A 57671-nucleotide genomic window follows, 5' to 3' on the forward strand; every position below is an offset into this window, starting at 1 on the left:
TGTCCCTGAAGCGCGCTCGATAGGGCGTGAACGAGAAGATCACCGGCAGGCGCTCAGGCGCAACCGTGGCACCACTGGCGGGCCGGTAGATGTTCACCGCCAGCCTCGTGCCATCGCGCACCGGCACGTAGATCGATTGGCGCACGACATCTGGATAGCCGTCCGCGGCGGCAGCAACGGGCCCAGCGACGAACGTGGCCACGCTCGCCAGCGCCACGATGGCGCCCGTAAGATTGCGGATTCCCTTCACGATGCTCTCCCGGACGGATCGATCCGCCGCTCTTGCAACCTTGTGATCACCTATCCCGCAAGCGCTTACAACTGAAAAATGGACAACGATATTGTTGACAATTTCGTCCATAACCAGCGATAAGGTTGCGCATGGTCCAGGATGCAGCCATTGATCGCGCCCCTACGGGGCAGGAAATCGCCGATTGGGTCCGTCAACGCATCCGGACCGGCCGCTTCGTGCCGGGCCAGCGACTGGTCGAAGTCGATATCATCCGCCAGACCGGGGCGAGCCGGTCAAAGGTGCGCGAGGCGCTCAAGCGGCTCGAAGGCGAAGGCCTTGTCGAGATCGAGGAATTTCGCGGCGCGTCGGTCCGCAGCTCCACGCTTGACGAGGTCCGCCAGATCTATCGGGCGCGCATGGCGCTCGAAGGCATGGCAGCGCACGATTTCACCGTGAATGCCGATGCCGTCATGCTGGGCCGGCTCAAGGCCTTGCAGGACCAGCTTGACGCCTGCGTGCGCGAACGCGCGCCGGACCGGTTCGGCAGGCTCAACAATGAATGGCATCGCCTGATCGTCGAAGGATCGGGCAACAAGGTCATCGCCGATCACCTCCAGCGGCTGAACGTGCCGATCCATCGCCTTCTTTTCGAAAGCTTCTACGACGAGGAGCGCCTGAAGACCGCCAACGCCGATCATCAGGCCATGCTCGCGCTGATTCTCGCCGGGGACGCCGATGGTGCCGAACGCGCCATGCGCCAGCACATCGGCGACGGGTTCGAAACCCTCGCCCGCATCGAGGACGAATTCTATCGCTGACCGGGTCCCGTCACGGCTTGAACGTCCAGACTCCCGCCATCGGCCCGCCTTCACCGAACAGCGCGGTCATGGGATCGGCGCTTTTGGCGGCGCGGGAGAGTTTGTCGGCGAGGGGGTCGTCGACGGGTCCGTTGTGGCCTTGCAGGTGGTGGATCCAGGCGGTCAGGCCTTCGCGTATGGCGGGGCAGGTGCGGCCATGTTTCTCGTTGTGCGCCAGCGTCTCGAGCCAGCGCTGCGGGATCTTCTGCGAACCGTCCATGGCGATCTGGATCAGGCGGTGGTTGAGGCTGGGATTGGCGAAGCGGGCGATGAGGGCGTCGGCATAGGCGGCAAGGTCCTGCCCCGGTGCGGTCGCGATCGTCGGTGCGGCTTCGTTGCGCATCAACTGCTCGGCAAGGCTGCGCAAGGCAGGATCGGCAATGGCTTCGTGGACATATTCATGGCCCGCCCTGAGCCCGCAGTATGCCAGCAGCGAGTGCGCGCCGTTGAGCATGCGCAGCTTGGCCGTCTCGTAAGGGGCAACCTCGGAGACGATCTGCGCGCCGACAGCTTCCCAGCGCGGACGCGGGGACGCAAAGCGGTCCTCGATCACCCACTGGCTGAACGGTTCGGTGACGACACAAGCTTCATCCTGGCAGGCTTCATCCTGGCAGGCCTCGTCTTCAGGACCGCCCAGCGCTGCTGCCACCGCCGCGCGGTCCTCGTCGGTCGTGGCGGGCACGATGCGGTCGATCATCGTCGCGGGGCAGGTGCAGTTCCGATCGAACCAGTCCACCAGATCAGGCTCGTGCCGGGCAAGGTACTGGCGCATCAGGCGCTCGAGTATCGCGCCGTTCTCGGCCAGGTTGTCGCACGACAGCAGCGTCACGCCGGGCAGTCCCGCCTTGGCCCGCGCCAGCAGGCCTTGCGTGACGAAGTAGTAGAAGCTCAAGGAATGCGCGAGATCGAAGTCAAGGCTGCCATCGCCCTGCCGGCAGTAGCCCTTCTCGGTCACCGTCAGGCTGACGATGCGGGTGGCAGGCGCAGCCACGGCGGCAATCACCGCATCGGGTTCCTCGCTCGCCACCAGCACGTTACGGACCGATCCCACGATCCTCGCGCGCATCCCGTCGTCCGATTGCTCGACCACCGTATAGAGCCCGCCTTGCGGGTTCATCTGCCGCGCAACGCCCGCCGAGCGTAGCGAGACACCGGTGATCATCCAGTCACGGTCACCAGCATTCATCGCCGCATCGGTGTACCAGGCCTGATGCGCGCGGTGGAATGCGCCGATGCCGAAGTGGACGATGCCAACCTCTTGGCTTTCGCGATCGTAGAGCGGGCGAGCAACCTCTGCGGGCAGGGCTGCCAGCGTGTCCGGGGACAGGCGCTTCACAGGTTATAGGCCTTCTTCGCCAGATTGTACGACAGGTCCTGCGCAAGCTCTGCCGCTTCCCAGTCCTCGATGCGGTGCTCGGCCACCAGCTGCGCCAGGAAGCCGCAATCGATGCGCCGGGCAACGTCGTGCCGTGCCGGGATCGAAAGGAAGGCGCGGGTATCGTCGTTGAAGCCGACGGTGTTGTAGAAGCCCGCCGTCTCGGTCGTCATCTGGCGGAAGCGCTTCATGCCTTCCGGGCTGTCGTGGAACCACCAGGCCGGGCCGAGCTTGAGGCAGGGGTAGTGCCCGGCCAGCGGCGCGAGTTCGCGGGCATAGGCGCTCTCGTCCAGCGTGAAGAGGATGATCGAGAGGTCCTTCTCGTTGCCGAACCGGTCGAGGAGGGGCTTCAGGGCATGGACGAAGTCGGTGCGGGTCGGGATGTCGGCGCCCTTGTCGCGCCCGAAGCGTTCGAACAGCGCGGCATTGTGGTTGCGGAAGGACCCGGGGTGGATCTGCATGACAAGGCCATCGTCCAGGCTCATCGCCGCCATCTCGGTCAGCATCTGGGCGCGGAACAGCTCGGCGTCCGAGGAATGGAACTCGCCCGAAACCACCCGCTCGAACAGCGCAGCCGCTTCGGATGCGGAAAGGTTGGCAGTTGCTGCCGTGGGATGGCCATGGTCGGTGCTGGTCGCGCCCATGTCCTTGAAGAAGGCGCGGCGCTGGCGGTGGGCGGCAAGGTAGCCGGTCCACGTGCGGCAGTCCTCGCCGGTCAGCCCCGAGAACAGGTCGAGGTTCGCTGAAAAACCCTCGAACTCCGGGTCGATCACCGGATCGGGACGATAGGCGGTGATGACGCGGCCCTGCCATCCGCCGGCGCGCGCGTTCTCGGCGCGGATCGCGGCGTGGTGCTCCAGAGTGTCGAGCGGGCTCTCGGTCGTGGCGATGACCTCGATGTTGTAGCGATCGAACAGCGCGCGCGGGCGGAAGCTGTCGCTGGCCAGCATCTCGGTGATCGTGTCGAAATAGAGGTCGGCAGTCTCCGCGCCCAGCTGCACGCCCATGCCGAAGGCCTCGGCGAAGACCCAGTCGAGCCACATCCGCGAAGGCGTGCCGCGAAACAGCCAGTAGCGTTCGGCGAACAGCCGCCATGCCGCGCGCGGATCGACCGCCTTGTTGCGCACGCCAAGGTCTTCCAGCGCCACCCCTTGCGAATAGAGCATGCGGAAGACGTAGTGGTCGGGCACCAGCAACAGGTCGGTGGCATTGCCGAAGGTCTCGTTGCCCGCAAACCAGCGCGGATCGGTATGACCATGCGGGCTGACGATCGGCAAACCCGCAACGCTTGCATGAAGCTCGCGCGCAATCGCGCGCACCGATGGATCGGCCGGCAAAAGCCGGTCCGGATGAAGCTCAAGTATGCGGGGCATTTCTACTCTTTCAGACCGTATTTGAAGTGATCCAGCGAAATTCACGCCGTGGCTTTGGCGTAGCGATCGCGTTTGGCTTGTGTTGCTCTTCGTGCTTCGGCGAGGAGTCGTTCTTCGGTGGCGAAGAGGAGGCCGTCGAGCACGGCGGAGAGGTGGGTGCGCATGGCGGTGCGGGCGGCGTTGGGGTCACGCGCGCGCAGGGCCTCGAGGATCGCGGTATGCTCCTCGACCACCGGCTTGATGTTGGCGTGGCGGGCCTTCTCGTGCAGGAGCGCGGCCTCGGGCGATGTGCCGCGCAGGTCCCACAGCTGCGCCACGGTGTTGTAGACCGCCACGTTGCGCGTGGCCTTGGCAATGGCGAGGTGGAACGCGCGGTCGGCGGTCTCGGTGCCGTTGGGGCTCCGGTTCTCCTCGGCGATCTGCTGGACCAGCACCTCGATCTCGGCAAGGTCCTCGTCGGTCATCTGCGTGGCGGCCAGTGCCGCGGCCTCACCCTCGAACAGCAGCCGCGCCTCGGTCAGTTCGAACGCGGTCACGTTGAAGCCGGGACGGTCGTTCTCGCCGGGCAGCCGCTTCACATAGGCGCCCGAGCCGACCCGCACCTCGACCAGCCCCTGCACTTCGAGCGCGATGATCGCCTCGCGCACCGTCGGCCGGCTCACCTCGTAGCGCAGCGCAAGGTCGCGCTCGGCCGGCAGGCGGCTGCCCACCGGATAGCGCCCGCTGGCCAGTTCATCGAGCAGCGAGCGGGCGAGATCCTGATAGAGCCGGTCGTGTGATTTGCCAGTTGTCATGGAAACTTTCTGGTATTACCAATTCAAGAAACTTGACAGACCGAAACCGGTCCGTCAATCGGTATTACCACAATCCGCCTGTCCTTAGCGAGTGTCCCCCCATGAAAATCACCGCCGCCCGCGTCATCGTCACCTGCCCGGGCCGCAACTTCGTGACGCTGAAGATCGAGACCGACCAGGGCGTCTACGGCATCGGCGATGGCACCCTCAACGGCCGCGAGCTCTCGGTCGTCGCCTATCTCGAGGAGCACGTCATCCCCTGCCTCATCGGCATGGACCCGCGCCGCATCGAGGATATCTGGCAGTATCTCTATCGCGGGGCCTACTGGCGCCGGGGGCCTGTCACCATGCGCGCGATCGCCGCGGTCGACATGGCGCTGTGGGACATCAAGGGCAAGATGGCCGGCATGCCGGTCTACCAGTTGCTCGGCGGCCGCAGCCGCGACGGGATCATGGTCTATGGCCATGCCAACGGCGCGGACATTGCCGAGACGGTGGAAGCGGTCGGCCACTACATCGACATGGGCTACAAGGCGATCCGCGCCCAGACCGGCGTGCCCGGCATCAAGGATGCCTATGGCGTGGGCCGCGGCAAGCTCTACTACGAACCGGCCGATGCCGCCCTGCCCTCGGTCACGGGGTGGGACACGCGCAAGGCGCTGAACTATGTGCCGAAGATGTTCGAGGAGCTGCGCAAGACCTACGGCTTCGACCATCACCTGCTGCATGACGGCCACCACCGCTACACCCCGCAGGAAGCGGCCAACCTTGGCAAGATGCTCGAGCCCTACCAGCTGTTCTGGCTGGAGGACTGCACGCCGGCCGAGAACCAGGAAGCCTTCAGGCTGGTGCGCCAGCACACCGTCACCCCGCTGGCCGTGGGCGAGATCTTCAACACCATCTGGGATGCCAAGGATCTCATCCAGAACCAGCTGATCGACTACATCCGCGCAACCGTCGTCGGTGCCGGCGGCCTCACCCACCTGCGCCGCATCGCCGATCTTGCCAGCCTCTACCAGATCCGCACCGGCTGCCACGGCGCCACCGACCTCTCGCCCGTCACCATGGGCTGCGCCCTCCACTTCGATACCTGGGTCCCCAACTTCGGCATCCAGGAATACATGCGCCACACCCCCGAAACCGACGAAGTCTTCCCCCACGACTACCACTTCGAAAAGGGCGAACTCTTCATCGGCGATACACCCGGACACGGCGTCGACATCGACGAGAAACTCGCCGCCAAATACCCATACAAACCAGCATACCTCCCCGTCGCACGGCTCGAGGACGGAACAATGTGGAACTGGTAGGACCAGGCGCGGGGAGAGGATCGCAAGGCATGAACTGGAAATCGGCGCGGCTGCGCATCCTGGTGCTGGTGATGGTGGGCACCATCCTCAACTACATCGCGCGCAATTCACTGGGTGCGCTGGCGCCGCAGCTCAAGCTCGATCTGCAGATCACCACAGAGCAGTATTCCTACATCGTCGGCGCCTTCCAGTTGGCCTACACGATCATGCAGCCGATCGGCGGCATGCTGATCGACCGGATCGGCCTGACCGCAGGCTTTGCCCTTTTCGCGGTGGCGTGGAGCGTCGCCAACATGGCGCATGGCTTTGCGCGGGGCTGGCTCTCGCTCGCGGCATTTCGTGGCCTGCTCGGCATGGCGGAAGCCGCGGTGATCCCCGCGGGCATGAAGACCATCGGCGAGTGGTTCCCTGACCGCGAGCGATCTGTGGCAACGGGTTGGTTCAACGCCGGCACGGCGCTGGGCGCTGTGATCGCGCCGGTGATGGCCGCGCTGCTGGCCAAGCACTATGGCTGGCAAGCCGCCTTCGTCGTCACCGGAGGCATCGGGCTGATCTTCGCCGTGGCGTGGTATCGCTGGTATCGCTCGCCGCAGAATGCGACTTATGTCAGTGCCGAGGAACTGGCCGAGATTCAGGAGGGCCAGCGCCCTGTCCCGGTATCCGCAACCACGATCCGTTCCATCGTCGGCTCGTGGCGCTACTGGGCCATCGCCGTCCCGCGCTTCCTTGCCGAACCGGCGTGGCAGACGTTCAGCTTCTGGGTGCCGCTCTATTTCGCCAAGGAGCGCGGCTGGGATCTTACCCAGATTGCCCTTTTCGCGTGGGTTCCGTTCCTTGCGGCTGACGCTGGCGGCATCCTTGGCGGCTATCTCGCGCCTTGGCTGCAGCGCTGGAAGGGTTTGTCGCTCGAAGGATCGCGGATTGCCGGCATCTGGATCGGTGCCGTGCTGATGGTCGCACCGGGTTGCGTCGGACTTGTCGCCAGCCCCTATGCGGCAATCGGGCTGCTCGCCATCGGCGGTTTTGCCCATCAGGTGATCTCGGTGCTGATCAATACCCTGTCCGCCGACGTCTTCCCCAAGTCCGACATCGCCAAGGCCAACGGCCTCGTCGGCATGGCGGGATGGACCGGCGGGCTGCTGTTCTCGCTCGCCATCGGCCAGTTCGCGGACAAGATCGGCTTTGCGCCACTGTTCGCCTGCCTTGGCCTGTTCGACCTGATCGGCGCGATCTGGCTCCTCGCCCTGCGCCGCCGCCTTGCCTTCGCGAAAGCCTGAGTTGATGAACGACCTCTCCCCTCCCCGCCGCGCCCGCCTCTCCGCACCGCCACGTTTCTCCGTATCCGATACCAGCGGACCGCGCGTTACGCTCGGCTCCGATACCGCCGCGGTGGCCCACGTCTTCGTTCTTGAAGACGACGTGATGCGGGTGCTCTTGCTGGCAAATGGCGAAGTCACGTCCCCGCCCAGCTGGACCATAGCGCCGGGCGCCGAAGACATTGCCGAACCGGGCCGCGACCGCATGGACACGAGCGGCTTTTCCGCCCCGGCCTTTACGCTGGAGGACACAGGCGGCCAGATCGTCATCGCTACGTCACGCCTGAAGCTTACCATCAGAACCGAAGGTCTGCTCTGCACCTGGCATCAGGCCACGGCGGATGGCTGGCAGCTCATTTCCGAAGACCGCCCTACCCAGGCCTACAACTTCGGCTGGTGGGACGAGGCAACCTACCACTACGTGAAGCGCCGCCCGGGCGAGCGCTATTACGGGCTCGGCGAGCGCAGCGGCGACATGGATCGCGCCGGACGCCGCCTGCGCCTGACCAATGTCGATTGCATGGGTTACGACGCGCAGAGCGACGATCCGCTCTACAAGTCCATCCCGTGGGTGCTGGTGGTCGACGGCGGGGGCGCGGCACATGGCGTGTTCTACGATACCCTGGCCGATCCGGTGTTCGATTTCGGGCACGAACATTCCAACTACCACCCGCACTATCGCTATATGCGCGCGGAGAGCGGCGATCTTGACTACTACATGATCGCCGGGCCGGATGCGGCCGCCGTGGCCCAGCGCTTTACCTGGCTGACCGGCCGCCCCGCCTTTATGCCGCGCTGGTCAGTCGGCTATTCGGGCTCGACCATGCTCTATACCGATGCCCCCAACGCGCAGGAGCAGATGGGCGAGTTTCTGGCAGGCCTCGAAAAGCACGGCGTCCCCTGCACCTCGTTCCACCTGTCATCGGGCTACACCTCGATCGGCGACAAGCGCTACGTGTTCAACTGGAACAGCGACAAGTTCCCGGACATCGAGGGCTTCGTCAAAAGCTATGCCGATGCGGGCGTCGAGCTGGTTCCCAACATCAAGCCAGCGCTGCTGCTGTCCCATCCCCGCTATGCCGAACTGGCGTCGAAAGGATGGTTCGTCAGCGACGCGAACGGCCAGCCGGTGGAGTGCCTGTTCTGGGATGAACTGGGCAGCTATCTCGATTTCACCAATCCGCAAGCTGCGGCATGGTGGCGCGAGCAGGTGACCGAACAGCTGCTCAGCTTCGGCATGCGCGCCACGTGGAACGACAACAACGAATACGAGATCTGGGACAAGAGCGCGCGCTTTGCCGGATTCGGGTCTCCCCGGCCCGCCGCTGCGGAGCGCCCGACCCAGACGCTGCTGATGATGCGCGCTTCCCGCGCCGCGCAGATCGCCTATCGCCCCAACGAGCGTCCCTATCTCGTCACCCGCAGCGGCATGGCCGGGATGCAGCGTTATGCGCAGACCTGGTCCGGCGACAACTTCACCGCATGGAAGACCCTGCGCTACAACCAGAAGATGGGGCTGGGCCTCGCCCTGTCCGGGGTCTCCAACACGGGGCACGACATCGGCGGCTTTGCCGGCCCCTCGCCCGAGCCGGAACTGCTGCTGCGCTGGGTACAGGCGGGCATCCTCATGCCACGCTTCTCGATCCACAGCTGGAACAGCGACGGCACGGTGAACGAGCCGTGGATGTATCCGAAAACCACCCCGGCGATTGTCGGCATGATGAACCTGCGCCGGGCGCTGGTGCCACTCCTGCACGATCTGCTGTGGCGGCATCACGCTCAGTACGATGTCGTGACGCGGCCGCTGTGGCTGGACTTTGCGGAAGACCCGCAGGCGTGGACCGACGCCGACGCCTATATGCTCGGGCCGAACCTGCTGGTCGCCCCGGCGCTCGACAAGGGCGTCGGCTCGGTTCAGGCCTACCTCCCCGGCCCCACCCGCTGGATCGACCTGCGCGACGACCGTCTTCTTGAAGGCGGCAAGGTGCATGATCTGCCCGCTCCGGTAGAAGGACTTCCACCTGTCCTCGCGCGTGAAGGCTCGGCCCACCTCGTTGACATCGCTCCGGGCGGCTTTGTTCCGCCAGTGCCGCAACCTGCCGTGCTGCTGATGCTAGCACCGGGCGACAGCCGCCTCGAGTGGACCGGCTATGACGAAGCTGGCGATGCGTGGCCGGATCCGGCGCAGCCGCCGATGTGGCAGACGACCATCCGCACCTCTGCGACCACCATCGACATTCAGGCAGCATGGCGCGGCCCCGGTTCCGAGCCCTCGCCGGTCCTGTCCTTTGCCGTGCCCGAGCGCGAGCAGCGCACTATCTCCGTGAACGGCAACGCGTTGCCGGTGCGTTCAGCGCAAGTCCTGGGGCTCACTCGCAAGGTCGTCGACTGGCAAGTCTGACCCCGACAAAAAACCGGCCCGAATGCGCTGTGCACTCGGGCCGGTAGTTGGAACTGCCATTGGCAGTGGTGGATCGGATAAGTCGGCGTCAGCGGCTGACGATACCGTTGGCCTTCAGCCAAAGGGCATACTGGTCGAACCAGGCATCGCTTGTCGTGCCGTTGGGCTGCGAGGCAAAGCCGTGGCCGCCCGCGCTGTAGAGGTGGAACTCCACCTTCGCGCCGGACTGGCGCCAGGCATGGAACAGCCCGAAATCCTGTTTGATGAAGAAGCGGTCGTCAGCGGCAATGGCGGCGAACAGCGGCGGGGCGTTGGCGGGAACCTCCGACTTCTCGGTCGGCCCATAGATCATGCCGACAAAGTCCGGCCGCGCGTCTGCGGCATTGGCCTGCGTCGTTGCCAGGGTCGTCATCGCCCCTGCCGAAAAGCCGAGGATACCCACCTTGGCGGCATTGACGTGCCAGCGCGCCGCATTCTTCCGCACCAGCCTGATCGCCGCCTGCGTATCGGCCACGGCATAGTCGCGGTTTGTCAGGTCAACCGGCGCGCCCTTCTGGAACAGGTTGCCAAGCGCTTCCTTGAACCCGTCGATGCTGTCAGGCACCGGCTGCGTGCGGTACTTCACGATGAACACGCGGACGCCCAAGCTGTCGAGCCGGCGCGCCACATCAAAGCCTTCGTTGTCCATGGCCAGGAACTGGAAGCCCCCGCCCGGCACCAGAAGCACCGCCGGAGCTTCGGCATCGGCCGGCAGGCTGCTCGGCCAGACGATCAGTTGCGGCTTGCTCACATTGTATACCAGCCACTGGTCGGGTGTCTGCTGGGCCCAGGCCTCATGCGCCGGGTTGGCGCGCAGGAGGGTCACCGGCAGATCGACGCTGGCCATTGCAGGAGGCGTTGCCACGGGCAGCACCCCTTTGACCCAGTCCCCCGGTGCGGCGAGCGCCGGGACGGCAACGAGGCTGAGTATCAGGGCAGAAAGACGCTTCACTTGCTGGGCTCTCCGGCTTTGCGGGCGAAGTATTCCGCAAGCACGCTGAACGCCTGCTTGCGCTGACCCGTCTCGGAAATCAGGCCCTTGCGGTTCCAGCCCATCTGGAAATCCGGGTTCTGCCTGCGCGGCGAGCGAAAGTCCTTCAGGATCCATGGTGAAATTCCGCGCAAGGTCGGCACGCGGTCGGCCATTTCCAGTGTCTTGCGATAGAACTCGGCCTGAAATTCTTCCGAGAACTTCTGCATGCCGTCCGGGCTGTGGAACCCGGCCTTGGCGTCGGCACCGAACTCCGAAAAGATCAGCGGCTTGTCGGCCGGCAGTTTCCACACGCTCCTGGGCAGATCGGCCAGACGGTCGGGCGTGTACCAGCCGTTGTAGGTGTTGATCGACACGATATCGAGATCGTCCGCCAGCGGATCGGCCATCGTCATGGTCGGCACCGTCGCGGCCTTGTCGCGCTCGACCAGCAGGGCCGCACTGACAAGGCGGCTGGGATCGAGGCGCCGCACGTCACCGATCAGCGTGCGAAGGAAGGCGTTGCGCGCATCGCTTACCGGCGTTTCATTGGCAACGCTCCAGATCACCACAGAGGAACGGTTGCGATCGCGCAGGATGTTCTCGGCCAGCATGTTGCGCGCCGTCGCCAGCGTGGACGGGTTGGACCATGCCACCATCCAGTAAACCGGCACCTCGCTCCACACCAGCAGCCCCATCTCGTCGGCGGTGCGGGTCATCACTTCGGAATGGGGATAGTGCGAAAGGCGCACGAAATTGCCGTGGAGGCCGTTCTTGATCTCGCCCAGCAGCGCCCGCGCATTGTCGGGCGTGATCACGCGGGCGGGGTTCGCCGCGATCTCTTCCTCGTGCATCGAGATGCCGCGCAGGAACACCGGCTTGCCATTGAGCAGGATGTCCGCACCCTTGCGCTCGATCGTCCGGAAACCGACCCGGTCGCGCCATGTGTCATCGCCCGCTGCCAGCGTAACGTCGTAAAGCTTCGGGTTCTCGGGCGTCCAGCGCATCAAGGCGCGCGGCGCAGCCGCCGTGGCGCGCCAGTTGCCCTGCGCGTCGGTTCGACCTTTCAGGTCAAACGGCAGCCCGGCGACCTTCAGCTGCACCGGCTGGTTCGCCGCCGCCGGTCCATCGAGATGCGCATCGACGGCGATCTTGCCCTCGCGCGTCAGCCGCACCCAGGCGCTGTCGACGTAAGTGTCGCTGGTGTGGACGAGCTTCACGTCGCGCGTGACGCCGCCATAGTTTTCCCAGTCGGTGACCGGCGGCGGCACGGTAGCGGCAGTGGCCGCCGAATCGACCCCGATGGTGATCTGGTTGTCGCCATCACGCAGCAGCCGGGTCACATCGAAGGCAAAGGGGGTGAAGCCGCCCTCGTGCCGACCGACCGGCTGACCGTTGACGAAGACGACCGTGGCATAGTTCGAAGCGCCAAAACGCAGGAAATAACGGCCCTTGCGCCCCGCCGGACTGTCGAAATGACGGCGATACCATACGAGGCCCTGATAATGCCGCATTTCCGGCGAGGCAGCGAGCCACGACCCCGGCAGCTTGACCTTGCGGTCATGGTCAAGATCGAACTCGAACAGCTCACGGTTGTCCTGCGCCAGCGTCTTGCGGACATCGATGTCGAGCCAACGCTGCTCGGTCCGGTTGGGCGCTTCACCGTGGAAGCCGGCAATTCCCGATCGGTAAGGATCGATCGACCAGTTCCATTCGCCCGAAAGATCCACGCCATCGCGCATGTCGGCCGATACTAGCAATGGCGCGGTATCGACAGTGGCAAGCGGCAGCGTCGTGAAGACGGACTCCGCGGCAAGGGCCTGCGTCGCGAATGCAAATGCGCCCGCCAGAAGCGGGCCGAGAAATGCTCGATCGAACCGTGCCACGCGCATGCTCTCTCCTGCCGTACTTATCCGGGCGCTTATCCGCCACCGGGCCTGCTCTTGCAGTGCTTGGCCGGTCGCAGTCCTTAAAGAAAATTGGCCGGGCGCTTATCGCGCCCGGCCATCCGTGATCAGAAGTTCAGGCTGGCCCGAACCCCGCCATAGCGGCGGAAATCACGAGGGAGAATTGCTGCGGTAGCGATATTGCTGCCGCCGCCCCACACGCCCGAGTTATTGATCAGCGAGGGGTAGTACTGCACGTCGAACAGGTTGTTGACGAATGCCGCCACTTCCCACTTGCGGCTTTCATCGCGCGCGCCGACCGAAAGGTTCACGATCGTGAACTCCTTCTGGAAGGTCTGCGGATCGCGCGCCACGTAGAACACGCTACCGGTGTACTGGACGTTTGCCTGGATCAACCCGCGGATGTTTTCCGTTAGCGAAGGCGTCACTTCGCCGGTCACGTTGAACTTCAGCCTCGGCGCCTGGACGGCGCGCTCGCCGGTCAGGTTCTGGAAGGCCGGAGACTTCGTGCGATCGCAACCCTGTGCCGCCGACTGGTTCGGGAAGCATGGCGACGACGGGAAGCTGATGTACTTGGCATCGAGCACCGCAATCGAGGTGTTCAGGTTGAACAGGTCGCTCGGACGGAAGCCCGCATCGATTTCCACGCCCTTCGTGCCCAGCTTGCCGACGTTGGTCAGGCGGAAGTTGGTGGTCAGGTCAGGCAGCACTTCCACAGCCTGCGCCTGCAGGTTCTTGTAGGTCGTGTCGAAGTAGGTGACGTTGAAGGTAAGCTTGCGATCGAAGAGCTGGGTGCGCAGACCGAATTCGATGTCGCGCGAGGTTTCAGGCTTGATCGGACCGGCATTGGCCCGGTTTGCATTGAAGCCGGTGGTCAGGTCGTAGGTCTGGCCCTTGTAGCCGGTCGAGTAGGTCGCAAATGCGCTGATCGTCGGCGTGAACTCATAGCGCAGGCTGGCACGATAGGTTGCAGCCGTGTCAGAGGCGTTGCCGGCGAACTGTGCGTTGCCGTTCTGGATATCCTTGAAGGTATAGCCAATGCGCTCGTTCTGGATGCGCGCGCCGCCGGTGAAGGTTGCATTGGGCATGAACTGCCAGTCAGCCTGCACGAAGGCAGCGATCTGGCTGGACTTCGAGGTGGCGAACCAGTTGGCCAGCGAGAAAGCCGGGCCGCGATAGAACGGGCGCTCGAAGTCCACGTTCGCATAGTAGGCGCCCACGGTGTAGCGGAACGGCTTCGAACCGTCCGAGAGCAGGCGCACTTCCTGGGTAAACAGGTTCGAGCGGAAGGTGCCGGTCTGGATGTTGTTTTCCGAGGCGAGGCTCGACGAGGTTTCATCCGAGTCGAAGTAATCGTTCAGCTCGAAGCTGTCGTACGAGGTGATCGAAACCAGCGTGTGATCGCCCAGCGTGAATTCGCCACGCAGGTTGCCGCCGCCACCTTCGTAGTTGGTACGGGCGTTGTAGTTGTTGCTGATGTTGGTGTTTTCCGGCCCCGGCTTGACGCCTGGCATGACGACTGTCGCCAGCTGGCCGGTGCCACGGAAGCGCAGGCCTTCGGTCATGCGGATATAGGGGCGGCCCACCGTGGTATTGCCGCTCATGTAGTTGAGCGACAGCGTCACGCTGGCATCGGAAGAAGGCTCCCAGCGCAGCTTGGTGCGAACGCTGCCGGATTCGCGGCCGTTGACCTTCTTACCGTTGAACAGGTTGCGGACGTTGCCATCCCACTTGGAATAGGCACCTGAAACCACGAAGCCGAGCGTGTCGCTGATCGGACCCGAAACGCTGAAGTTGGCGCCATATTCGCTGTCGGTGGTGGCCGTGGCGTTGGCGCGGATCTTCAGCTCGTCAGTGGGGTTGCGCGTGATCAGGTTGATCAGGCCGGCCGAAGCCGCCTTGCCGTAAAGTGTCGACTGCGGGCCACGCAGCACTTCGATGCGCTCGATATCGGGCAGGTCGCTGAACGCGCGAGCCTGGAAGGCCAGCGGCACTTCGTCGACCAGCACGGCAACGCTCGGCTCCACGCCGATGCCGAAAGCGAACGTGCCGACGCCGCGCAGCGAGACGTTGGCGTTGACCGGATGCTCGGCAGGGCGAATGGTCAGCGAGGGCGAGATCTTGCCGAGGTCGCCAAAGTCACGCACGCCGGCAGCAGCCAGCTGCGTCGGACCGACAACGGACACGGCCAGCGGCACATTCTGCACGTTTTCAGCGCGCTTCTGCGCAGTCACGATGATTTCGCCGGTGTCGGCAGGAGCGGCGTCTTCCGCTGCAGTCTGCGCCGATGCGGCCTGCGCGCCAAAGGCGATCGCCATGGCCATGGCGCTGACACCAAGTGAATTACGGATGCACTTCATGAAACCCCTCCTCATGCGCGGACTGTTATCCGCCTCGAACGCAGGTCTATTACCAAATGGCCTAGCCAGATGCAAGACTGGTTTTACAGGTAAGCCGGTATATTGGTCAGATGTTTCATTCAAAGTGGTATTCAATCGCGGTTTGTTGCCGGATTCCGCCCAAAAGCCGGCGCTGCAAACGCGAAACAGAGCAGCAATGGCAGGTTTGGTCAGGCCAGATTCCGGGATCCGCCACATCTCAAGTCAGCGTGGCACGGCGGATAGCAGCCCGCCATTCGCTCCTCAGACGCTCTCGCTGATTGCTTTCCATCGCCGGTTCGAATCTCGATAGACCCTCGACAGCCGCGGCCCCATCCAGCACGTCCGGCCAGCCACCACACCGATGCCCGGCCAGCATCGCTGCTCCCAGAGCCGTCGTCTCGAGATTGGCAGGACGCTCGACAACAATGTCGAGGATGTCCGCCAGGAACTGGCAGAACCAGTCGTTTGCCGCCATCCCGCCATCGACGCGCAGCGATGCCAGCGTCCCGGCCCCATCCTGTTCCATCGCGGCAACCAGATCGGCTGTCTGGAAGGCCACCGACTCGAGGGCCGCGCGGGCGATGTGCGCGGCGCTCGAATCAAAGGTCAGGCCGGCGAGCATGCCCCGGGCTTCAGTGCACCAGTGCGGCGCGCCCAGGCCGACGAAAGCTGGCACCATGTAAACGCCACCGTTGTCTGGCAGTCGCGCCGCCATCTCCTGCGTCTGCTTCGCCTCGACGATGATGCCCAGCCCGTCGCGAAGCCACTTGATCGCTGCGCCCGCCACGAAAAGCGAGCCTTCCACCGCATAGTGCGTTTCGCCATCGATCCGATACGCGATCGTGCTGAGCAGGCGGCTGCGCGAACGCGCCACGGTCGTGCCGGTATTCAGCAGCATGAAGCCGCCGGTGCCATATGTGATCTTGGCCTGACCCTGCGCAAAGCAGGACTGACCGACCAGGGCTGCCTGCTGATCTCCGGCAATGCCGCAGATGGGGATGCTGCCCCCAAGCAGGCTCGTCATGCCGAAGTCGGCGGCACTGGCGCAGACTTCGGGCAGCAGCGCAGCAGGCACCCGGAACAGTTCAAGCAGTTCGGGACACCAGCGCTGCTCCACGATATCGAACAGCAGCGTCCGGCTGGCATTGGTCACATCGGTCTTGTGGCTGCGCCCTTCGGTCAGCCGCCACAGCAGGAATGTGTCGATGGTGCCGACGGCCAGCTCTCCCTTCTCGGCACGCTCGCGCGCTCCGGGGATAGTATCGAGCAGCCAGGCAATCTTCGTCGCCGAGAAATACGGGTCGAGCAGCAGGCCAGTCTTTTCGTGAACGAACGCCTGATGGCCCTGCGCCTGCAATGCGGCACAAGTATCCGCGGTGCGCCGATCCTGCCAGACGATCACGTTGTGCAGCGCTTCGCCCGTCGCCCGGTCCCAGAGGACAACGCTTTCGCGCTGGTTGGTAATGCCGATCGCGGCAATATCGTCGGCGCTTGCACCGGCCTTGGCCAGGGCCTCGCGCGAGGTCTGCAGGGTATCGCGCCAGATCTCCTCCGGATCATGCTCGACCCAGCCATCGGCCGGATAGTGCTGTGCAAATTCGCGCTGCGCACTCGCCGCCACGCGCCGCGAGGCATCGAACACCAGGGCGCGTGTCGAGGTCGTGCCCTGGTCTATCGCCAGTACGAGATCACCCATTCCCATTTCCCCCAAGACCCTTGTCAGGCGTTCGCCTTGAACCAATACGCCAGCTTCTCGGCCACGTCTGCCGCAGCGGTGAGGCCGAGCTTGCTGCGCCGCCACAGCACGTCCTCCGCGCTGCGCGCCCACTCGTGGGTCTGCAGATAGCGCACCTCGGCTTCGGTCAGGCCTCCGCCGAAATCGGTGCCAAGGTCCTGCCAACCTTGCGCATCCCCGAGGATCATGGCGAGCCTCGTGCCATAGGCGTGCGCCATGCGCTTCATGGTTGCGGCTGGAACGAAGGGCCACCGCTCGCGGGCCTGTTTCAGAAACCCATCGAAACCGGCCGCGCCAAGCTCACCGCCCGGGAGCGGCGAAAGGTCCGTCCAGGCATCTCCCGATCCGGCCAGCCACGGCTTCAGATCATCGAGCGCATGTTCGGCAAGACGCCGATAGGTCGTCAGCTTGCCGCCGAAGACGCTCAACACCTGCGGTCCCTCCGAGCGTCCCAGCTTCAGCACGTAATCGCGGGTGACGGCCTTGGCATCCTCCTGCCCGTCGTCGAACAGCGGACGCACGCCCGAATAGGTCCAGACTACATCGGCAGGCGCAATCTGCCGCTCGAAGTACCTGTTCGAGGCCGCACACAGATATTCGACCTCTTCCGCACTGATTTTCGGCCGCGCCCGCTCGTCCTCGCCTACGGCAACGTCGGTCGTCCCGACGAGCGTGAACTGACCTTCATAGGGAATGGTGAAGACAATCCGGCCGTCGTCCTGCTGCAGGATGAAGGCATGGTCGCCCGGATAGATCTGCGGCACCACGATATGGCTGCCCTTGACCAGCTTGATCGCCCCATCGCGTTTCGCACCCGCGACCGAGCCCAGCATGCTCGCCACCCAGGGGCCGGCAGCATTGACGATCGTGCGGGCGCGCACCGTGCAGGGCGCCGCGATGGCTGGTTGCGGCGCATCGGCGTTGGGTTCAAGGGCCACCGTCCAGGCATCGCCCTGCTGCTCCGCCCCCGTGACTGCGGTCCCGGTCAGGATCGTCGCTCCGCGCTGCGCCGCGTCTATGGCATTGAGCACGACGAGGCGCGCATCATCGACCCATGCGTCGGAATAGACGAAGCCCCTGGACAGCCCCGGCTTCAGCCCCTTGCCCCATTGCGGTTCGCGCAGGTTCACCCCATGCGACTTGGGCAGGCTGTGCCGCCCGGCGATGTGGTCATAAAGGAACAGCCCGATCCGGATCATCCACCCCGGCCGCCCACCCTTGGGTTGCGGCAGCACGAAGCGCAGCGGCCAGCTGATGTGCGGAGCAATCCTGATCAGCCGCTCCCGCTCCTGCAGCGATTCCCGTACGAGCCGGAACTCGTAGTACTCAAGGTAGCGCAAGCCGCCGTGAATCAGCTTGGTGCTCGCCGATGATGTGTGCGCGGCAAGATCGTCGCGCTCGACCAGCAGAACGCGAAGACCGCGTCCCGAGGCATCGCGGGCAATGCCCACTCCATTGATGCCGCCGCCGATGACCAGCAGGTCATAGACCAGATCCGGATCAAGCTCCGGGTACGGTGCCGTCATTCCAAGGTCTCGCATTTCATCCGTTCAAAGCTGCGCAGTCTGCGCGCGCCTTCCACCGTCACGCCGTGGCTTTGGCGTAGCGATCGCGTTTGGCTTGTGTTGCTCTTCGTGCTTCGGCGAGGAGTCGTTCTTCGGTGGCGAAGAGGAGGCCGTCGAGCACGGCGGAGAGGTGGGTGCGCATGGCGGTGCGGGCGGCGTTGGGGTCACGCGCGCGCAGGGCCTCGAGGATCGCGGTATGCTCCTCGACCACCGGCTTGATGTTGGCGTGGCGGGCCTTCTCGTGCAGGAGCGCGGCCTCGGGCGATGTGCCGCGCAGGTCCCACAGCTGCGCCACGGTGTTGTAGACCGCCACGTTGCGCGTGGCCTTGGCAATGGCGAGGTGGAACGCGCGGTCGGCGGTCTCGGTGCCGTTGGGGCTCCGGTTCTCCTCGGCGATCTGCTGGACCAGCACCTCGATCTCGGCAAGGTCCTCGTCGGTCATCTGCGTGGCGGCCAGTGCCGCGGCCTCACCCTCGAACAGCAGCCGCGCCTCGGTCAGTTCGAACGCGGTCACGTTGAAGCCGGGACGGTCGTTCTCGCCGGGCAGCCGCTTCACATAGGCGCCCGAGCCGACCCGCACCTCGACCAGCCCCTGCACTTCGAGCGCGATGATCGCCTCGCGCACCGTCGGCCGGCTCACCTCGTAGCGCAGCGCAAGGTCGCGCTCGGCCGGCAGGCGGCTGCCCACCGGATAGCGCCCGCTGGCCAGTTCATCGAGCAGCGAGCGGGCGAGATCCTGATAGAGCCGGTCGTGTGATTTGCCAGTTGTCATGGAAACTTTCTGGTATTACCAATTCAAGAAACTTGACAGACCGAAACCGGTCCGTCAATCGGTATTACCACAATCCGCCTGTCCTTAGCGAGTGTCCCCCCATGAAAATCACCGCCGCCCGCGTCATCGTCACCTGCCCGGGCCGCAACTTCGTGACGCTGAAGATCGAGACCGACCAGGGCGTCTACGGCATCGGCGATGGCACCCTCAACGGCCGCGAGCTCTCGGTCGTCGCCTATCTCGAGGAGCACGTCATCCCCTGCCTCATCGGCATGGACCCGCGCCGCATCGAGGATATCTGGCAGTATCTCTATCGCGGGGCCTACTGGCGCCGGGGGCCTGTCACCATGCGCGCGATCGCCGCGGTCGACATGGCGCTGTGGGACATCAAGGGCAAGATGGCCGGCATGCCGGTCTACCAGTTGCTCGGCGGCCGCAGCCGCGACGGGATCATGGTCTATGGCCATGCCAACGGCGCGGACATTGCCGAGACGGTGGAAGCGGTCGGCCACTACATCGACATGGGCTACAAGGCGATCCGCGCCCAGACCGGCGTGCCCGGCATCAAGGATGCCTATGGCGTGGGCCGCGGCAAGCTCTACTACGAACCGGCCGATGCCGCCCTGCCCTCGGTCACGGGGTGGGACACGCGCAAGGCGCTGAACTATGTGCCGAAGATGTTCGAGGAGCTGCGCAAGACCTACGGCTTCGACCATCACCTGCTGCATGACGGCCACCACCGCTACACCCCGCAGGAAGCGGCCAACCTTGGCAAGATGCTCGAGCCCTACCAGCTGTTCTGGCTGGAGGACTGCACGCCGGCCGAGAACCAGGAAGCCTTCAGGCTGGTGCGCCAGCACACCGTCACCCCGCTGGCCGTGGGCGAGATCTTCAACACCATCTGGGATGCCAAGGATCTCATCCAGAACCAGCTGATCGACTACATCCGCGCAACCGTCGTCGGTGCCGGCGGCCTCACCCACCTGCGCCGCATCGCCGATCTTGCCAGCCTCTACCAGATCCGCACCGGCTGCCACGGCGCCACCGACCTCTCGCCCGTCACCATGGGCTGCGCCCTCCACTTCGATACCTGGGTCCCCAACTTCGGCATCCAGGAATACATGCGCCACACCCCCGAAACCGACGAAGTCTTCCCCCACGACTACCACTTCGAAAAGGGCGAACTCTTCATCGGCGATACACCCGGACACGGCGTCGACATCGACGAAAATCTCGCCGCCAAATACCCCTACAAACCAGCATACCTCCCCGTCGCACGGCTCGAGGACGGAACAATGTGGAACTGGTAGGACAACAACGACAACAGTGAGGATATCATGAAGAAGGCATTTCTTGCGGCGACCGCCATGGTTGCCTTGACCGGCGCAACGTCCGTTCCCGCCCCCTCGCTCCAGCTTGCCAGGCTTGCGAAGGTCGGTACCGTCAGCGATCGCTATCAGTCCTACAACATCGAGATGGTCGAAGTGACCGGCGGACGCTTCTGGGCGCCCTATGGCGGCCCGGCGGACGAACGCTATCGCCAGCGCCCGCCGATCGACCTGACCGATCCCAAGCTCGTCGCGCTGGCCAAGGCACTCGGCCCCAGCCTCGTGCGGGTCAGCGGCACCTGGGCCAATAACACCTACCTTGAAGCCGAAGGCGAACATCTCTCCGCCCCGCCCGCAGGCTTTGTGCAGGTGCTGACCCGCGATCAGTGGAAGAACGTGGTCGCCTTCTCCAAGGCCGTCGATGCCCCCATCGTCACCAGCTTCGCCGTCAGCAACGGCACGCGCGATGCCAATGGCGTGTGGACGCCAGCGCAAGCGCAGCGCCTGGTTGATCTTACCCGCGAGGCGGGCGGCTCGCTCTACGCCGCCGAGTTCTTCAACGAAGCCAACATGCCCAGCGCCGCGCCGCAGATGCCCAAGGGCTACACCGCTGCCAACTACGGCGCCGAATTCCGCCTGTTCCGCGATTGGGCGCGCAAGGCCGTGCCCGAGATGAAGATTCTGGGCGCCGGCGGTGTTGGTGAGGCTGGTCTGCTCAAGGACGTGCCCGTGCCCGCGGAAATGGGCACCCACGTCAGCAGCGAAGACATGATGCAGGCCAACCCGAACAGCGTGGACGGGGTCTCCTACCACTTCTACGGCAGCGTCTCGCAGCGCTGTGCGGGCCTTGGCATCGGCACTGCACAGAAGGCGGACGCGCTCACCGCCAAGTGGCTCGACATGACCGTGCGCGATTACCGCTATTACGCCGCGCTGCGCGACCGGTTCGAGCCCGGCAAGCCGATGTGGAACACCGAAACCGCTCAGGCCGCCTGTGGTGGCAGCCCGTGGGCCTCGACCTTCCTCGATACCTTCCGCTACCTCAACCAGAACGCCGCGCTGGCGCAGCAAGGGTTGCAGGTCGTCATGCACAATACTCTCGCCGCCAGCGACTATGCCCTGATCGACCGCGATACCCTGACCCCGCGTCCCAACTACTGGGCCGCCGTGCTGTGGAAGCGCACGATGGGCAGCACCGTGCTCGCCTCGCCGGCATCGCCCTCGCCCGCATTGCGGCTCTATGCCCACTGCATGCCCGGCCAGCCCGGTGGCGTGACTGTCATGGCGCTCAATACTGGCGAGGCCGCGCAGCGCGTCAACCTCGGCGGCAAGGGCATGGGCTGGACGATGACCGGGCAGCCGCTCGACACACGCGCAGTGCTGGTCAACGGCAAGGCCCCTGCCCTGTCTGCGGACTACAAGCTGACCGGCCTTGAAGGCACGGCGGTCAACGGCAAGGTCACCCTGCCCGGCCAGTCCATCGCCTTCTACGCCATGCCCGGCGCCGCCAACCCGGCCTGCCGCTGATGCGCGCAGTCCTTGTCGGCGAGGCGATGCTGGAGCTGTCGCAGGACGGCAGCCTCTGGCGCCTCGCCTATGGCGGCGATACGCTCAACACCGCGATCCACCTCGCCCGCAGCGGGGTGGAGACGGCCTATCTGACCGCGCTCGGCACCGATCCGTTCAGCGCGGATATCAAGGCGCAGTGGGCGGACGAAGGGCTGGACACCAGCCTTGTCCTCGCTCACCCTGCGCGCAATCCCGGCCTCTACGCGATCACCTGCGACGATGCGGGCGAGCGCAGCTTCACCTATTGGCGCGGCGAAAGCGCGGCGCGCGCGCTGTTCGATTGCAACGGCATCGAGGCCGCACTGGCCCATGCCGAAGCGGCGGACCTGCTTGCCTTCTCGCTGATATCGCTGGCCATCCTGCCCGAAAACGGCAGGGAGGCCCTGCTTGCCCTCGCCCGCAAGGTCCGCGCCAAGGGCGGCCTCGTCGCCTTCGACGGCAACTACCGCCCGCGCCTCTGGCCCGACCGGCAAACCGCCCAAGCCGCGCGCGATGCCGCCATCGCCGTCGCCAGCATCGGCCTGCCCACGCTCGAGGACGAAACCATGCTCTCGGGCGAAGCCGATGCCGCTGCCGTCGCCGCCCACTGGCAGGGCTTCGGCTGCAGCGAAACCATCGTCAAGCTCGGCGCCCAAGGCTGCCGCCTTCCCGATGGCCAGATCCTCGCTCCGACGCAAGTCCTGAAGCCCGTCGACACCAGCGGCGCCGGCGATGCCTTCAACGCGGGCTACCTTGGCGCGCGCCTTCGTGGCGAACCGGTTGCACAGGCTGCGAAAGTGGGGCACGCGCTGGCAGGCTGGACCATCATGCGAAGAGGCGCGATCCCGCCGCGGGACTGCTAGGGCGCGTGGACGAATGTCATCATAGCTGGAAACGTCAGCTATCCGCCGGTCTTCGCTAAAAGCGGACTGTCGGGACACGACGCCATTGCGGACGTCTGGATTCAGGCTAACATTGCTTGATGAGCGACAGATCCGACCGACTTTTCAGCCGCGCTGAAGCAATTTTGGCCGGCAAGTCAAATGGCTTTGGAATGCCGATTTTGCAAATGCTTGCTCACAAGCGATACGGTCCTGCAATGCTTAGCCTTGCGGCTCGCAAGACGGATACGGGAAAGAGAGCAGACCTTGGGCGCTTCAGCGACGCGACCAGTCCAGCCGGTTTGATGTATCGCGCTTTCCAACAGGGCGAAGTCAACGCTGCCCAAAATCTCGCTCTCACACTCTTCTATGCAGGTGACCTTCCTGGATACCGTAAATGGCTGCGACGTGCTGCAAGGGGCGGCGACAAGGATGCTGCTAAAGAATTGAGCAGGTTCGAGGTGCGGCAACCTTACCCACTTGCGCGGCGTATGAAGCGGATTCGCCCATTCCGGCGCGATGGCAGCTGACCACCCCTAAGCGGTCGTTGGGGCGACAAGGCGGGCGAGCCAATAGCTGCCGTTGGTTCAAGTCGGCGGCGAAGGGCAGCTTTCAGGCCTTTGCGACCAAATGTTGCCTGTCAGGACACGACCCCATTGCAGACAAAGGTTTAGCGTGAGAAGTGGTCGAATGCGTTGGCCATACCCTCGAATTCCTGAGCTTGGCCGCGATCTTCCGGGGGGCAGCGAGGGTGAGATAACCTTCACGGAACGCCTGCGAACACGGTTCCCTATCGGATCTGACGAAATTGCATGATTAAGGAGTTGAAGAGACAAGGCTTCATCGTCGATGAACGCCTATTCTATGACGGATGGCTAAGCGCTTCAGTCCGATGGGGCATAGTTATCCAAACACTTTGGTCTGTTCGTTGGCGATCAACCGAAGGGCAGATTGACGAAGTTTTTGGAGTATACGGAGCTGTTGCGCCTTGAAGTGCATGACCTCTTCCCACCCTTCCCGCCATTCAATGCTCCTGTTGACGACCTACAACAGCGGTCATCCCGCCTGTGCGGCATCCATGTGGGCCCCCTAAGGCCTCGCCCGCAACAGGCTCCACAGCACCACCGCCGCCAGCAGATCAAGCCCTGCCAGCGCCACGAACAGCGGGTTGTAACCGAACACGTCGGCGCTCTGGCCGATCAGCAGCGTGAACAGCATGCCGCCGACCCATGCCGAGGTCCCGGCCATGCCGCTGGCCGTACCCACGGTGCGGCTGTCGAACACGTCGGCGCACAGCGTGATCAGCGCGCCGTTGAGCAGCTGGTGCGCAAAGCCGCCGATGCAGAACAGGGCAATGGCCATCTCGGGCGAGGTGGCAAGGCCTATGCAGGCCGGCCCCACCATGCAAAGTGCGCCCAGCGTCATCGTGATCTTGCGCGATGACAGCATGGAAGAGCCGCGCTTCATCAGCCACGGCGGCAGCAGCCCCGCAGCCAGACTGCCGAAGTCGGCGGCCAGGAACGGCAACCACGCCCACAGCGCGATGGATTTGAGATCCAGCTTCCACACCGCCACGAGGTAGAGCGGGATGAAGAAGTTGAACGTCTGCCACGCCGGTTCGGCAAGAAAGCGCGGCACGGCAATCGCCCAGAACGAACGGCTGCGCAGCACCTGCCCCTTGGTTGCCGGCTTGGCCGCATCGGGCTGGTTCATCGCGGCAATCGCGTCGCGTTCCGCCTGCGAAAGGCGCGGGTGGACCGCAGGATCGCGGTAGCCGAACCACCACATCCCGGCCCAGACAAGGCTCAGCGCACCGGTTACCAGGAACGCCGCCTGCCAGTTCCAGGCAAGGATGCAGAACGCGACCAGCGGCGGGGCGATCATGTTGCCAACGCTGGTGCCCATCTGGAACAGGCTGGTGGCCAGCGGCCGCTCCTTCGCCGGAAACCATTGCGCCACGGTCTTGGTGCCCGCCGGGATTGCCGCTGCCTCGCTTGCGCCCAGCAGCGAGCGAAAGAAGGCAAGGCTCATCCACCCGGTCGAAAGCGCGTGGGCCATGTTGCTCAGCGCCCAGCCCACGGCGAAGAGGAAGAACCCCAGCCGCGTGCCGAGCGCATCCAGCACCGCGCCCGCAACCGTCTGCATCACCGTGTAGCTCGCCTGGAACGCCAGCACGACCCAGCTGTACTGCTCGGTCGTCATCGCAAACTCGGTCTTGAGCGTCGGCGCCGCCACCGACAGCGTCGAGCGCGCCAGGTAGTTCAATATCGTGCCGAGCGTGATCAGCGCGATGATCCACCAGCGCAGCGGAAGTTTCCTGAGCATAGCTTCTGTCCGTTGCCTTGAGGTCAGCGCAGCCGCTCGATCTCGATCATCGAGACCCGCGCATCGGTGGTGCCGCTGATGAAGTCGAGCGCGAGGCCGCCCTTTGCCTTGACCGTGAAGGTCCGCGCTTCAGCCACCGCCCCGCTCGCCGGAATGGCTGGCTGGAACTTGCGCAACAGCGTCTTCTTGCCGCTCTTCACCTCGAACGTGCCCGGCTTCTGCGTTGGCGCAGTGGCGAACCACAACGTCACCTTGTAGCGCCCGTCAGCCACCGGCACGCGGTAGGAGAAAGTGCCGCTGCGATAAGTCGCCAGCGCGGCCCGGTCGGTCGTTCCGGCAATCGCGGTGGGCACCGCGGGCTTGCCAAAGTCGGCCGGCTTGTCGAGCGAACCCGCCTGCCCGCCCTCGAACCAGTTGTCCGAACCCAGCACGCGCCCTTCGCTCTTCGCCGCCAGCAACGTTCCGGCATCGATCACGAAGCGCCGCGCAGTCTCCGGCGCCAGCATCCAGCGTGCGCTGTCCTCGACCGTGCCGCCGGCGTGGACGCCCCGCGCCACCAGCGCATTGCTGCCCTCGTCCAGGCGAACGCCGCCCCACACGCAGGCCTTCTGCGGGCAATCGCTCTTCACCCCCAGCGAGCGGCCATTGAGCAGCAGCTCGGTGCTCGCGGTGTTGCTGTAGACCTTCACGTCCGTCACCGGATAGGCGCGGTCGACATAGCGCTTCGAGGTGATGTGGACCATCGGCTCGGGGTTCCAGTTCGCCTTGTAGAACCAGAAGGCATCCTTGCGGGTCTTGTGGTCGTAGGCGATCAGGCCCTTGGTATTGATGTCCTGCGCATCGCCCTCGGTCCGCACCGTCGTGGCAAAGTCGAACGAGTTCCACAGCCATGTGGCATAGAGCCAGGGCCGCGCATCGAGCTGCGCCAGCGCGGTTTCGTGAATATGGCTCTCGTATTCCTCCGGCTGCGCCGCGCCGCGTGAATCGGCCGGCCCGCCCAGCACATTGTCGGTGTGCATGGTCAGCGCGCCGCCGGCGCCGTATTCGGTCACGGCCAGCGGCTGCTGCGGCCGCTTGGCGCGCAGTCCATCGAGATGCGGCCCGAGGTCGCCGGGCTTGCCGAAGTACCACCCGAAATAGCGGTTGGCCCCGCCAAGGTCCGCTGCCGCGGCCGTCGTGGGGATCTCGATATCATTGCCGAATGCCCGCGCCTCGCAGCACGTCGCCAGCGCCGTCGGCCGCGAAGAATCGAGCGCCTTGGCCGTCTTCTGCAACTCGTTCAGCAGCGGCATGGGATCGACCTCGCGCCCATCAGCCCCGCCAAACATGAAAGACGGGATCGAATTGCCGAAGTCCACCTCGTTGGCGATGCTCCAGATGGCCGAAGCGGCATGGTTCTGGTTCTGGCGCACCAATTCGGTCAGCTGCGATTTGGCATTGGCGACCAGCGCCGGATCGGGCACCTTGCTGCCGCCCAGCGTCCACACCGAAACCAGCGGGATCTCGTCCCACACCACCATTCCGGCGCGGTCGGCCAGATCGTGCACGTCCTGCCCGTGCTGGTAGTGGGTCAGGCGGATCGTGTTCGCGCCCATCTCGCGCAGGGTCGCAATATCCTCGGCCACATCCTCGCGCGAAATCGCCCAGCCCTTGCCGTCGCGGTCCTGATGATAGCCTGCGCCGCGCAGGCGATAGGGCTGGCCATTCAGGATGAAGCCGCGATCTGGATCGAACGCCATCGTGCGCAGACCATAGGGCTGGCGCACTTCGTCCGACACTGTGCCATCGGCGGCAACCACCTGCGTGACCAGATCGTAGAGATAGGGATCGGCAGTGCCGTGCCACAGGTGCGGACCCGCCACTGTCAGCCTAGCGGCAACCTCGCCGACCTTGCCCGGCGCAAGCGTCGCCGGAACGGTCGCGCTGGCCGCTTCGGCACCGTCTCGGTCGATCAGCCGCACCCTGACGCTGGCCTTGGAAGCCTTGGCCGTATCGTTCTGGACCCGCACCACCAGGTCGACCTGCGCCTGATCCTTGTCGGCCTTTACCGTGGTCGCGCGCACGCCTGGGCCGCCGGCATCGGCGAGATCGATATGCAACGGAGCGGTCGTCAGCAGCCGCACCGGCCGGTAGAGCCCGCCGTGCACGAAGAAGTCGCCCGAAAGCGGCAGGACGTCGGCGGTGGAGCCACCGGCCTTGGGCTGTGCATTGTCCACCCGGACAACCAGCACGTTCTGTCCAGAAGCCTTCATCGCCGCCGTGGCATCGAACCTGAAGCGCGAGAACCCGCCGCGATGTTCGCCAAGATAGGTGCCGTTAAGCCAGACCTTGGCCACGCGGCTCGCCGCATCGAACTCCAGCCAATGGCGCTTGCCCCTGGCGCCCGCCGGCGTCGCAAAATGCAGGCGATACCAACCGATGCCCTGCCGCTTGTCCACTGTCGCGGCCGTGTTCGTGCCGCCAAGGTCATGCTTGTAATAACCAACCCGGTTCCAGGTATGCGGAACCGAAATCTGCGTCCACGTCGCATCGGCAAAATCCGGGGCGCTCGCCTCCGCCACGTCTTCTGCCGAGAACCGCCAGCCCGCATCCAGAACCATCACGTCCCGCCGAGATTGCGCGAAGGCAGGCAACATGCCGGCGATGATCAGGCAAGCGACGGGAGCGGCAATGATTGCGCTCGCACGACCTGCTCGAAATGACCCCATTCAACCTCTCCAGGTAAGCTTCTGCTTATTGCGTTGCTGACCGGCAGCCCTTCGGAACTTGATCGAACCTGAGGCAAAGCGCCTGTCGATCCAATCCGGCGAAGGTTCACCGTCCAATCTTCATGACTTACGCAAAATTTGGCCTGACCACAAAGCACTTTTTGCCCTGTTCGACACTTGGGCCGGTCATTTGGGTCGGACATTTGGACATTCTGCATAACAATCAGAGGCTTCTGCAGAGCCAGTGGCACGATGGCGCCGCCAGCATAAAGCCGAGACTACGGGAATTGGCCAGTCCAAATTTGCTCACAGCGTCGTCACCCTGCCCTGAAACAAGGCGGCACTTGCAAAGCATCCACAACGCAAAAGGCCGGCCCCAGCGGGACCGGCCTTCGCAATCAGAGCTCTTGGGCGATCACATGGTCACGCGGGCACCTGCATAGAGGTAGCGGCCGACGAAGCTGATCGGATAGTTGCTGGAGAAGCGGTCCGGCTTCTGGTTCCAGATGTTGTTGCCGCCAATGTAGAAGCGGAACTTGTCGTCCACGTCGAACGCCACCTGCACGTCATGCTGCCAGCGTTCCTTGATCCACAAGTACTCGGGCGCGACGATGTCCGGGTTGGCGGCCAGTGTTTCCAGCTCGTAGCGACGCGTCTTGCTGAACCAGCTGATGCCGTAGTTCACCGTCACGCCATCCATCTTCCAGGTAATGTCGCCAGTGGCGTTCCACTTGGGGCTGTAGGTTTCCTCACGATCGATATCCACGTTCGCGCCCGGGGTCGGGATGAACTCGAGCCGGTCGAGATAGCCGCCGATCAGGCTGAGGCTGAACGAGCCGAGCTTGTCCGTCCGGAAGCTGTAGTTCAGGCGGAAGTCCGCACCTGCCGTGCGGAAGTTCGCCACGTTCACCGGCTGCACGAAGTAAGTGTTGATATAGCCGGTGCCGGTTGCGCGCCCCACGTTCTGGCAGAACACGTTGTCGAGGCTCGGCTGGTCGACGCAAAGTTCGGCAACGTCCTGGGCCGTCGGCGTGTTCACCGCGTTCTTCAGCTTGATGTCCCACCAGTCGAACGAGGCGACGAGGCCGGGGATGAAGCTGGGACGCAACACCACGCCAGCGGTCCACGTCCGCGCCGTCTCTTCGCGAAGGTTGCGGTTGCCACCGGAGAAGCCGGGGAGGCTGACCGTAGCGGTCGGATCGTTCTCGGGGTTGAAGGCTGCGATCTGCGCGGGCGTCAGGCCGGCTGCAGTCAGCACAGCGCGGCAGTTGGCCTCGCGGAACTGCGTGCCTTCGGTAATGAACACCGGATCGCACGGATCGCTGATGAACGAGAAGCCACCGTTGCGCGGCGCAAACAGTTCGGTGATGTTCGGAGCGCGCACTGCCTCAGACAGCGTGCCACGGAACGTCACGTCGGGGATCGGCGCATAAGTACCGTCAATCTTCCAGGTGGTCGTCTTGCCCACCGTGGAATAATCCGAAAGGCGGATCGCCGCGCCCAGCGTCAGGTTGTGCGCAAAAGGCATTTCTCGCAGGACCGGTACCGAAAGCTCGGCAAACGCTTCCTTGACGTCGAACGAGCCTTGCTCGGGCAGCTGCAGCGAAAAGTCGGCCAGCGCACCCTGCTGAAGCAGATCGTCGGGCACGAAACGGCTCGACTCCTTGCGGTATTCGCCGCCCAGCGCAAAGCCGACCGGGCCGCCCGGCAGTTCGAAGAACTGGCCGAAATCGCCCGAGATCGATCCCGAGATCACGTTCTGGCGAATGCGCGCCCGGTTCACGATGTCGGCGTTGACCCAATCCAGTGCGGCCTGGCTGCGCACGCCGTTGCCCAGCAGGTTCAGCGGAAGGCATCCGCTGTTCGCGCCTGGCGTGAAGGTCGTGGCCGGTGCATCGTAGTTGTTGGGATCGATGTTGCCAGTGGGGTCGATGGTCGAACGGCAGACGATATTGCCCGCTCCATCACGCACCGCATCCACGGCCGCGAAATAGCGATCGGCGATGCGGTAGTTGGTCAGGAGGATGTTCGACTTGGTCTGCCCGAAGACGTAGGACACGTCATAGCGTGCATGGTCCGAAATGCGGCCTTCGAAGCCGAGGACGGCGCGGATCGTCTCGCGATCGTTGCGTTCGCCGCGCACGCCAAGGTCGAAGTTGTCGCGCGACAGCAGCGCACCGCCGCTGGTGTCGGCGATGCCGGCGTAGCGATCCTGCAGGAACGGGTTGTCCGGCGTCAGGTACGTGAAGAAATCGAACGAGGGCTGATTCTGCGTGAAGGTCCGGTTCTTGACGTACTTGCCTTCGACATAGACCGACAGCGCATCGCTGAAATCATAGTGCGCCAGCAGATTGACGTTGTGGGTCCGGTTGTAGGCCTGCAAGTCGCCCTGGTAGCCGGCCAGCGGCGTGCTGTCGCCGCCTTGCGTCAGGCCGCCGGCGGAACTCAGCAAACGACCACGGTCATAGACCTTGCCGGAACCGGTGAAGTCGGGGATCCCGTCGAAGTCGAGGTCGATCGCACCATCGACCGAGCTGTCGGCGTAGCGCAGGTCGTTGGTCGGCACCCGGTCGGGCAAGTTCGGATTGTCCGGCAGGTCCGCCTGATTGCGGACCAGGCCAAAGCTGCGTCGCGGATCACCGGTAAAGTCGCGGCGGAAGCTGCTGACACGGTCGATCTCGCGGAATTCATAGGCCACCGCAATGTTGCCGCGGCCGTCCGCGAAGTTGCGCCCTGCAGTGACCGAGCCATAGCGTTGCCCGGCGTCGCCCTGATCCGAGATGCCGATCTGGCCGGAAGCGACCACTCCGTCGAAATTGCGCTTGAGCCGGAAGTTGACCACGCCCGAGACGCCGTCCGCACCATAGATCGCCGAAGCACCGCCGGTCAGGACGTCGACGCTTTCGATCAGGTCGGTCGGGATCGAGTTGATGTCCACAGCGGCGGTGCCGGCAAGGCTGGCGACGTGGCGCCGGCCATTTACCAGCGTCAGCGTACGGTTCTCGCCAAGATTGCGCAGGTCGAGCAACTGCACGCCGACCGCACCGAAGTCGGCGTTGGAGCCCGAGGTGCGCGCGCCGCTCAGCGAGTTCAGCAGCGCCGGGTTCTGGGCCAGCGTCTCGACGATCTGGACGTTGCCGGCCTGCTGCAAGGTTTCCGACGTTACCGACACGATCGGGTTGGGCGCATTGTAGTCGGCGCGCTGCTGGATGCGGCTGCCGGTCACGACAATGGTGCCGCTGTCTTCGGTCGCTTCTGCGCCCTGCTCGGCCACTTGCGGTTCGGCCGTCTGCGCATCCTGCGCAAGGGCAGGGAATGCCAGGGTGGCGATGCTGCTGGCAGAAACGAGCATGGCTGCCCGCAGGAGTGTCATTTTCGTCATGGAAATCCCCATTGATCGGTCGCGTCTGAGCGCTTGGCCGGGAATTCCACTCAAAGATTAACAGGGTCAACTGCCCGGAGGGTCATTTCCGGGCAGCCCCATAACTTTAGTTCAGGATGATGCATTTTCATCACAGAGTATGACGAATCTTTTCCCTAAACCCCTGAACTGTCTTTCTATTTTGTGACAAAAGATTGAACGAACGTTCATCAGACCTGGCTGAACCCACCATCCATCACGAACTCTGCGCACGTGACAAAGCTCGCCGCGTCAGAGCACAGATAGACCACACCGCCGCCCATTTCCTCAGGCCGACCCATGCGGCCGATCGGGTGGTTGGCCACGATGCCCTGCATCGCCACCTCGCGCGAGGGCACCGCGCCCAGCTCGACATAGCGGTCCATGATCGAGTTCAGCATGCCGGTGTCCACGCCGCCCGGATGCACCGAGTTGACGCGGATGTTGTAGCCCAGCGCCGCAAATTCCGCACCGAGACACTTGCTCAGCATCTTCACCGCCGCCTTGCTGGTGCAATAGGCCGCGTTGAACGCCGCCCCGCGCAGGCCGCCAACGCTGGAGAAGTTGACCACCGAAGCACCGCCAGTGCGCGCCTTGCCGCCTTCCTTCAGCAGCGGCAGCAGAACTTGCGTACCGATGATGATCGAATCCACGTTGATCGCGTTGACGCGGTGGAAATCGGCCAGCGGAGTCTCTTCGAACTTGGTCACGATCGAATAGCCGGCATTATTCACCAGCGCATCGAGGCGCCCGTACTTGTCCTGCACCAGCGCCGCGACGACCTGCCAGTCGGCCTCGCTCGTGACATCATGCTTGAGGTAGTGGTCCGCCCCTTCGATCTGCGCCTCGGGCGCAAGGTCTGTGGCGATCACCGTGGCGTTCGCGGCCTTCAGCGCCTTGACCAGCTCACGCCCGATCCCGCCCGCTGCCCCTGTGACGACGGCGACCACATTGTTGAGAGCGATTGTCATTGCGCCGTCCATCCCCCGTCGATCACCAGCTCCGCGCCGGTCATGTAGCTTGAATCCTCGCTGGCCAGGAAGAACGCGGCCGAAGCCAGTTCCGAAGGCTGCGCCAGCCGCCCGATCGGCGTTGCGCCGACCACGCCTGCCACCAGATCGTCGGGCTTTTCGGCAAAGCCCTGATCGACCCAGCGCTGGAAGCCGGCCTTGAGCAGCGGCGTCTCTACAAAGCCGGGGTGCAGCGAATTGGCACGGATCGGCGTCTTCTTCTGCGCAAATTCGATGGCGATGCCCTTGGTGAACAGCCGCACGGCGCCCTTGCTGGCATTATAGGCCGAAACCTCGTTCATGCCGACGAGGCCCATGATCGAGCTGACGTTGATGATCGAGGCACCGCCGCGGAAATCCTTGCCGCTTTCTGCCATCAGCGGGACGAAATGCTTGGTGCCAAGGAACACGCCATCGACGTTGATCGACATGATCCGCCGCCAGCCTTCCATCGAAAGGCTCTCGACCGGCCCGGTCAGGTCGATCCCGGCGTTGTTGACCAGCACGTGGCACTTGCCGTGGCGCTCTTTCACGAGGGCAACCGCGCGCTCCCAGTCTTCTTCCTTGGCGACATTGGCGCTGATGTAGCTGGCCGCCTGCCCCAGCTTGCTCATCACTTCGCGCGCAGTATCGCTATCCTCGGCATCGAGGTCCGAGAGCACGACTTCGGCCCCCTCGGCCAGGAATCGCTCGGCGCAAGCCAGACCGATCCCGCGCAGGCCACCCGATACGAAGGCAACGCGCCCCTTCAGGCGCTGTGCAGACAATTCCATGTTCCTCAGACCCCCATCATGCCGGCGGTCGTCGCGCCGTCGATCGCGTATTCGGCGCCGGAGATGAACCCGGCCTCGTCGCTGGCAAGGTAGGCCACCAGCCCGGCCACCTCGTTCAACTGCGCCATGCGCTTCATCGGCGCCATGCCCTCATACATCGCGCGCGCAGCGGCAGGATCGGGCTGGCTGTTCATGATCTGCTGGATCAGCGGCGTTTCCACCACACCGGGCAGGATCGCGTTCACGCGGATGGCATAGCCCTTTTGCCCGCAGTGCACTGCGGCAGACTTGGCAAGCGCGCAGACAGCGGCCTTGGTCACGGAATAGGTTACGTAATTGCCCAATGGTCGCGTGGCGTTCATCGAGGAATTGATGATGATCGACCCGCGCGGACCTTCGGGATTGCGCTTCATGCCCTTTATGGCGTTCTGAACGGTCAGCATCACGCCGGTCTGGTTGACGGCGACGACATTGTCCCAGCCCTCGATCGAAACATCCTCGATGCTGGCATCGCCGCTTTCGGTGCCGGCATTAGCGAATACGATGTCGAGCCGGCCTTCGGCGGCGATGATCTCGTCGACCAGGCCCGGCCAGCCAGCGGCATCCTGCACGCGCAGCTTGCGGAACACCGCGCCCGTTTCGGCGCAAAGGGTGGCGGCCGCCTCTTCCTTCGATCCGGTGAACCAGACCTTGGCGCCTTCCTCGGTCAGTCGTGCCACGGTGGCCGCGCCGATGCCGGTGGTGCCACCGGTAATCAGGGCGACCTTGCCTTCAAGCCTCTTGGACAATTGCTCTCTCCCGCAAGAATCTGCGTCAGTTTATGATGTCAGTGGTTACGCGCAGGCGGCAGTCGTGCAACCTATGCTTTCAGCAAGGTGACGCGCGCGCGCATGGGCGGCAAAACCGGCACCAATACCGGAATCTGGGTGAGGAATCATAATGGCTGACAGTGACCCTAACATGGGCGGCGGAAAAGCCCGTTGCGAAGCGATCAGCTGGCAGGAACTGCTGGCCCAGGATTCGCGCCCCGCTCCGGCGATGCTCACCGAGGAAAGCTACCAGTACCGCGGCTCCGAACCGCTGGCGGCAGAGCGCTACACGTCTGAAGACTTCGCCCGTCTCGAGCGCGAGAAGATGTGGCCCCACGTCTGGCAATTCGCCGCGCGCGAAGAGGACATCCCCGAAGCGGGTGACTACACCGTGTTCGAAAACGCCGGGCGCTCCTGGCTGATCTCCCGCCAGGAAGACGGCAGCGTCAAGGCGATGCACAACGTCTGCCTCCATCGCGGACGCAAGCTGCGCACCGAAGACGGCACCGCCGACACCTTTACCTGCCCCTTCCACGGCTTTGCCTGGAACAAGGACGGCAGCTTTGCGGGCATGCCCTGTTCGTGGGACTTCAAGCATCTTTCGGCAGAAAAGATGCAGTTGCCCGAGGCGGAAGTGGGCCGCTGGGGCGGCTACATCTTCCTGCGCGAGGAGCCGGGCGGCCCCACTCTCGAGGAATACCTTGCCCCGCTGCCCGAATTCTTCAAGCGCTGGCGCCACGAGGAATGCACCACGGTGATCTGGGTGGCCAAGGAAGTCCCGGCCAACTGGAAGGTCACCGCCGAAGCCTTCATGGAAGCCTGGCACACGGTCGTCACCCACCCGCAGCTCCTGCCCTTCACCGGCGATGCAAACAGCGCCTACTGGACCTATGGCGACAACGTGAACGTCAATCACGTTCCGTTCGGCATCATGTCCCCGCACGTCGATCCGAACGGCAAGACCCAGCAGTGGATCGTCGACGAGTTCTGCAAGTACAACGGCCGCAGCGCCGACAACTACGATGCCTCGGGCGATCCCTTCGCGGTCAGCGTGCCCGAAGGCATGACCGCGCGCGCCGCATTGGGCGCCGCCATGCGCGCAGGCTACACCGCGCAGACCGGCTACGACCACGACCACGCCACCGACGCCGAGTTGCTCGATGGCCTCGTCTACAACGTCTTCCCCAATTTCGCACCGTGGGGCGGCTTCATGCCGAACATCGTCTATCGCTGGCGTCCCGGAAAGACGCCCGACACCTGCCTGATGGAAGTGCGCATCCTCGCCCGCGTCAAGAAGGGCGATCCCATGCCGCACGGTGTGCCGATGAAGCTGCTGTCGAACGACCAGAAGTGGACCGATGCGCCCGAACTCGGCGTGCTCGGCCACGTCTTCGAACAGGACATGGACAACCTGCCTTACGTGCAGGAGGGCCTCCATGCGTCGAAGACCGGCGAGGTCAATCTGGGCGACTATCAGGAAATCCGCATCCGCCAGTTCCACCAGACGCTCGACAAGTACTTGAACGCATGAGCGAAGTTGCCCACCCCCCACGCATCGATTGCGTGCTCATCTGCGGCGGCGTCTGGCATGACATGGACTTCGCCCGGCTGGAAATCCTCAAGCTGCTGGCCGAGGACCCTGCGATCCGCACCCGCGTGTTCGAGGATTACGAGAACATCGAGGCGATCAAGGCGGCAGACATCCTGATCACCTACACTTGCGACGTCACGCCCTCGTTGAAGGCGCAGGAAGCCTTGCGCGACTGGCTGCAGGCGGGCGGGCGCTGGTATGCGCTGCACGGCACCAACTCCGTCCTGCGCTTCCTCACCGAAGGCCCCAACAAGGACCTGTGGGACGCGCCGCGCTGGGCGCCGCTGATGATGGACCTGCTTGGCAGCCAGTTCCTCAGCCACCCGCCGATTGCGCCTTATACGGTCACGGTGGCGGACCCCGATCACCCGCTGGTGCAGGGTATCGAGCCGTTCGAGACCACGGACGAACTCTATCACATGGAGTACCACGGCAAGCTTCATGTACTGCTGGAAACCGATTGCACCGTGGAGGGCACCGGCTTTGTCGAGGCGGCAGACGCCATCGGCAAGCATGCGGTCATGTATCTGAAAGATCACGGAAAGGGCGGCGTGCTCTACAACACGCTCGGCCATTGCCGCGGGCACTATGACCTGCAACCCATGCTTGATTGGTGGCCGACGGTCGACCGCTGCGCCTGGGACCTGCCGGTGTTCTACGAGTTGCTGCGGCGCGGGATCGGCTGGCTCAAGGATCGCGCGCCCAAGTCTTGATCCTAAAGTCCAATTTTGGCGGCAAGGGGGTCATGTCACACCCTTCCGGGTAAACGAATCCGGGAGAGACGACATGACCATCCTCCGCACAGCGCTGATCGCCGGCGCCCTGCTGACCGCCAACGCCGCGCAAGCCGGCCCCGCCGCTCCGCCCTCAACCTGGGCGCGCTGCGCCGTCTGCCACAGCAACACCAAGGGCGCGCCCGACAAGATCGGTCCGAACCTCTACGGCGTCTATGGCCACAAGATGGGCGTCAAGGGCACCTACAAGTTCTCTGACGCGGTCAAGAAATCCGGCCTCAAGCTCGATGACGCCACGCTCGACAAGTGGCTGGAAAACCCGGCAAAACTCGTCCCCGGCAACCGCATGAGCTTCCCCGGCATCAAGGACAAGGCCAAGCGCGCCGAACTCATCGCGTACCTCAAGACGCTGAAGTAACGCCGGAAAATCCTCCCCGATAGTGCTGGGCTAAAACGGGGAGGGTCTCAGTGTGGCGCTATCGTCACCGGCTCCGCCTTGACCAGCGCCCGCCTGGCGTCATTCCAGCCCTCGATACCCTCGGCGAACCAGTAGACTTGCGCAAATCCCTCGCTGGCCAGGCGACGCGCGGCGTTCCAGCTCATCCAGCAATCGCTGCGGCAGAACACCACCACCGGAAGCGAAGGGTGCCTCGCCCGCTCGGCAGAAATCGCGGTGCGCAGCCCCTGCCAAAGCGCCGGATCGGGATGGCTGCGCCCTGTTTCGGGATGCCATGCTGCACCCGGGATCGTCTCATGCTGCGCAGCAAGCGTCCACCTTCCCGACAGCGGATCGCGCACGCCACCCTCTGCCGGAAGCACATCGATGAACAGGGCATCGACCCCCGGCCTCAGGTGGAGCGCCTCTTCCGCCGAGATGGCAACGGCCGGTGTCGGCGGGCGATCGACCGGAGCGCGATAGCGTGCCTTGCGATAGCCCGCAGCGTCGAACAGCTCGGGGGGAGTTGTGGCAGAGTTGGCGGTTTGCCCCCGAGAGTTGCCGGGGAGTTGGAAAGCGGCGAAGATCGCCAGGAAAAGCGCTACATGCCTTGTTTTCATGGCCTTTTCCGCCCCCTACTCCTTATTCCAAGGTCCAATATGATCGCTCTGGCAATGCGCGCATAGTGTGCTTTGGGAGAATGCGCATGATGGCCAGGATGACGATTGCTGCCCTCTTGATGCCGGGCTCGGCGCCCGCGCTGGCAGCGCCTGCCGATCCCCTGCACTCGCCAATGTGGGAGCATCACGCCGCGCGCCTGTTCGGCAAGGACTCTATCGTGTTCGATGACCGCGTTGCCGTCCACATTCCCGAAATTGCTGAAAATCAACGTGTTTTCCCTGTGACGGTGGACGCGCGCGCTTTGCCCAACGTGCGCCGCATCGTCCTCTTTGCCGATCTCAACCCCATCCCCGTCGCCGTCGACTACGCCCCCACGCAGGCCCAACCGTTCCTCGCCACGCGCATCAAGCTCGATCAGCGCACCCCGGTGCGCGCGGCGGTGCAGACGCAGGACGGAATCTGGCACGTCGGCGGATCCTGGATCGATGCCGCAGGCGGCGGCTGCTCCGCGCCGCCGGTCAGCCGCGTGAAGGGCGACTGGGCGGATCATCTGGGGGAGGTTCGGGGCGCGCAGTGGCTTGAAAAGGCTGGAGAAACCCGCCTGCGTCTGACCTTCCGGCACCCGATGGACACCGGGCTGGTGGAGAACATTCCCGCCTACAACATCGAGCGACTGACAGTCCGCGACGCCAGTGGCAAGTCCTTGGGCGAAATGCAGATTTTCGGCTCCGTCGCCGAAGACCCCGCGTTTACGGTGGTCGTCAAGGCAACGGGACCAATTGCCTTCGAGGCACGCGACAGCGCCGGCCTGGAGTTTCCCGGCAAGGTGGGTGCGTGAGGCTGGACCGCAGGGCGCTGTTGCTGGTCGGACTGTTCAGCCCCGCCGCCGCCTTCGCCGAGAAATTTGCGAGCAAATACAATCCTGTGGCCGAGCCGATCGCGGACGGCTTGTGGATAGTGCGCGGCGCCGACGAGGCCATTGCCTTTGCCAATGGCGGCGCCATTGCCAACAGCGCGATCATCGCGACAGAGGCGGGCGCAGTGCTGTTCGACCCCGGCGTCTCACGTGAACACGGCCTTGCGCTGGGAGCGCTGGCGCAAAGGCTGACCGGCAAGCCGGTGGGCCGCGTCTATATCAGCCACCTGCACCCCGACCATGCGATGGGCGCAGCGGCGGTCGACCCGGCAATCGTTCACGCCCTGCCCGCCACCCGCGCCGAACTGGAGCGCGATGGCGAGGGATTTTCGGACGCGATGTACCGCCTGCTGGCCGACTGGATGAAGGGCACGACAATCGTCCTCCCGCAGGGCGATGTGTCTGAAGGCGCAGTGGAATTTGGCAGACGCCAGTTCCGCCTGATGGCGCTCAAGGGCCACTCCGGCGGCGATCTGGCTCTGCTCGACGAGGCGACGGGCACGCTGATCGCCGGAGACCTCGTGTTCCACGACCGCGCACCTTCGACGCCGCATGCCAACCTGCCAGACTGGCGCGCTTCGCTGGATGTGCTTGCCGCCCTGCCGCACAAGCTGCTGGTGCCGGGGCACGGGCCGATTGACCGCAATCGAGCCGCGATTGCGCAGACCCGCGATTGGCTCGACTGGATCGAGGCGACGCTGCGCGATGCGGTGGCCCGGGGCCTCGACATGAGCGAGGCTGGGGACCTTCCGATTCCTCCCCGCTTTTCAACGCTCAAGGCCGCGCGGTATGAATTGCAGCGCAGCGTCTCGCACTTCTACGCAGCGCTCGAGGGTGAACTGCTGCCGCGGTTGTGATCAGAACTCCGCCCTGAGCGATACCGTCAGCCGGCGTGGGGCGCCGGGGGCGTAGGCGCGGGGGTCTTCGGCACCGGGCGCTTCGGCAAGATCGATTTCATCGACTTCGGAAAAGGTGCCGAAAGTGGCATAGCGCTTGTTCAGCACATTGCGGACCTGCGCGACAAGGCGGATGCCCGGCGCAAGGCGGACCGCGCCATCGAGATCGAACACGGCATAGGCAGGCGTGCGCGCATTGTCGTTGCCCTCGTCACCGGCGAGATACTGGCCGGAGCGGGCGCGCAACGTGACACCGGCAGACCAGTTCCGCTCCTCGCGCGCAAGGCGCAGGTTGAGGGCGTGGCGCGGCACGGCAGGCAACTGGTCACCGCGCGCGACCATGATCGTGCCCTCGTCATCGGCCGCCGGGTTCGACGGGCTTGAAAGGGTGAAGGCATCGCGAAAGCGCGCATCGGTGAAGGCAAAGCTGGCCGAGGAATACCAGCCATCGTGCCGCCACTCCGCCGAGGCTTCGATGCCCTGCCTGCGGGTGTGGCCGAGATTGGCGAAATAGGCCCGCCCGCGCACGCTGGAGGCAATCATGCGGATATCGTTGCTGGTCTCCGAGCGCCACAGGTTGACGCGCCAGGCCAGCCTTCGGCCGGTTGCACTCAGCCCACCATGCCAGTTGGTTGCCGTTACCTGCCTGAGCGGCGGATCGGCGATGAAGAAGTTCGCGAGGGTGCAAGGCGCTTCCGGATCGGCGCAGCTCAATTCCGCAGGGGTGGGATTGCGGCTGGTGAGCGAAAAACCGGCGGTGGCGTGAAGGCCCGGGGCCAGTGCATAGTCGAATTCGATCGAAGGATTGAAGCGATCGAAGGTGTGGCGTCCGTTCAGCGCGGTGCCCAACTGGTCCTCCATCACCACGCGGTTGTGCGAATAACGCGCCCCGGCCTCGACCGAGAGGGCCGTGGTAAGCGGCAGTTCGAGACTGGCAAAGAGGGCGAAATCGTCCAGTTTCGATACCAGCGACACCGGCTGGATCGCCCCTTCCGCCGAGACCAGCGGCAGGCTGAGATCCTCGACCGAGCGGTCTTCTTCCAGCTCGCCAAGGTCGGTCTGCGCGCCAAAGCGGGTGCGGGCGTGCTCCCATGTGCCGCCCAGTGCGATGCGGCGCGTGCCGAGGTCGGTTTCGACCGTGTCCTGCCATTGCAGGGTGGCGCCATAGGCCTGCGTGCGCTCCTTCCCGCGATTGAACACCGCGGGATCGTCGCCAGCTGCGTCGGCGGCAACGGGAACGCCATTGGCAAAGAGAGGATCGCTGTAGCCGTCGTCATTATCCTCGACGCAAAGTTGCGCCGGGTTGGCATCGCAGGCACCGAAATCGGCAAGATCGCCGTTGGCATTGCGACGATCGAGGTATTGCCAGTGGGCGCGCAGTTCGATGCGGGAGGTCTCGCCCATGGACAGCCACGGCGCGGCGACAACGCGGGCAAAGCGGGTGCGCGTGCTGTCGGGCCGGGTGAACACCGCATCGTACTTCGCATCGAGCAGCTCGACGGGCGAGACGCCGTTGCCGGTCAGGTCGGTCGCAGCGCCGAGGGCGGAGAGCTCGATGCCCCAGCCCTCGCCCTGATGGATGCCCTTGGCAAAGCCGCGATAGAGCGTCGACGGACTGGCCACGCGCCAGCCTTTGTCATGCCGCGCTTCGAAGGCGACAAGCAGGTTGCCTTGTGCGGTGCCGGTGCCATAGCTGACCGCGCCGCCCGCCATGCCTTCGCTGTCGACATCGCCCTGGCCGCGCAGGCCGGACAGGGTCACGCCGTCGCCGGTCTGGACAAGAACCGATCCGGCCAGCGCATTGCGCCCCAACACCGGATTGGCATCGTTGACCTGGGCCGCGACAAGCACCGTATCGGGCATGAGATCGAGCAGGACGACATCGCCGAACGGCTGGTTGAAGCGCACGCCATCGAGATAGACGGCGATGCCCTGCTCCATGCCCTGCAGCGCGCCGGCGGAAAACCCGCGCCAGTTCAGCGTTGCCTGCCACGGATTGCCGGCGGCTTCGCCCAGAGTCAGGCCGGGAATGGCGCGTTCGAGTGCGCGGCCAAGATCGGCGCGGCCCGAGGAATCAATGGCCGCAAGATCAAGTGCGCGAGCCTCGTCGAGGTCGATCATGCCACCGGGGGCATTGACGACGATCTGCGGATCGGTCTGGGCGAGAGCGGGTGCGGAAACGGCGGCAAACAGCAGCGGGATCAGCTTGCGCATCATCAGATCTTGACCCTCACCCCTGCCCAGAGCGTGCGCGGATTGCCAAGGTCAATCGAGCCGCCCGCATTGCGCGTGACGATTTCGGTATCGAACAGGTTTTCCGCGCGCAGGACCAGGCTGATCCCGCGGGGCAGCGGCACTTGCGCAAACATGTCGAGCGTGGTTGCGGCCTTGAGGCTGTCGATCTGCAGGTCGTCCTCGTACTGCTGGCCGACATGGCGCAGGGTAGCGGCAATGTCCCAGCCTACGGCAGGGCTAAGCCCAAGCGTGGCGGACGCGGCGAGGCGCGGGGTCTGTGCCGGGCGCTTGCCGGTGAGGTTCGACAAGGGGCCGTTGAGCACTTCGGCGTCAGTCCATGCCAGCGAGCCGTCGAAGCGGACGATGCCCACTTCGGCGTGAGCGGAGGCTTCGATGCCGCGGGCGCGAATCTCGTCGACGTTGCGGCGCTGGCGCAGGTTGGTGCCAATAGTGACGTTGGCGATGGCGTTCTCGATCCGGTTGTCGAAACCGGTAACAGACAGGCGGATGCCCTCGGCGGGGGTCAGGTCGATCCCGGCCTCGAAGCCTTTCTGCTTTTCATTGCGCAGGGCGGCGTTGGCCTGCGTGGTTACCGGGAAGACGGTAAAGGGCCGGTAGAGTTCGTTGAGCGTGGGCTGGCGCAGGCCGGTATAGGCCGCGGCGCGCAGAGCAATCATGTCACTGACGCGCAGCACCGCGCCGCCGCGCCAGATGACGGTCCAATCGGTCTGCGTGGCGTAATCGGTGCGGCTGGTGACAGTGCCTGCCGTGTTGCGCACTTCGAAATAGCCGTCGGCGATCACGGTGCGATCGGCGCGCAGACCGCCGGTGAGGACAAGGCTGCCCAGCGTCAGGTCGTTCTCGGCATAGAAGCCGAGGTCGGTGTTGTTGCCCCCTGCCCGGCGACGTGCGGTGATGGCACCGGTGGCGGCGCTGATTGCGTTCTCCTTCATCGTGCCCGATGCCCGGCGCCAGTCGACGCCAAGGCGCAGCACATCGTTTTCGCCCATCGGCGGGCGCAGCTCGAACTTGCCGCCAAGCCCTTGCGCGGGCGTATCGTACTGGTCGAGCGTGGGTTTGAAGCTGGTGGCGGAGACGACGATGTTGTCGAAATTGCGGACCTGGACATAGGCGAGGGCATCGAACTGCCAATCGCCCCGGCCGACCAGGCGCAGGCTGGCGTCCTGGCCTTCGCTGGAGGTGGTGGCGCCCTTGAAGCGCAGCAGGCGATCATCGCGATAGACCAGCGCGCGGGCCTGAAGCTCCACCGTATCGGTGAGCGGCGCGACGGCGCGGACCTGGGTGGACCAGGACTCGTAGCGGGCACGAACGGTGGCGGGAACGCGCTGCGATTCCGGCGTGGTGAAGAAGCCCTTGCCGCGATCCCAACGGCCCGAGACGACAGCAAAGCCCGAGCCGAGGCGCGGGGCGATGCTCAGGGCAGCTTCGGTCTCGCCGCGCTGGCTGGCGAGGAGCTGGCCGTTTACGAGGCCAAGCTGATCGGGTCCTGCGCTCTCGAGCTCGATCGTGCCGGACAGCGCTCCCGCCCCGAACGGGCCCGAGCCCCCGCCGCGGGTGACGCGTATCGAGCCCAGCGTATCGGGCGTGAGCGCCGGGAGCGGGACGTAGCCGAAGAAGGGATCGGCCATGGGGACGCCGTCGAGCAACACGAGCGCGCGGCTCGTGGCATTGCCACCCAGCGCCCGCAACGTGACTCCCTGGGCCGAAGGGTTGGACGAGCGGCTGTCTGACCGGCGGAACTGCTGGAACCCGGCGACCTGTGTCAGCACGTCCTCGATGCGGCCCGAGGCGGATGTGGTTATGGCATCGCGGCCGATCTCGACAGTGGAATAGGCGGGCGTGCCCGGGGTCTTTTCAAGGCCGGCGCCGGTGACGACGATCTGGCCATCGGGACCTTCATCGGCAAAAGCCGGAAGCGCGGTGGAGGCAAGAGCGGCTGCGGCCAAGAGGCTGCCCACCCTGACTGAACGGGCCCGAAGAAAACTGGTGTCGTCCATCTGCTGCGACTTTCCGGATGACGATTTGAAGACAGAACTGTCGGCGGCGCTTTGGGAGCAATCGGCGCCGCCGACAAGGGTGGACTTTGGTATCGAATGTTAAGTTTATGAAATCCGGCTCAGAAGAACAGGATTCCGCCGACGGCCAAGGCATCGCTTTCGGCCTTGTTGCCCGAGTGGGCGACGGCCTTCGAATGCACGTATTCGCCGATCAGCGTGACCCACGAGGTCAGGCCATAGCGGACCTGGCCGACGTAGCTGGAGTTCACGTCGAGCAGGTTCGGATTGGCGAGACGATCGGTGTTGCTTGCGTAATCGAGGTGGCTCTCGCCATAGCTTCCGCCGACCAAGACCTTGCCGAAGGTGGCCAGCGCCTGGACGTAGAAGCCGCTGGAATCGCGCTTGGCAACGCCGCTGCCGGTCTGCGGAAGACCGGTGTCGAACAGGCCGAGCACCGTCGTGCCGAGGCCGCTGGCGGTGTAGTAGTAGCCGGTTGCCGTGACCGGGCCGACGGTGACCTTGCCGCCGAAGTCCACGCCGCTGCCGGTGTAGCTGCCGCCGCCGACGATATCGTGCTTCTGGGTGATGCCCGACACCCACAGGCGCGCGGCAACATCGCCGAACTTGCCGTCATAGGTCACCTTGCCCTGGAAACCGGGAGCCGAATTGCTCTCGGCAGGGCCGGTGAGCGAGGACAGCGGCTGGAACACGCCGACCGAAGCCTGCAGACCCTTGAGGTCGGGCGAGGTGTAGGTGATCTGGGGCTGGAAATCGGTGTAGATATAGCCGACGCCGATGCGTCCCAGTGTGGTGTTGCCCGGCGCAACGTTGTTTCCGGGCGTGCCCGAGGACAGCAGTGTGATGTCGTTTAGGATGCCCTCCGACCCGAACAGGCCGATATCGCGGCCGATCTTGAAGGTGCCGACGTTGGGGCGCCCAAAGGTCATGTAGGTCTGGCGGAAATCGATGCCGGCGGTGGCAAGGGCGGTCGGCTGGCCGCCGTTGTTGGCGCCCAGAGCGCCCCAGGCGGTCGAGTTGATGCCGGGGTACATGCCGAAAGTGGCGCCGACATCCCAGCCTGACTGCTGGGTCGCCACCGAGACCTTGAGGAAGCCGGGGAGCAGGCCATTGCGGATCGCGCTGGAGTTGTTGGCGCCGACGCTGGCAATGCCGCCGGTGACGGCAGTGCGCGCCGTGGGCGTGGCGGGATTGTCGTGCACGTAGAAGCCGTTGACCGAGCCCGAGAACGTGATCGTGGCGGGGCCGACTTCTAGGCCGATGCCCGACGCGGCCATGCGGACCATGCGGCTGGAATCGACGGATTCAGTGGCGCGGGTCATGGTATCGCCGGCAGGTGCGGCGGCAGCTGCGGGGGCGGGAGACGGCTTGTTTTCCTCGGCCAGCAGCTCGGCATATTCCTCGTCGGAGAGGATGCCCTTTTCATGCAGGCGCTTGAGAAGTTCGGCCGTGCCGGCGTAGGCGGGCGTGGTCGCAACCGCCATCGTGGCGAGCGCAACCGAGGCGCAAAGCGCCTTCTTCATGTTCATTTCCATCCCCTCCGTGAAAGGTCGTGTCGATTATTCTGCGACTGAGCGGAGAGAATGCTGCGCGGAAACAAACTGCGATATTGGACTTTGGGCGTTGGACTTTGGGATAATGACGAAGGTCAGTCAGCGCCCCAGTGCGACGCCCCAGGGGCCGCCGCCTGCCTTGATCGTGGCGGTAACCTGCATCGCCGCAATATCCACGAACGAGACGGAATCGCTGGCTCCGTTGGCGACGATGGCGCGGGTTCCGTCCGGCGTTACGGCGAGGTGCCACGGGCGATCGCCGACCTTGACGTAGCCTCGCACCGTGCGGGTGGGAACGTCGACGACGGCGATGCTGTCGGCGCGTCCAAGAGCGACAATCGCGGTCTTGCCATCGGGGGTGAAACGGATGCCGCAGGGCATGACCTTGTAGGCCGGAACGCCGGGCGGAGCGAAGGCAATGGTCTGTTCGATGGACTTGGTGGCGACGTCCGCGATCTGCACCGTCCCGGCCATTTCGGCGGCGATCCACACCTTCTGGCCTTTGCCCTCGAATTCGATGTGGCGGGGGCGGGCGTCGGTTTCCATCTCCTCGGCCACTGTGCGCGTGGCAAGGTCGATCCAGGCGACGGTGTTGTCCTCCTCGCTGGTGACGAGCAACCACTTGCCATCGGGGCTTTGTGCGACGCCTTCGGGCTCGTCACCGACGGTGACCTGCCACGCAACCTTGCGCGCATCGAGATCGATCGCCGTAACGGCGGCGTTGTCCTCGTTCGCCGCAAAAAGCAGGTTGCCCGAATAGGCGGGGAAGAACTGCTCCGGATCTGCACCTGAAGGCAGGGCAGCAAGCAGCGCGCCAGTGGCGGGATCGCGCATTTCCACCGCATTGTCCGCGCTGGCGGCGACGAGCAGGGCCTTGCCGTCTCGCGTCATCGCGATACCGCGCGGGCGATTGCCGACCGGCCATTCCGCCTCGACCGCGCCCTTCTCGACGTCGATCACCGTCACGGTCGAGGACCGTTCGTTGCTGACGTAGGCGCGCGTTGCGTGTGCCGCAGGCGCAAGGGTGGTGCCGAGCAGCAGGGTTGCTGCGAATGCCTTCAGTTGTCTCTCCATGCTGCGCACCATATCCGACGCTCGTGCGCGCGCATATGACACCTTGGTCTTGTACCATGGTTCAATTTGCGATGGCCCGGCAGCGCGATAAGCAAGGATCACTATCGGGGCGGACGATCATCCGCACCCGTGTCGCAGAGGATGACTGATGATCAAGATCTCCAAGGGCCGTGCCGCCCTGCTGGCGGCTGCTGCGCTGGCCACCGGCGCCATCGCATCGAGCCTTTCCGCGCATGGTAACGTCACGCCGCAAGCGGTTGACACTTCGGCACTGCCCGACCTTGTCGGTGGCAATGACACCTGGGTGACGGTCAACCCCTACCGCGGCAACGAGAAGGCGCTGGAGATCGGCCAGTCTGCCTATGGCCAGAACTGCGCGCGCTGCCACGGGCTCGACGCGATCTCGGGCGGGATTGCGCCTGACCTGCGTTATCTCGAAACCGGCGACAGCGGCGACGAATGGTTCGTCCAGCGCTTCCAGCACGGCTCGTCACGCGATGGCAAGGTCTATATGCCACCGTTCGGCGAAGTGCTCGGCCAGAAGGCCGGATGGGCGATCCGCACCTGGATCGAATCCAAGCATACGGAAGAGTGACCGCAATGCGCGCCAGCAGGCGTTCGTTCCTGCAAGGGCTGGCGCTATCCGCGCTGGCCGCGTCCTCCACCGCCTTTGCCGCACCGCTTGAGAAGGTCAAAGACCTCGGAGTCCTTCGGGTCGGACTCTATGCGGATAACCGGCCCTGGTCGTGGAACCAGGACGGCAAGGTGGCAGGCATCGATGCCGACATTGCGCGCGCGCTCGCCGAAGCGCTGGGCGTTCGCGCCGATGTCCAGCTGTTCTTCGCGGGCGAGGACATCTCCGACGACTTGCGCAACGTGGTCTGGCGCGGGGGGCTGCTCGGGTTTCAGCCATGCGACGTGATGCTGCACGTACCCTTCGAGCGGCAGCTGATACAGCAGGAAGACAATGTCGTGTTCCTTGCGCCTTATTACCGCGAAACCTTTGGCGCGGCCTGTTCTCGCGATGGCGGCAACTGCGAAGCGGTGCCGGCGTCGTTCAAGGGCCGCAAGATCACCGCCGAACTCGCCTCGATCCCTGACTTCTACCTGCTCGGCCACGCTGGCGGGGTCCTTGCCAGGGACCTGGTCCACGTTCCCAATGGCTATGATGCGCCCGCCGCGCTGGTGGATGGCAGTGCCGACTTCACCGTGGCCACCACCGCGCAGATCGAGGCTGTCGTCGCCGACAACCCCGACGCCGGGATCAAGGTGCGCAAGGGACCGCTGCCAATGATGATGTCGCCGGGCTGGGACATTGGAATCGCGGTTAAGGAAAATTCGCGCAACCTGGGCTTCAGGCTTGAGCAAGTGCTCGAGCAGATGATTGGCGATGGGCGCATGGCCGCGCTGTTCCAACGCCATGGCGTGAACTGGAAGCCGGCGCTTTCCGCACAATCCTGAACGGTCAGCTCGCACCCGCCATCCTCGATTGGCGGGCCAACGGGGGGACGGGAACACCGACTGCGACCGGTGTTCCCCGAACCGTTTTTGCTGCGGTTGTGTTGCGCAGCATTTGGCGCGCTTGGGCATGAAGCACAAGGCCTTATCCCAAGGTTCAATTGTGCAGCATACTGCAACCGATAGGCTCACATTGACGATAGGGGATCAGTGGCGAACCGGGGGGATTCCCGCATGACCGCACTCCATCGCAGAACAAGACCCCATAACAGGAGGGACAGGATGAAGCGGCGTTTTTCAATCGTGTTGGCAGGCCTTGCGGCAGCCACCAGTCTTTCGGCAGTTCCAGCCATTGCCGGCGGGCCGACCAGCGCGGACATCATCAACGATGCGGCCACGCCCGGCGACGTGATCAGCTATGGCATGGGCCCGCAGCAGCAGCGGTTCAGCTCGCTCGACAAACTCAACACCAGCAACGTCAAGAATCTCGTACCCGTTTTCGCAGCATCGCTGGGTGGCGAAAAGCAGCGCGGCCAGGAATCGCAGCCACTGGTCTATGACGGCACGATCTATGTAACGGGTTCGTATTCGCGCCTCTTCGCGTTCGATGCGCGCACCGGCGAGAAGAAGTGGGAATACAACGCCCGCCTGCCCGATGGCATCATGCCCTGCTGCGACGTGGTCAACCGTGGCGCGGCGATCCATGGCGACAAGGTGATTTTCGCGACGCTGGACGCGCGTCTCGTTGCCCTCGATCGCCATACCGGCAAGGTGATCTGGAACAAGAAGCTGGCCGACTACCAGGCCGGCTATTCGGCAACGGCGGCGCCGCTGATCGTCAAGGACATGGTCATCACCGGCAATTCGGGCGGCGAGTTCGGCGTGATCGGCGAAGTGCAGGCCCGCAACGTGGATACGGGCGAACTGGTGTGGTCACGCCCGACCATCGAAGGCCACATCGGCACGCTGGGTGGCAAGCCTTCCACGATGACCGGCAAGCTCAACGCTTCTTGGACCGGCGACTTGTGGAAGACCGGCGGCGGCGCGACCTGGCTGGGCGGCACTTATGACCCCGGTACCAACCTGCTCTACTTCGGCACCGGCAACCCCGGCCCGTGGAACAGCCACCTGCGCCCCGGCGACAACCTCTACACGTCCTCGACACTGGCGATCGATGCCGATACCGGCGAGATCAAGTGGCACTACCAGACCACGCCTCATGACGGCTGGGATTTCGACGGCGTGAACGAGTTCATCCCGTTCGATGCCACGATGAAGGGCAAGCCGATGAAGCTCGGCGCCAAGGCCGACCGCAACGGCTACTTCTACGTGCTTGACCGCACCAACGGCAAGCTGCTGGGCGCGCACAAGTTCGTGATGCAGACGACCTGGGCCAATGGCATCGACCTGAAGACCGGCCGTCCGAACTACGTGGCCGAAAACCGCCCCGGCGCGCCCAATGCCGCGGAAAAAGGCAAGACCGTGTTCGCCAGCCCGTCGTTCCTCGGCGGCAAGAACTGGATGCCGATGGCCTATTCGCAGGACACCGGCCTGTTCTATGTGCCCAGCAACGACTGGGGCATGGACATCTGGAACGAGCCCATCGCCTACAAGAAGGGCGCGGCCTACCTGGGTGCAGGCTTCACCATCAAGCCGATTGCAGAAGACCACATCGGTGCGCTTCGCGCGATGGACCCGGCCACCGGCAAGATCGTGTGGGAGTACAAGAACAAGGCTCCGCTGTGGGGTGGTGTTCTGGCTACGCGCGGCAATCTGGTGTTCACCGGCACGCCCGAGGGCTACCTCAAGGCCTTCGACGCCAAGACGGGTGCGGAACTCTGGAAGTTCCAGACCGGGTCGGGCGTGGTCGGCTCGCCGGTGACCTGGGAGCAGGACGGCGAACAGTATGTCGCGGTCATGTCCGGCTGGGGCGGCGCGGTGCCGCTGTGGGGCGGCGAGGTGGCCAAGACCTTCAAGGAGATCAGCCAGGGCGGTTCGCTCTGGGTGTTTAAGCTGCCGAAGTGATTTTCCCCGGGGCGCCGGACCTTACCGCAGGTCTGGCGCTCCACCCCCTCCCCGGGTAGAGACAGATGAGCAATACCATCGCAATGACCACGTTCGCAGCCGAAAGGGGGAGCGCTGCCATGGCCGTAAACGGACCTGATCGCGTGCTGATCGTGGACGACCATTCGCTGGTGCGTGATGGGCTGCGCTCGATCTTCGACGACGCCTTTCCCTCCTGCACGATCCTCGAAGCAGACAGCCTGGAAGCTGCGCTCAATACCCTCGAGCAGGAAGGGGATGTCGACCTGGTCCTGCTGGACCTCAACATTCCCGATGTTTCGCACCTGTCGGGCCTCGAAGCCCTGCGTGACCGCTTTCCGGCGACGCCGGTAGTGATGGTCTCGGGCGTGACAGACCGCAAGGTGGTGCGCGATGCGCTGGCCGCAGGGGCGGCGGGCTTCGTGCCCAAGAGCCTCAAGCGCGCGGCAATCCTCGACGCGCTGAACCAGGTGCTTTCGGGCGAGATCTACATGCCTGAACTCGAAGGTGATGACTCCGCCGCTGCCGAGGAAGACGCGATCCGCAGCCGGATCGACAGCCTCACCCCGCAGCAGCGGGTGGTCCTGGGGCACCTCGTCGCCGGGCGGCTCAACAAGCAGATCGCCTATGAACTCGATGTCTCGATGACGACGGTGAAGGCGCACGTTTCCGCGATCCTGCAGAAGATGAACGTCTTTTCGCGGACGCAGGCGGTGATCATGGCCGGGAAGATCGGCTTCAAGGGGTAAACGGTCACGATCCGGCAATTGCACTACGCGCCCGGTCTGGCAGACTGGCGCGGGGGAGATTGCCATGCTGATCAAGACACCGCTGGCCCTGCCGTGCGGCATCGTCATTCCGAACCGCCTCGCCAAGGGCGCGATGACCGAGGGACTGGCCGATCCGTCGGGCAGACCGACGCCGGAGCTTGACCGGCTCTATGGCGTGTGGGCAGATGGTGGCGCGGGCCTGCTGATAACCGGCAACGTGCAGATCGATGGTGACCATCTGGAGCGCCCCGGCAATGTCATCGTCGATCGCGCGGCCGATGCGGCGACGAAGGCGGCTCTGGCGCAGTGGGCAAAGGCCGGGACGCGCGCAGGCAACCAGTTGTGGATGCAGATCAGCCACGCAGGGCGGCAGACGCAGGCCACTGTCAACCCGCACCCCAAGGCGCCATCGGCGGTGAAGCTGGGGCTGCCGGGCGGGCAGTTCGGCGAGCCGGTGCCGCTTGAGGAAGCGGAGATCCTCGATCTGATCGGGCGGTTTGCCACTTGTGCGAAAGCGGCGCAGGACGCGGGCTTTGGCGGGGTGCAGATCCATGCCGCGCATGGCTACCTGCTTTCGCAATTCCTCAGCCCGCGCAGCAACCAGCGCACCGACCGATGGGGCGGATCTCTGGAGAACCGGGCGCGGTTCCTGATGGAGACCGTGCGAGCGGTGCGCGAAGCCGTGGGCCCGCAGTTCGGCATCTCGGTGAAGCTCAATTCGGCAGACTTCCAGCGAGGCGGGTTTGCCTTCGAGGAGAGCCTGACCGTCGCGCGCTGGCTGGAGGAGGCGGGCGTCGACCTGCTGGAGGTTTCTGGCGGATCGTATGAGCAACCGGCGATGATGGACATGGAAGGGCTGGACCCTTTCGAACGGCCGGATGTCCCGGCCTCGACGGCGGCACGCGAGGCCTATTTCGTGGACTTCGCCAAGGCGATGAAGGCGAGCCTGACGAGGATGCCGCTGATGGTGACCGGCGGCTTCCGCAGCCGCGCGGCGATGCAGCATGCGCTGGAGACGGGCGCGGCGGACCTGATCGGCATCGGGCGACCGCTGTGCGGGGCGCCGGATGCCTGCCGCAATCTGCTGGAGGACCGCGCCAACCTGCCCCGCTTCGAGGCCACGCTGCGCCTGCTGCCCCCGGCGCTGCGCTGGCTGGAGAAATTCGATACCGTCCGCACCATCGCGGGCTTCGGCGTTCAAATGTGGTACTATGCCCAGATCGATGCGATCGGGCGGACCGGCACGCCCGAGCCGCGCAAATCGGTGTTCGCCTCGCTATTGCAGGTGCAGAACCACGCAAAGGCGTGGATGAAGGCACGGCGCGCGCTCTAGGGTAAGCGGGTGTCGGACTTAGGGATCAGAGAACGTCCCTCTGGCGCAGGAAGGCGCGGAGTTGGGCGGGTTTGACCGGCTTGTTGAGGATCGGCAGCGCCAGTGCGTTCAAGCGGGCTTTGGTCTCCTCGCTGCGGTCGGCAGTGATGACCATGGCGGGCAGATCGAAGTTGGCCCGGGCTCGCAGCGCGGCGATGGCCTGCTCTCCGGTCAGGCCGTCATCGAGCTGGTAATCGACGATGGCCATGGCAGGGCGGCGGGCAAGAGCGGCAGCGACGCAGGCCTCTGCCGGATCGCGCGCGGTGACCACCTCGAGGCCCCAGTTCTCGAGCAGCGCTTCCATGCCCGAGAGGATCGCGGGATCGTTGTCGATCACCAGGACAAGGCCCCCACTGCCGGTCGACGGTCCCGAGGCCGGCTCGACCGGCGCGGGCGCGGCGACAGGTTCGACGCGGGGGAGCATGATCGAGAAGGCGGAACCGAGGCCGGGGACGGAATCGAGGCCGATCGGGTGATCGAGCATGGTGGACACGCGGCGCACGATGGCAAGGCCAAGGCCCTTGCCGGGGATCTTCTGCGTCTTGCCGACGCGGCGGAACTCGCCGAAGATTTCCTCGCGGTCGGACGCGGCGATGCCGGGGCCGGTATCGCGCACGGTGACGCGGATCATGCCCTGTATCTCGTCGACCTCGACAGCGACGCGGCCAGCCTCGGTATAGCGGATCGCGTTCGATACGAAGTTCTGGAGGACGCGGCGCAAGAGGCGCGCGTCGGAGCGAACCCAGGCCGGCGTTTCGACCACGTCGAATTCGAGCTTGCCGGCGGCGGCGAGCGGGGCGAATTCCACGCGCAGGGCATGGAGGATCGCGCCGAGCGAATGATCGCCGATTTCGGGCTGGATGGCACCGGCATCGAGGCGGGAAATCTCGAACAGGGCTTCGAGCAGGTCTTCGACCGAATCCAGCGCGGTTGACGCCTGGCTGACGAGAGCGCGCGGACGCTCCGGCAACTTGAGGCCGTCCATTGCCGAGACGAACAAGCGCGCGGCGTTCAGGGGCTGGAGCAAGTCATGGCTGGCGGCGGCGAGGAAGCTGGTCTTGGAGCGGCTGGCGGTTTCGGCCTCGTTCTTTGCCTCGACCAGCTGGCGGTTGACTTCGACCAGTTCGGCGGTGCGCTCCTGCACCCGGCGCTCCAGCAGTTCGGCGGTCTCGGTCAACGAGCGTTGCAGGCTGACGTGGTCGGTCACGTCGTCAAAGGTGAAGACCATGCCGCCGTTACCGAGCGGGACCGAGCGGATCACGAAGTGCCGGCCATCCATCAGGCATTCGGCGGAAAGCTGGCGCGTATCGCCTTCCCGCCAGGCAAGGCTGTCGGCACATTCGAGGCCCAATCGCCAGCTGCACCACTGCACCAGCTGGGCATGGCTTTCGACATGGCGCAGCAGGTCACTGCCGGAAAGGCCGAGCACGCGGACGAGGCCTTCGTTCCACGCCTGCATCCGGCGCTGGGCATCGAACAGGCAGACGCCTTCGGACAGGGTATCGAGCGTGGCCTGCAACGCGAGGTTGCGCTCTGCCAGTTCCAAGGCGCGCTGGCGGGCGTCCTCGGCCTTGACCGAGGTGATGTCGGTATAGATGCCGACGATGCCGCCATCGCTGGTGCGCAGTTCGTTGATCTGGATCCAGCGCCCGTCGCCCAGCGCCTGCACATGAGCCCCTTCGGCGCGGCGGTGCCAGTCGACCCGGTCGCTGAGCCAGCGATCCGGACCGGTTGCGGCGCCGAGAGTCGAGCCGGTCAGCGCCACGCGGCTGGCCATTTCGGCGAACTCCGGGCTGTCACCGGAAATCGGTTCGACGGCAGGGAATATCTTGAGGAAGGCGCGGTTGCACAGGATCAGGCGGTCATCGGCGTCGAAGAGGGCAAACCCGTCGCTGAGGGATTCGATCGCATCGCGCAGCAGGACGCGGGCGGCAGTGGCGTCTTCGTTGGCGGCGGCGAGTTCGGCCATGGCCGCCTCGAGCGCGCTCGTGCGGTCCCGGACCACGGATTCGAGCGCGATGGCGGTTTCGAACATTGAGAACGCGCCGCCCTCCATGTCACCTGAGCGTTCGACCCGGTCCATCAGCGCGGCGTTGATCTTTTCGAGCTGGCGCACGCGGGCGCGCAAGGCGGTGATCTCGTCCTCGCCATTGACCATGGCGGGGGCAAGAATGCCGGTGAGATTCGAGCCGCTCATCGCCCGACGGCGAGACCGGTGAAGGTCTGGTTCATGTGCGCGGCGCGAAACTGCTCGCCATAGGTGTTGAAGCCGAAAACGCGGTTGGCGACGTACATGCGCGAGACAACGCCGGCCTGCTGGCGGTCTTCGGCATCGAGGCGGTTCAGCACGCAATCGAAGCCGACGACATGGTCGATCTCGCCCACCTTGCGACCGATTTCATCGAACAGGGCATCCATTTCGGCGATGCGATCTACCGGTTCGCCGATGGACAGGACGACGCCGGTATCGATCGCGCAGTAGAAGGTCAGCGAACCATCGTCATTGGCCGTCTGGATCGACCGGACGTGGAACTGGCCGCCGGTGCGCACGATGGGAGGATAGGCGGCAAAGAACTGGGCATTGAGTTCGGACGGCGGACTTCCGGCAAGGCGGCGGTATTCCTCGGCGGCGGGGGCGGCATTGATCTCGGTAACGACCCGAGATTCGGCATCGGCCTCGGTTATGACCATCTTGGCCGGGCCGGGACGATAGAAGCTCTTGCAGAAGACATGCAGAGGGCGGCGGCTGGTGAGAAGGACGATGACAGCGGCGTCCTTGTGGAAGGCTCCTTCGTGGAAAATGGCCGTGTCGCGGAACGACAGGCCGTCGCCGCTTGACCCGCCGATCAACTGGATATCGCCCAGCGCATGCTGCGCGGTCATCGTCAGCAGTTCTTCGCGGTGGGAAAGGCCATCGACGAAGAACAGCGCGACCTGATGAAGCCCCTCGCCATGTTCGCGCCGCGACTGGGCGACGAGCTGGCGGATGGCGCCCTGTGCAGCCTGCGGATCGAAATGATCGAGATCGTCAAAGCGCAGCGAGGCCATGGAAAAGGGGCCTTCGGGGAATCCAATCAGCACGATCGAATGGGTATCATACCCCTGATCGTTCAATTCACCTGCGCTAGTGCAGCCAAAGAGCCGCACTTCGGGCATGGCGCTGGCCAGTTCGGCCTGAAGGGCATCGCGGGGATAGGCGTTGGAGCAGAACAGCAGCGCCCCGGCCAGCTTGCGGCCTTCGATGCACTCGGCAAGCTCGGCCACTGCGGCGCGGGGATCGGCTGCGCGCGAAGTGCACGCTATCATGCGCGCCTCGTCCACTGCTGTCGCCGTTTCCATCACCGCATCCTCCATGGCCTGACCTCTTGCGGGTTCTCCTGCCTGCCGCGCAGCTTAGGGCGAAGCCGTGCCCTCGCCAAGTGCAACGCTGTCCCCTCGCGGCGGCTCGCCCGCGGCCTCGAGCGCGGCGCTTTCATCATCGCTGAACACCCGGCTGCGCACGATGAAGCGCACGCCTTCGGGCGCTTCAAGGCTCATCCCCGAGCCGCGCCCCGGAACGACGTCGATGGTGACCTGGGTGTGCCGCCAGTATTCGAACTGCGCCGCCCCGATCCATACCGGCGTACCCTCGGCCACATGGCCGAGCAGCACGTCCTGCCCTCCGACCCGGAACTCGCCAGCCACGAAGCACATCGGGGCGGAGCCATCACAGCATCCGCCCGACTGATGGAACATCAGCGGTCCGTGAGCAGCCGTCAGCCGGGCGATCCAGTCCCCGGCTTCAGGCGTATTGAGAACGCGGGGCGGCAGGTTGCTCATCCGACTTCGGAGATCATGACCGATGCGCCGCCCGTGGCGAAGTTCGGAATGTCGCCAGTTGCGGCCTGGGCTTCGGCCGAGCCCATGCCTGCGGCCATCGCGGCGGCATCGGCGAACCAGATCTGGGTCAGGCGGTAGTACGGCGGAGGGCTCCCATCGGGTCCGGGCAGGCCCTTGAGGAGGACGACCTTCTCGACCGAGGGAATTTTCCCGGCGATCGGCATGTGCGTGCCGAAGTAATAGGCTTCGAACGCTTCCGGATCGGCAGGCGCGTTGTACATCACGTTGACGACGACTTGGGCCATCGGTTCATCCTCTCTTGTTCATCGCTTCACCTTCGCGCTCTTGCGGCCGAAGTGCAAAGGGCAGATCACAAATGGTGACGGCGCGGGCGGGACCTTCCTCCCTGCGCCGCGCCGTCTCCCTCCAGCAGTTACGCCGGTATCTCCATCTTCCGCCTCAGAAGAAGCCGAGCTTCTTGGGGCTGTAGCTGACCAGCAGGTTCTTGGTCTGCTGGTAGTGATCGAGCATCATCTTGTGGGTTTCGCGCCCGATGCCCGACTGCTTGTAGCCGCCGAATGCCGCGTGGGCCGGGTAGGCGTGGTAGCAGTTGGTCCACACGCGCCCTGCCTGGATGCCGCGGCCGAAGCGATAGGCGCGGGTTCCATCGCGGGTCCAGACGCCAGCACCGAGGCCGTAGAGGGTGTCGTTGGCGATCTCCAATGCTTCCTCGTCGGTCGAGAACCTGGTCACGGCGAGGACCGGACCGAAGATCTCTTCCTGGAACACGCGCATCTTGTTGTGGCCTTCGAGCACGGTCGGCTTGACGTAGTAGCCTTGCGCAAGATCGCCCTCGTGCATCGCGCGCTCGCCGCCGGTGAGGACCTTGGCACCTTCGTCCTTTCCGATCTGGATGTAGGAGAGGATCTTCTCCATCTGGTCGTTCGATGCCTGCGCGCCGATCATCGTCGATGCATCGAGCGGGCTGCCGAGCTTGATCGCCTCGACCCGGGCAATCGCCTTTTCCATGAAGCGGTCATAGATCGATTCATGCACCAGCGCGCGGCTCGGGCAGGTGCAGACTTCGCCCTGGTTGAGCGCGAACATGGTGAAGCCTTCGAGCGCCTTGTCGAGGAAGTCGTCGTCGTGGTCCATCACGTCGGCAAAGAAGATGTTCGGGCTCTTGCCGCCCAGCTCCAGCGTGCAGGGAATCAGGTTTTCGGACGCATACTGCATGATCAGGCGACCGGTGGTGGTCTCGCCGGTGAACGCGATCTTGCTGATGCGCTTGTTGGTGGCAAGCGGCTTGCCTGCTTCGATGCCGAAGCCGTTGACGATGTTGAGCGTGCCGGCGGGCAGGATGTCGGCAATCAGTTCGGCAAACACGAGGATCGACATCGGGGTCTGTTCGGCAGGCTTGAGCACCACGCAGTTGCCTGCGGCCAGCGCCGGGGCAAGCTTCCACGCCGCCATCAGGATCGGGAAGTTCCACGGGATGATCTGGCCGACCACGCCCAGCGGTTCGTGGAAGTGATAGGCGACGGTGTCGTGGTCGATCTCGGCAATCGAACCTTCCTGCGCCCGCACGCAGGCGGCGAAATAGCGGAAGTGGTCGATGGCAAGCGGAATGTCGGCGGCGGTCGTCTCGCGGATCGGCTTGCCGTTGTCGATGGTCTCGGCCATCGCCAGCAGATCGAGGTTCGCTTCCATCTTGTCGGCGACCTTGAGCAGGATGTTCGACCGTTCGGTGGTCGACATCTTGCCCCAGGCATCCTTGGCAACGTGGGCGGCATCGAGCGCCAGCTCGATGTCCTCGGCCGTGCCACGCGCGACCTGGCACGCGACCTGGCCCGTCACCGGCGAGATATTGTCGAAGTACGCACCCTTCACCGGGGCAACCCACTTGCCGCCGATGAAGTTGTCGAACTTGTCGCGAATGAGTGAAACGCCAGTGAACTGGCTAAGGGCCTGCTGCAACATCCTCGGTCCTCCGAAATCCTGTTATCGAGATCTGGCACCAGTGTGCGCCCAAGCCGGGACGAGGCCAATTGTACCTTGGAAGGATGCTGCGCGCATCGCGAGGGTCCTGCCCCTTGGCCAAGCCGAAACCTGCACCAAAGGACATGAGGAGTTTCAACAATCGGGCATGGAGGCCGGCGTTCATGCTCGAGAGGTAAGACGGTTCGCGAGATTGTTCGCAGTTCATCGCCGTGCGTACCAATGGAAGCGGCGAGGAAAGAAAGGAACCGCTGCATGTTGGACTGGTTCGAAACGCAGGCGCCGATCCGCGAAAAAATGCGCTTGATGA

General features: G+C 64.6%; 45 protein-coding genes (2 of these 45 only partly in view). 19 read left to right on the forward strand and 26 right to left on the reverse strand.

Annotated features, from left to right (window positions below; genetic code table 11):
* On the reverse strand, positions 1-250 hold the start of the coding sequence (locus IM701_RS17145; protein ID WP_230487887.1) for a CocE/NonD family hydrolase. Its footprint begins 1499 nt before the window's first position; the window shows 250 of its 1749 coding nt (coding positions 1-250); the start codon lies at positions 248-250; its stop codon lies beyond the left edge, outside the window.
* 131 nt (positions 251-381) lie between these two features.
* Here IM701_RS17145 and IM701_RS17150 point away from each other — a divergent pair, with 131 nt between their 5' ends.
* Positions 382-1050, forward strand: coding sequence for a GntR family transcriptional regulator (locus IM701_RS17150; protein WP_193828540.1), 669 nt, complete (start codon positions 382-384; stop codon positions 1048-1050).
* Between the two features lie 10 nt (positions 1051-1060).
* Here IM701_RS17150 and IM701_RS17155 read toward each other — a convergent pair whose 3' ends face one another.
* Genes IM701_RS17155 through IM701_RS17165 form a run of 3 tightly spaced genes read right to left on the reverse strand, consistent with a single transcriptional unit; the run spans position 1061 to position 4631 of the window.
* A complete protein-coding gene (locus IM701_RS17155) occupies positions 1061-2425 on the reverse strand; it encodes a mannitol dehydrogenase family protein (RefSeq protein ID WP_230487888.1) in 1365 nt (454 codons plus the stop codon).
* On the reverse strand, positions 2422-3837 hold the full coding sequence (gene uxaC, locus IM701_RS17160; RefSeq protein WP_193828541.1) for a glucuronate isomerase: 1416 nt from the start codon (positions 3835-3837) through the stop codon (positions 2422-2424). Before uxaC ends, IM701_RS17155 begins: the two co-directional genes overlap by 4 nt.
* Positions 3838-3878: 41 nt before the next feature.
* Positions 3879-4631, reverse strand: coding sequence for a FadR/GntR family transcriptional regulator (locus IM701_RS17165; RefSeq protein ID WP_039335594.1), 753 nt, complete (start codon positions 4629-4631; stop codon positions 3879-3881).
* Between the two features lie 101 nt (positions 4632-4732).
* Between IM701_RS17165 and manD (IM701_RS17170) the strand changes: the two genes are divergently transcribed.
* Genes manD (IM701_RS17170) through IM701_RS17180 form a run of 3 tightly spaced genes read left to right on the forward strand, consistent with a single transcriptional unit; the run spans position 4733 to position 9658 of the window.
* Positions 4733-5941 (forward strand): mannonate dehydratase, encoded by a 1209-nt coding sequence (manD, locus tag IM701_RS17170; protein ID WP_039335596.1) that lies wholly within the window; start codon positions 4733-4735, stop codon positions 5939-5941.
* 29 nt (positions 5942-5970) lie between these two features.
* Positions 5971-7218 (forward strand): MFS transporter, encoded by a 1248-nt coding sequence (locus IM701_RS17175; RefSeq protein WP_193828542.1) that lies wholly within the window; start codon positions 5971-5973, stop codon positions 7216-7218.
* A 4-nt stretch (positions 7219-7222) separates the two neighbouring features.
* Positions 7223-9658 carry a TIM-barrel domain-containing protein gene (locus tag IM701_RS17180; protein WP_193828543.1) on the forward strand — a complete coding sequence of 812 codons (2436 nt, stop codon included), beginning with the start codon at positions 7223-7225 and terminating at the stop codon, positions 9656-9658.
* An 88-nt stretch (positions 9659-9746) separates the two neighbouring features.
* Here IM701_RS17180 and IM701_RS17185 read toward each other — a convergent pair whose 3' ends face one another.
* From IM701_RS17185 to IM701_RS17210, 6 genes are all read right to left on the reverse strand, one after another.
* Positions 9747-10649: an alpha/beta hydrolase gene (locus IM701_RS17185; RefSeq protein ID WP_230487889.1), complete on the reverse strand. Its 903-nt coding sequence runs from the start codon at positions 10647-10649 to the stop codon at positions 9747-9749.
* A complete protein-coding gene (locus tag IM701_RS17190; RefSeq protein WP_230487890.1) occupies positions 10646-12553 on the reverse strand; it encodes a glycoside hydrolase family 2 protein in 1908 nt (635 codons plus the stop codon). Before IM701_RS17190 ends, IM701_RS17185 begins: the two co-directional genes overlap by 4 nt.
* A gap of 128 nt (positions 12554-12681) precedes the next feature.
* Positions 12682-14934, reverse strand: coding sequence for a TonB-dependent receptor (locus IM701_RS17195; RefSeq protein WP_230487891.1), 2253 nt, complete (start codon positions 14932-14934; stop codon positions 12682-12684).
* A 238-nt stretch (positions 14935-15172) separates the two neighbouring features.
* Complete coding sequence (glpK, locus tag IM701_RS17200) at positions 15173-16657, reverse strand: glycerol kinase GlpK (RefSeq protein ID WP_193828545.1); 1485 nt, start codon at positions 16655-16657, stop codon at positions 15173-15175.
* A gap of 17 nt (positions 16658-16674) precedes the next feature.
* Complete coding sequence (gene glpD, locus IM701_RS17205; protein ID WP_193828546.1) at positions 16675-18216, reverse strand: glycerol-3-phosphate dehydrogenase; 1542 nt, start codon at positions 18214-18216, stop codon at positions 16675-16677.
* Positions 18217-18274: 58 nt separating this feature from the next.
* Complete coding sequence (locus tag IM701_RS17210; protein ID WP_039335594.1) at positions 18275-19027, reverse strand: FadR/GntR family transcriptional regulator; 753 nt, start codon at positions 19025-19027, stop codon at positions 18275-18277.
* A 101-nt stretch (positions 19028-19128) separates the two neighbouring features.
* Between IM701_RS17210 and manD (IM701_RS17215) the strand changes: the two genes are divergently transcribed.
* From manD (IM701_RS17215) to IM701_RS17230, 4 genes are all read left to right on the forward strand, one after another.
* Positions 19129-20337, forward strand: a complete 1209-nt coding sequence (gene manD, locus IM701_RS17215) for a mannonate dehydratase (RefSeq protein WP_039335606.1) — start codon at positions 19129-19131, stop codon at positions 20335-20337.
* Between the two features lie 27 nt (positions 20338-20364).
* Positions 20365-21882: a hypothetical protein gene (locus tag IM701_RS17220; protein ID WP_039335608.1), complete on the forward strand. Its 1518-nt coding sequence runs from the start codon at positions 20365-20367 to the stop codon at positions 21880-21882.
* Entirely contained in the window at positions 21882-22766 is an 885-nt protein-coding gene (locus IM701_RS17225) for a sugar kinase (protein WP_230487892.1), read from the forward strand. Before IM701_RS17220 ends, IM701_RS17225 begins: the two co-directional genes overlap by 1 nt.
* A 119-nt stretch (positions 22767-22885) precedes the next feature.
* Positions 22886-23314 (forward strand): hypothetical protein, encoded by a 429-nt coding sequence (locus tag IM701_RS17230; protein WP_193828547.1) that lies wholly within the window; start codon positions 22886-22888, stop codon positions 23312-23314.
* A gap of 559 nt (positions 23315-23873) precedes the next feature.
* Here IM701_RS17230 and IM701_RS17235 read toward each other — a convergent pair.
* The 6 genes from IM701_RS17235 to IM701_RS17260 form a co-directional block, all read right to left on the reverse strand.
* Positions 23874-25109, reverse strand: coding sequence for an MFS transporter (locus tag IM701_RS17235; protein ID WP_193828548.1), 1236 nt, complete (start codon positions 25107-25109; stop codon positions 23874-23876).
* 23 nt (positions 25110-25132) lie between these two features.
* Entirely contained in the window at positions 25133-27817 is a 2685-nt protein-coding gene (locus IM701_RS17240) for a glycoside hydrolase family 2 TIM barrel-domain containing protein (RefSeq protein ID WP_193828549.1), read from the reverse strand.
* 415 nt (positions 27818-28232) lie between these two features.
* Entirely contained in the window at positions 28233-31199 is a 2967-nt protein-coding gene (locus IM701_RS17245; RefSeq protein ID WP_230487893.1) for a TonB-dependent receptor domain-containing protein, read from the reverse strand.
* A 209-nt stretch (positions 31200-31408) separates the two neighbouring features.
* Positions 31409-32188 carry an SDR family NAD(P)-dependent oxidoreductase gene (locus IM701_RS17250; RefSeq protein WP_193828550.1) on the reverse strand — a complete coding sequence of 260 codons (780 nt, stop codon included), beginning with the start codon at positions 32186-32188 and terminating at the stop codon, positions 31409-31411.
* Positions 32185-33000: an SDR family NAD(P)-dependent oxidoreductase gene (locus tag IM701_RS17255; protein ID WP_193828551.1), complete on the reverse strand. Its 816-nt coding sequence runs from the start codon at positions 32998-33000 to the stop codon at positions 32185-32187. The genes IM701_RS17250 and IM701_RS17255 overlap by 4 nt, the downstream gene beginning before the upstream one ends.
* 5 nt (positions 33001-33005) lie before the next feature.
* The gene (locus IM701_RS17260) at positions 33006-33788 is read right to left on the reverse strand and encodes an SDR family NAD(P)-dependent oxidoreductase (RefSeq protein WP_193828552.1); all 783 of its coding nucleotides are present in this window, start codon (positions 33786-33788) and stop codon (positions 33006-33008) included.
* Positions 33789-33939: 151 nt separating this feature from the next.
* Between IM701_RS17260 and IM701_RS17265 the strand changes: the two genes are divergently transcribed.
* From IM701_RS17265 to IM701_RS17275, 3 genes are all read left to right on the forward strand, one after another.
* Positions 33940-35340: an SRPBCC family protein gene (locus IM701_RS17265; protein WP_193828553.1), complete on the forward strand. Its 1401-nt coding sequence runs from the start codon at positions 33940-33942 to the stop codon at positions 35338-35340.
* Positions 35337-36113, forward strand: a complete 777-nt coding sequence (locus tag IM701_RS17270) for a ThuA domain-containing protein (protein WP_039335621.1) — start codon at positions 35337-35339, stop codon at positions 36111-36113. The genes IM701_RS17265 and IM701_RS17270 overlap by 4 nt, the downstream gene beginning before the upstream one ends.
* A 73-nt stretch (positions 36114-36186) precedes the next feature.
* Entirely contained in the window at positions 36187-36552 is a 366-nt protein-coding gene (locus tag IM701_RS17275; protein WP_193828554.1) for a cytochrome c family protein, read from the forward strand.
* Between the two features lie 47 nt (positions 36553-36599).
* On the opposite strand, the gene IM701_RS17280 is transcribed toward IM701_RS17275, so the two are convergent.
* The gene (locus tag IM701_RS17280) at positions 36600-37190 is read right to left on the reverse strand and encodes a rhodanese-like domain-containing protein (protein ID WP_193828555.1); all 591 of its coding nucleotides are present in this window, start codon (positions 37188-37190) and stop codon (positions 36600-36602) included.
* 86 nt (positions 37191-37276) lie between these two features.
* Here IM701_RS17280 and IM701_RS17285 point away from each other — a divergent pair, with 86 nt between their 5' ends.
* Positions 37277-38029, forward strand: coding sequence for a quinoprotein dehydrogenase-associated SoxYZ-like carrier (locus IM701_RS17285; protein ID WP_230487894.1), 753 nt, complete (start codon positions 37277-37279; stop codon positions 38027-38029).
* Positions 38026-38964, forward strand: coding sequence for a quinoprotein relay system zinc metallohydrolase 1 (locus IM701_RS17290; RefSeq protein WP_193828557.1), 939 nt, complete (start codon positions 38026-38028; stop codon positions 38962-38964). The genes IM701_RS17285 and IM701_RS17290 overlap by 4 nt, the downstream gene beginning before the upstream one ends.
* On the opposite strand, the gene IM701_RS17295 is transcribed toward IM701_RS17290, so the two are convergent.
* The 4 genes from IM701_RS17295 to IM701_RS17310 form a co-directional block, all read right to left on the reverse strand.
* Positions 38965-41217 carry a TonB-dependent receptor gene (locus tag IM701_RS17295; protein WP_193828558.1) on the reverse strand — a complete coding sequence of 751 codons (2253 nt, stop codon included), beginning with the start codon at positions 41215-41217 and terminating at the stop codon, positions 38965-38967.
* 2 nt (positions 41218-41219) lie between these two features.
* Positions 41220-43256, reverse strand: coding sequence for a TonB-dependent receptor (locus IM701_RS17300; protein WP_193828559.1), 2037 nt, complete (start codon positions 43254-43256; stop codon positions 41220-41222).
* Between the two features lie 119 nt (positions 43257-43375).
* On the reverse strand, positions 43376-44797 hold the full coding sequence (locus tag IM701_RS17305; RefSeq protein WP_193828865.1) for a porin: 1422 nt from the start codon (positions 44795-44797) through the stop codon (positions 43376-43378).
* A 129-nt stretch (positions 44798-44926) separates the two neighbouring features.
* Positions 44927-45901 carry a PQQ-dependent catabolism-associated beta-propeller protein gene (locus IM701_RS17310; protein WP_193828560.1) on the reverse strand — a complete coding sequence of 325 codons (975 nt, stop codon included), beginning with the start codon at positions 45899-45901 and terminating at the stop codon, positions 44927-44929.
* 148 nt (positions 45902-46049) lie between these two features.
* Between IM701_RS17310 and pedF the strand changes: the two genes are divergently transcribed.
* The 5 genes from pedF to IM701_RS17335 all read left to right on the forward strand — a co-directional run bounded on the left by pedF (position 46050) and on the right by IM701_RS17335 (position 51505).
* Positions 46050-46496, forward strand: a complete 447-nt coding sequence (pedF, locus tag IM701_RS17315; RefSeq protein ID WP_039335630.1) for a cytochrome c-550 PedF — start codon at positions 46050-46052, stop codon at positions 46494-46496.
* Positions 46497-46501: 5 nt separating this feature from the next.
* The gene (locus IM701_RS17320; protein WP_193828561.1) at positions 46502-47362 is read left to right on the forward strand and encodes an ABC transporter substrate-binding protein; all 861 of its coding nucleotides are present in this window, start codon (positions 46502-46504) and stop codon (positions 47360-47362) included.
* A 279-nt stretch (positions 47363-47641) separates the two neighbouring features.
* Positions 47642-49384, forward strand: a complete 1743-nt coding sequence (locus tag IM701_RS17325; RefSeq protein WP_193828562.1) for a methanol/ethanol family PQQ-dependent dehydrogenase — start codon at positions 47642-47644, stop codon at positions 49382-49384.
* A gap of 83 nt (positions 49385-49467) precedes the next feature.
* Complete coding sequence (locus tag IM701_RS17330; protein WP_193828866.1) at positions 49468-50151, forward strand: response regulator transcription factor; 684 nt, start codon at positions 49468-49470, stop codon at positions 50149-50151.
* A gap of 64 nt (positions 50152-50215) precedes the next feature.
* A complete protein-coding gene (locus tag IM701_RS17335) occupies positions 50216-51505 on the forward strand; it encodes an NADH:flavin oxidoreductase/NADH oxidase family protein (protein ID WP_193828563.1) in 1290 nt (429 codons plus the stop codon).
* A gap of 25 nt (positions 51506-51530) precedes the next feature.
* Here the strand turns inward: IM701_RS17335 and IM701_RS17340 are convergent, their stop codons facing one another.
* The 5 genes from IM701_RS17340 to adh all read right to left on the reverse strand — a co-directional run bounded on the left by IM701_RS17340 (position 51531) and on the right by adh (position 57343).
* Entirely contained in the window at positions 51531-53741 is a 2211-nt protein-coding gene (locus IM701_RS17340; protein ID WP_230487895.1) for a PAS-domain containing protein, read from the reverse strand.
* Entirely contained in the window at positions 53738-54883 is a 1146-nt protein-coding gene (locus tag IM701_RS17345) for an FIST N-terminal domain-containing protein (RefSeq protein WP_193828564.1), read from the reverse strand. Before IM701_RS17345 ends, IM701_RS17340 begins: the two co-directional genes overlap by 4 nt.
* Positions 54884-54937: 54 nt before the next feature.
* Positions 54938-55363 (reverse strand): DUF779 domain-containing protein, encoded by a 426-nt coding sequence (locus IM701_RS17350; protein ID WP_039335637.1) that lies wholly within the window; start codon positions 55361-55363, stop codon positions 54938-54940.
* The gene (locus tag IM701_RS17355) at positions 55360-55668 is read right to left on the reverse strand and encodes an EthD family reductase (protein WP_062343840.1); all 309 of its coding nucleotides are present in this window, start codon (positions 55666-55668) and stop codon (positions 55360-55362) included. Before IM701_RS17355 ends, IM701_RS17350 begins: the two co-directional genes overlap by 4 nt.
* A 154-nt stretch (positions 55669-55822) precedes the next feature.
* A complete protein-coding gene (gene adh, locus IM701_RS17360) occupies positions 55823-57343 on the reverse strand; it encodes an aldehyde dehydrogenase (RefSeq protein ID WP_193828565.1) in 1521 nt (506 codons plus the stop codon).
* Between the two features lie 273 nt (positions 57344-57616).
* Here adh and IM701_RS17365 point away from each other — a divergent pair, with 273 nt between their 5' ends.
* Positions 57617-57671, forward strand: the 5' end (the start) of a protein-coding gene (locus tag IM701_RS17365) for a methyl-accepting chemotaxis protein (RefSeq protein WP_193828566.1). The gene runs 1361 nt beyond the window's last position; 55 of the gene's 1416 nt are visible here — the first part of the coding sequence; its start codon is at positions 57617-57619; the stop codon falls past the right edge of the window.

Source organism: Novosphingobium sp. ES2-1, assembly GCF_015169775.1.
In the GTDB taxonomy this organism is placed as follows: Bacteria; Pseudomonadota; Alphaproteobacteria; order Sphingomonadales; family Sphingomonadaceae; genus Novosphingobium; species Novosphingobium subterraneum.

Excerpts from the sequence above, each read along its gene's own strand:
- manD (WP_039335596.1), top strand. The coding sequence starts at position 4,733 with ATGAAAATCACCGCCGCCCGCGTCATCGTCACCTGCCCGGGCCGCAAC.
- IM701_RS17220 (WP_039335608.1), top strand. The coding sequence starts at position 20,365 with ATGAAGAAGGCATTTCTTGCGGCGACCGCCATGGTTGCCTTGACCGGC.
- IM701_RS17295 (WP_193828558.1), bottom strand. The coding sequence starts at position 41,217 with ATGCGCAAGCTGATCCCGCTGCTGTTTGCCGCCGTTTCCGCACCCGCT.
- IM701_RS17310 (WP_193828560.1), bottom strand. The coding sequence starts at position 45,901 with ATGGAGAGACAACTGAAGGCATTCGCAGCAACCCTGCTGCTCGGCACC.
- IM701_RS17245 (WP_230487893.1), bottom strand. The coding sequence starts at position 31,199 with ATGACGAAAATGACACTCCTGCGGGCAGCCATGCTCGTTTCTGCCAGC.
- IM701_RS17230 (WP_193828547.1), top strand. The coding sequence starts at position 22,886 with ATGAGCGACAGATCCGACCGACTTTTCAGCCGCGCTGAAGCAATTTTG.
- IM701_RS17265 (WP_193828553.1), top strand. The coding sequence starts at position 33,940 with ATGGCTGACAGTGACCCTAACATGGGCGGCGGAAAAGCCCGTTGCGAA.
- IM701_RS17305 (WP_193828865.1), bottom strand. The coding sequence starts at position 44,797 with ATGAAGAAGGCGCTTTGCGCCTCGGTTGCGCTCGCCACGATGGCGGTT.
- IM701_RS17240 (WP_193828549.1), bottom strand. The coding sequence starts at position 27,817 with ATGGGGTCATTTCGAGCAGGTCGTGCGAGCGCAATCATTGCCGCTCCC.
- IM701_RS17250 (WP_193828550.1), bottom strand. The coding sequence starts at position 32,188 with ATGACAATCGCTCTCAACAATGTGGTCGCCGTCGTCACAGGGGCAGCG.
- glpK (WP_193828545.1), bottom strand. The coding sequence starts at position 16,657 with ATGGGAATGGGTGATCTCGTACTGGCGATAGACCAGGGCACGACCTCG.
- IM701_RS17275 (WP_193828554.1), top strand. The coding sequence starts at position 36,187 with ATGACCATCCTCCGCACAGCGCTGATCGCCGGCGCCCTGCTGACCGCC.
- IM701_RS17150 (WP_193828540.1), top strand. The coding sequence starts at position 382 with ATGGTCCAGGATGCAGCCATTGATCGCGCCCCTACGGGGCAGGAAATC.
- IM701_RS17270 (WP_039335621.1), top strand. The coding sequence starts at position 35,337 with ATGAGCGAAGTTGCCCACCCCCCACGCATCGATTGCGTGCTCATCTGC.
- IM701_RS17335 (WP_193828563.1), top strand. The coding sequence starts at position 50,216 with ATGCTGATCAAGACACCGCTGGCCCTGCCGTGCGGCATCGTCATTCCG.
- IM701_RS17330 (WP_193828866.1), top strand. The coding sequence starts at position 49,468 with ATGACCACGTTCGCAGCCGAAAGGGGGAGCGCTGCCATGGCCGTAAAC.
- IM701_RS17355 (WP_062343840.1), bottom strand. The coding sequence starts at position 55,668 with ATGGCCCAAGTCGTCGTCAACGTGATGTACAACGCGCCTGCCGATCCG.
- IM701_RS17175 (WP_193828542.1), top strand. The coding sequence starts at position 5,971 with ATGAACTGGAAATCGGCGCGGCTGCGCATCCTGGTGCTGGTGATGGTG.
- pedF (WP_039335630.1), top strand. The coding sequence starts at position 46,050 with ATGATCAAGATCTCCAAGGGCCGTGCCGCCCTGCTGGCGGCTGCTGCG.
- IM701_RS17210 (WP_039335594.1), bottom strand. The coding sequence starts at position 19,027 with ATGACAACTGGCAAATCACACGACCGGCTCTATCAGGATCTCGCCCGC.
- IM701_RS17280 (WP_193828555.1), bottom strand. The coding sequence starts at position 37,190 with ATGAAAACAAGGCATGTAGCGCTTTTCCTGGCGATCTTCGCCGCTTTC.
- IM701_RS17345 (WP_193828564.1), bottom strand. The coding sequence starts at position 54,883 with ATGGAAACGGCGACAGCAGTGGACGAGGCGCGCATGATAGCGTGCACT.
- IM701_RS17320 (WP_193828561.1), top strand. The coding sequence starts at position 46,502 with ATGCGCGCCAGCAGGCGTTCGTTCCTGCAAGGGCTGGCGCTATCCGCG.
- manD (WP_039335606.1), top strand. The coding sequence starts at position 19,129 with ATGAAAATCACCGCCGCCCGCGTCATCGTCACCTGCCCGGGCCGCAAC.
- IM701_RS17225 (WP_230487892.1), top strand. The coding sequence starts at position 21,882 with ATGCGCGCAGTCCTTGTCGGCGAGGCGATGCTGGAGCTGTCGCAGGAC.
- IM701_RS17325 (WP_193828562.1), top strand. The coding sequence starts at position 47,642 with ATGAAGCGGCGTTTTTCAATCGTGTTGGCAGGCCTTGCGGCAGCCACC.
- IM701_RS17235 (WP_193828548.1), bottom strand. The coding sequence starts at position 25,109 with ATGCTCAGGAAACTTCCGCTGCGCTGGTGGATCATCGCGCTGATCACG.
- IM701_RS17340 (WP_230487895.1), bottom strand. The coding sequence starts at position 53,741 with ATGAGCGGCTCGAATCTCACCGGCATTCTTGCCCCCGCCATGGTCAAT.
- IM701_RS17255 (WP_193828551.1), bottom strand. The coding sequence starts at position 33,000 with ATGGAATTGTCTGCACAGCGCCTGAAGGGGCGCGTTGCCTTCGTATCG.
- adh (WP_193828565.1), bottom strand. The coding sequence starts at position 57,343 with ATGTTGCAGCAGGCCCTTAGCCAGTTCACTGGCGTTTCACTCATTCGC.
- IM701_RS17165 (WP_039335594.1), bottom strand. The coding sequence starts at position 4,631 with ATGACAACTGGCAAATCACACGACCGGCTCTATCAGGATCTCGCCCGC.
- IM701_RS17195 (WP_230487891.1), bottom strand. The coding sequence starts at position 14,934 with ATGAAGTGCATCCGTAATTCACTTGGTGTCAGCGCCATGGCCATGGCG.
- glpD (WP_193828546.1), bottom strand. The coding sequence starts at position 18,216 with ATGACGGCACCGTACCCGGAGCTTGATCCGGATCTGGTCTATGACCTG.
- IM701_RS17300 (WP_193828559.1), bottom strand. The coding sequence starts at position 43,256 with ATGGACGACACCAGTTTTCTTCGGGCCCGTTCAGTCAGGGTGGGCAGC.
- uxaC (WP_193828541.1), bottom strand. The coding sequence starts at position 3,837 with ATGCCCCGCATACTTGAGCTTCATCCGGACCGGCTTTTGCCGGCCGAT.
- IM701_RS17350 (WP_039335637.1), bottom strand. The coding sequence starts at position 55,363 with ATGAGCAACCTGCCGCCCCGCGTTCTCAATACGCCTGAAGCCGGGGAC.
- IM701_RS17285 (WP_230487894.1), top strand. The coding sequence starts at position 37,277 with ATGATGGCCAGGATGACGATTGCTGCCCTCTTGATGCCGGGCTCGGCG.
- IM701_RS17180 (WP_193828543.1), top strand. The coding sequence starts at position 7,223 with ATGAACGACCTCTCCCCTCCCCGCCGCGCCCGCCTCTCCGCACCGCCA.